Origin of the sequence: Rhodococcus tukisamuensis NBRC 100609, assembly GCF_001894985.1 — a bacterium.
Classification (GTDB): domain Bacteria; phylum Actinomycetota; class Actinomycetes; order Mycobacteriales; family Mycobacteriaceae; genus Rhodococcus_G; species Rhodococcus_G tukisamuensis.
In genome coordinates, this window is sequence record NZ_BCXG01000006.1 from 170034 (window position 1) to 226569 (window position 56536).

Consider the following 56536-nt stretch of genomic DNA (forward strand, 5'->3'; position numbering starts at 1 on the left):
GGCGGCGGCCAGCTCGCGGCCGGTGCCGGCCGCGGCGGCGAACTGACGCAGCGTCGAGGCCGCCGTCCCGACCGCGGTCTCGTCCCCGCGCAGGCAGGCGTGCGCCGCGGTCGGCATCGTCCGCGCCAGCTCCGCCCAGGCCGCGTCGTCGTCCCGGCCGAGCAGCAGTGCGGCCCGGTGCCACGCCCGCACCGACGCGCCGACCTGGTCCGCGCCGACGTCCAGGCGTCGCAGCGCGGGCAGCACGGCCGACAGGTCCGCCGCCCGAACCCCCACCGTCCGCGGGGCGACCGTGGCGCCGTCGACCGGGACCGCGAGCCGGCACGTGGTGGCGCTCCCCGGCGGGAGACCGAGCGCGGTCAGCGCCGACTCGACGTCCGCCACGCCCCACCACGCGAGGGTCGCGAGGGCGGGGACGAAGGTGGCCTGCAGGCGTCCGGGGCCCGCGCTCGACTCGCTCATGTCCGCCGAGGCTAGCCGTCAGGCGTTCTCCACCGCCAATGAGAAGTGGGTCAGAAGCCGCAGATCAGGTGTGGTTTTCCCGACATTGACGGGTCTAGGATCGTGCGTCTCTGACGCGGCGGCGATGAGTTTCTGCAGCCGTGTGGGTCTACCTGGTATGCGCCTCCCGTACCCCGCGTGAGGCCCACGAGGACGAGACGGAGCCCGCCATGACCATCACCCCGCACACCACGTCCGCCCCCGCCGCCACGACAGCCGACGCCGTCACGCCGCGGCAGCGCCTGGCCGGCCGGATCGCCACCGGACTGGTCGTGGTCTTCCTGCTGTTCGACTCGGTCACGCACGTTCTGAACGTGGAGCAGGTGCGCACCGCGATGGCGGACCTCGGCTTCGATCCCGGGCTCAACCGGGTCTTCGGCGTCGTGCTGCTGGCCTGCCTGGCGCTCTACCTCGCGCCGGTCACCTCGATGCTCGGCGCGGTCCTGCTGACCGGGTACCTGGGCGGCGCTGTCGCCACCAACCTGCTCACCGAGCAGCCGATCCTGAGCACCACGCTGTTCCCGATCTACACCGGGATCCTGGTGTGGGGCGGGCTGTACCTGCGCGACGCCCGGGTCCGCTCGGTCATGCCGCTGCTGCGCGGCTAGTCAGGCAGCTCCGCTGCTCGTGCGCGGTTGACGGGTCAGAGCCCCGTCAACCGCGCACGAGCGCGTCAGCGCCTTCGCCCGCCCCGCACAGCACCACCATCGGACGCCCCGTTCGTGGATGGGGTTGCACCAGGGCGTCGAGGCCGTAGACGTCCGCCAGCAGTTCGGCGGTGAGTACCGACTCCGTCGGACCCTCGGTGACGACCCGGCCGTCGCGCAGCACCACGAGGTGATCGCAGTACATGGCGGCCAGGTTCAGGTCGTGCATCGCGGCGACAGTGGTTAGCCCGCGGGCCCGGATCAGTTCGAGCAGTTCCAGCGACGCCGAGACGTCGAGGTGGTTGGTGGGCTCGTCCAGCAGCAGCACGCAGGGGCGCTGCGCGAAGGCGCGGGCCAGCTGGGTCTTCTGCTTCTCGCCGCCGGACAGGCTCTGCCACAACCGGTGTCGCAGGCCGGTGATTCCGGCCGTCGCGAGGCAGTCGGTGACCAGTTCACCCGTGCCGAGCGCGGCGGGGCGGGCCCAGCCGCCACGGTGCGGGATGGCACCGAGTTCGACGATCTGTTCCACCGTCAGGTCCAGTTCGGTGGCCGAATGCTGTTCCACCAGTGCGACGGTGCGGGCGAACTCGCGCCGGTGCATCGCGGTCGCCGGGACGTCGCCGATCAGCACCCGTCCGCTGTCGGGACGTTCGAGCCGGGCGATGGTCGACAGCAGCGACGTCTTGCCCGATCCGTTCGGCCCGATCAGCCCGGTGACCCGCCTGGCCGGGGCCGTGCACGACACGCGGTCGAGGATCCGCGTGCCGCCGGCGGACCAGGTGATGTCCTCGACCCGGATCTCCGGAGAGTGGTGCGTCATGAGGTGGCTCCCCGTCGTCGGAGCAGCCACACGAACGCCGGCACCCCGACGACGGCGGTGACGATACTGATCGGCAGTTCCCGCCCGGGCATGACCGTGCGGGCGGCGATGTCGGCCCACACCAGCAACAGGGCGCCCACCAGAGCGACCACCGGGAGCAGGCGCGCGTGCAGCGGCCCGACGAGCATCCGGGCCGCGTGCGGCACCACGAGTCCGACGAAGCCGATGATGCCGGCCTGCGCCACCAGCGCCGCCGTGCACAGTGACGCCACCACGTACAGCACCCAGCGCGACCGCTCGACGTTGGTGCCGAGGCTCGCGGCGGCACGCTCACCGAACGCGAACGAGTCCAGTACCCGGCCGTAGGCCAGGAAGATCGTCATCGTCGCGGCGACGACGACGAGGATGCCGACCAGACCCGACCAGCGCACGCCGGCCACCGAGCCGAGGGTCCAGTTCAGCACCCGGTGGGCGGAGTCGCGGTCGCCGAACAGCACCAACGCCGACGTCAGCGCCGCGGCCAACTGCCCCACCGCGATACCGGCGAGGACGAGTCGACCGGGCAGCAGCGCCCCGGACCGGGACGTCGCGATGACGAACACCAGCAGCAGGCTCCCGAGGGCACCGAGGAATGCTGCGGACGAGACGGCGCCGAATCCCAAGGCGCCCACCGCACTCGCGCCGGTCGTCAGCGCCAGGACCGCACCCAACGACGCGCCCCCGGACATGCCGAGCAGATAGGGGTCGGCCAGCTGGTTGCCGGTCAGCGACTGCAGCACCGCGCCGCACAGGGCGAGCCCCGCGCCGATCGCCGCGGCCGCCAGCACCCGCGGCATCCGCAGGTCCACGACGATGTGGGTGGTGAGCAGATCAGTGCCCGGGCCGATGCCGAGGCGTCCGGCGATCGACTCGACGACCGTGCCGATCGACAGGTCGGCCGCGCCGATCGCGACCCCGGCTGCGCAGCTCACCACGAGCAGCGCGACCAGGATCACCGACCAGCCGGTGCTGGTCGCCGCGGCTACCCGGGCCGGCACCCGGGTCGTCGGACTCATGCCCCGTTGCCGCCCAGCTGCTTGGCGACCAGGCTCGCGCCCTCGATGGTGCGCGGTCCCGGCGTGCTCGCCGAGAACGGGACCACGACGAACGCGTCGTCGCGCACGGCCTTCAGATCCTTCAGGGCCGGGTCGCTCCGCATGTAGTTCTTCTTCTCCTCGGCCGTGTCCCACGACGCGTCAGCGAGGACGATGACGTCGGGGTTCGCGGCCAGCACCGTCTCCCAGCTGCCGTCGAGCCACGCGCCGTTGGCATTCGCGAAGATGTTGGTGCCGCCGACCGCATCGATGATCAGCTGCGGTCCGCCGGCGTTGCCGCCGACGTGCGGGGTGTCGGTGTTGCTGTCGTACCAGAAGATGCTCTTGCCCTTCGCGGGCGCCGCGGCCTCGATGCCGCTGAGGGTCTCGCGCATCTGCGCGACGACGGCGTCGGCCTCGGACTCGCGGCCGAACAGGGTCCCGTGGTCGGTGATCTCGGTGCCGATCGAATCCCAGGACACGGCGGGACGGGTCGACTTGTCCTTGCAGCCGAACGGAGAGACGTAGGTGGCGACACCGAGGGCGTCGAACGACTCGTGCGAGCCGACGGCCTTGTCGTCGAACGCGCTCGAGTACGACGCGAGCACCAGGTCGGGCTTGACCTCGAGCAGGGCCTCGCGGCTCGGGTAGTCCTTCTCGTCGAGCGCCGGGACCTGTGCGTAGGCGGAGGCCCACTGCGGTGCGATGGTGTCGTCGAGGTAGGCCGTGCCGGCCATCCGGTCCTGGGCGCCGATCGACAGCGCCGTCTCGGTGGCGCCCTGGTTGAGGGTGACGCCGCGCTCGGCGGGTCCGTCGAGGGTGACGGCGCGACCGCAGTTCTGCAGGGAGATCGCAGCGGTGTCGCCGTCGGAGTCCGACGACCCGCCACACGCGGACAGGGTGAGGGCGGCAGCGATCGACAGTGCCGTGGAGGAGATGACCCGGGGGGACATACGCGAGCGAGCTCGCGACGAAACGAGGGTGCGCAAAGCGACCCGCCTTCCATGACTCGTGGAAAACATCAGGGCTGCGTCACGGCCGGTCTCCTGGCTTCGCAGGGATAGCCGGCGACCGCACCTTCCCAGATGCCTGCGCACCCAGTGGTCGGAGCTCGAGCCCCAAGCGGTCGACGTACCTGCTCACAGTGGCGAGTACCGCGCCGGTTTCACACCGGACTTCCCGAACACCGTGACGACAAGTGGACCCTAACCGACGCGGGTGACCACCACGAAAGGCCCGACCTCGGTGACCGAGAACCGCGGGTCCTCGAACAGCTTCTCCGGGAACGTCACGGTGTAGCGGCGCACGTTCGGGTCGTTCGGGTACACGTCCTCCGCGAGGCGCAGGGTGTACCCGTCGTCGGACTGCCGGAAGACGAACGTGTCGGGGCCGCGCAGGCCGGTCGCGTCCATCGCCTCGATCAGCTCGTCCGGGGTCTGCAGTTCCGTCCAGGACTCGATGTAGGCGGCCCGCTTGTCGAACTGCGCCAACGGGTTTGCGTAGTGCGAGGTGAGCCCCTGGAACCCGAAGTACGGGTAGAAGCTCAGGAAGCTGGTGTCGGCGGTGAGCACCACGGTGTCGGACCGCGGGCCGGGGCGCTGCGCCTGGATCGCCTCGTCCACCGCCGCGTAGTAGGCGGCGGCGCCCGGCGGACGCTGGTCCGCGCGCACCCCGTCGCCGTCCGTGTCGGTGTAGGCGATGGTGATCTCCGGCGCCAGCAGGTGCGGGATGGACTGGGCGAACGCGACCGCGCCGAGCGCGCCCACCGCCACCACCGCGGCCTTGACCCGGGGGTTCTCGCTGGTCGCTAGGATCAGCCAGCGGGCGAAGTCGACGAAGCCGAAAACACCTGCGGCGCCGAGCAACACGATGAGCACCGGCTCGAGCCGGAAGGACAGCAGGGTGGTGCCGACCGCCGTCGCCGCCATCGACATCAGGACCCACAGGTACGCCGCGACCACGCCGAGGCCCAGCGCCTGCGCGCGCCGCGAGGAGGCGGCGCGACCGGCCAGCCACACCGTGCCGAGCAGGCACAGCGCCCCGGTCAGGTCGCCGTCGAACATCGGCAGCGGCAGGTCCGCGCCGGCCTCGGGCAGGTAGTGGGTGGCGGAGCCGGTGCCCGACAGCGTGCCGGTTCGCAGCGCGCTGAGGAACGGCAGCCACACGATCAGCGCGATCAGGCCGGAGATCACTCCGGCCGCGGCCAGGCGCACCAGCGGGCCGAGGGCCGCCCGCCACGATCCCTGCGCGCGGACTGCGAGACCCGCCGCGACCAGGGCCATCACCGTCACCGCGAAGGCCGCGTAGCCCAGGTAGAGCGTGTAGAAGGTGGCGGCGAGGCCGAGGAACAGTCCGGTGCCCACGACGGCGCCCCACCCGCCGGACCCGGTCTCCCCGGGCCGGTAGAGCCCGCCCCACGCCAGCAGCAGCACCGGCGGCAGCAGCACCACCAGGATCGCGCTGTAGGCCTCGGGCGAGGCGTACCCGACCGTCAGCGCAGTCGTCGCGATCGTGGCCAGCACGGCGAGGTCGGCGCGGATCAGCCTGGACCACAACACGAGTGCGATCACCGACGCCACCGCGAGCGACGCGATCGCGTACGGCTTGAATGCCTCCCAGCCGTCCATGCCGAGCAGGTTCGCGACCCGCCCGCCGAACCAGAACCAGCCGGCCGGGTAGAACGACGGCAGGTCCGCGTAGGTCATGTCCTTCAGGGCCGCGGTGTCCGTCATCCGGGTGAGGAACTCGGTGCGGAACTCCTGGTCCACCGAGACGCCGTGCAGGTACAGCTTGGTGGCGGCCAGCGGCATGCCGAGGGTGACGGTGACGAACCCGGACACCCCGGCCCAGGACAGCACCCTCGCCACGCTGGTCGCGCGGCGTCGGCGCAGCAGCCACACCGACAGCGCCAGCACCGACAGCGTGAGGACCTGGCCGACCGTGGTCAGCGCGCGGGTGACGTTGGAGGAGTTGAACGCCGGCCACTGGACCGCCGAGAAGGCGACCAGTCCGACGGCGGCGACGACCACCGCAACGAGCGCCGCCAGCACCATCTCCCCGGCGGCGGACGCGGCCCGGCGAGCGGGCTGGACGTGGCTGGGGGAGACGGGGCTGGCGGCGGTGGTCGTCACGACTCGAGAGTTTAGGCGTTGCACAGCTGTGCGCTTTTTGGTACTTGGAGCAACCAGAAAGGCGCACAGGCGGCGGAGCCGCCTAGATCGGCAGCTTGCGGAAGACCGCCCGCGGCACGTGGCGCAGCGCCATCATCACGAAGCGCCAGGGACCGGGGGTCCAGACGATCTCCTTGCCCTTGTCGGACGCGGCGACGGCGAGCGTGGCGACGATGTCCTTGTTCACCGTCAGCGGGGCCTCCTTGACGTGGGCGCTGAACTGGGTGCGCACCATGCCGGGACGGACCACCGTCACCCGCGGGCCGAACTTGGCCAGGGCCTCGCCCAGGCCGAGGTAGAAGCCGTCGAGGCCGGCCTTGGTGGAGCCGTAGACGAAGTTGGCACGCTTGACGCGCTCGCCGGCCACCGAGGACATCGCGATGATGCGCCCGAAGCCCTGCGCCTTCATCTTCTCGCCGACCAGCACGCCGACCGATACAGCGGCGGTGTAGTTGACGTTGGCCACCAGCACTGCCTTGCGCTGGTTCTGCCACAGCTCCTCGGCGTCGCCGTCCAGGCCGAAGGCGACGATCGCGACGTCGACGTCGCCCTTCTGCCAGGCCTCGTCGATCACCTTGGGGTGGCTGTCGGTGTCCACGGCGTCGAAGTCGATCACGTCGACCTCGGTGGCGCCCTTGGCCTTCAGCTGCGCGACCGCGCCGTCACGGCCCGGGTCGCCGGGCAGCGCGGCCAGGATCACCCGCACCGGAGCCTTCTTCAGGTACTCCTCGCAGATGGCCAGGCCGATCTCGGAGGTGCCGCCGAGGAGCAGGAGCGTCTGGGGGTTACCCACGGCGTTGATCACAGTTCCAACCTTCTGGACATATCGGAGGCGAAAACGCCTGTGGGGTCGTACTTCCGGCGGGTCGCGATCCACTCGTCGATCCGCGGGTACATGGCGTGGAAGGTCTCGGCGGTCGCGCGCGAGTCCTTGGCCGTGTACAGCCGGCCGCCGAACTCGAGCACGCGCTTGTCGAGTTCGGTGACCAGCTCGTTCAGGCCTGCCTTGATCGGGAAGTCCATGGCGACATTCCAGCCCGCCATCGGGAAGCTGAGCGGTGCATTGTTGCCCGGTCCGAACAGCTTGAACACGTTGAGTGCCGAGTGGTGGCCCGACGCCTGGATGTGCCGAATGATGCTCTTGAACTCTTCGAGGGCCTCGGTGGGCACCAGGAACTGGTACTGGAGGAAGCCCTTCGAGCCGTACGCGCGGTTCCACTCACCGAGGAGATCGAGCGGGTGGTAGAACTGCGTCAGGTTCTGGACCTTGCCGGTGTAGTTCCCGCCCATCCGGTAGTACAACTCGCCGATGGCGCTGGCCGACAGCTTGTTCATCAGGCCGTTCGGGAACACGTCGGGGACGGTCATCAGCTGCGGGGCGTCGAACTTCAACGGGTCCTTCTGCAGCTTCTTCGGCAGCTCGTCGAACTTCGCGAGCGAGCCGCGGGTGATCGTTGCGCGACCCAGCTTCGGCGGCGCACTGACCACGTCGAACCAGGCGCTCGAGTACGTGTAGTTGTCCTCGGTGCCGTCCTGGTGCGCGGCGACCGTCTCTTCGAGACTCTCGGTCCGGATGCCGTCGTTGATGAAGTACGCCGTCTCGGTGGGCGTCATGCTGATGGTCGCGCGCAGGATGATGCCGGTCAGGCCGTTGCCGCCGATCGTCGCCCAGAACAGCGCGCCCTTGGGGTCGTTGCGACCGCCCTTCGGCGTCAGCTTGCGCACCTGCCCGTCTGCGGTCAGCAGGTCCAGCGACACCACGTGGTTGCCGAAGCTGCCCTCACTGTGGTGGTTCTTGCCGTGGATGTCGGAGCCGATGGCGCCGCCGATGGTGACCTGGCGGGTGCCCGGCAGCACCGGGACCCACAGGCCGAACGGCAGGGCCGCCCGCATCAGCTGGTCGAGGCTCACACCGGCGTCGACGTCCACCAGCGCGGTGTCGCGGTCGATGCGGTGAATGCGGTTGAGGGCATTCATGTCGATGACCAGGCCGCCCGCGTTCTGGGCCGGGTCGCCGTAGGAGCGGCCGAGGCCCCGGGCGATGACGCCGCGGCGCAGGTGGCTGGGCTTGCCGTCGTTGCGCTCGGCGACCTGGGCGACTGCGGACGCGATCACCTCGACGTCGGGGGTGGAGAGCACCTCGGCCGTCGTCGGCGCGGTGCGTCCCCATCCGGTGAGGGTGCGGGTCTGGGTGGGGAGAGGCTGCGGCTGTACTACGTCGGCCGGCGTCTCTTCAGCTGTCGTGGACATCGGTGTAGAGGCTACCTGGCGGTAGCGACGGCAGCCCGTGTCGATGCGCACATGTGGCCACCGCTACTGCGCCCCGGGTCCCGCGCCGAGTGTGCAGATCCGCCCGCCGCCACCCGGCGTCTGTCCCGGAACCTGCACACTCGTCGGGGGCGGCGTCCGCGGGTCGCTTACCCTCGACCGGTGTCCGGTACCCCCCATGCCCCCGAGCCGCGCCTGCCGCTCCCCGTCGAGTTGCCGCTGGTGGACGAGCCCGGCGGCACCGACGTCGACCTCAAGACGCAGCTCGTCCGGTTCGTGCTCACCGGTGCGCTGTCCGCGGTCCTCGACTTCACGATCACGATCCTGCTGCAGAACGGCCTGGGGGTGCCGCGTGCGGCCGCGAAGTCGGTGGGCTTCGTCCTCGGGACGACGACGGCCTACCTGATCAATCGCCGGTGGACGTTCAACGCCCCGCCGAGCCGCGCGCGCTTCGCGGCCGTGGTGGCGTTGTACGCGGTGACGTTCGCGGTCCAGGTCGGCCTGTACTCGGTGTTCGGACAGATCTGGCCGGACACCCTGCTCTACGACGCCCTCGCCTTCGTCATCGCCCAGGGCACCGCGACGGTGATCAACTTCGTGGTCCAGCGCGCGGTCATCTTCAAGATCCACTGACCCCGCTCAGGGCGGACCGGCCCCGAGCACCAGCGACGCGGTCCGGGCCGCTCCGGTGGCGTCCACCCAGCCGATCTCGACGCGGTCGCCGGGATGCCGGGCGGTCATCTCGTAGGTGAGGTCCGACGCGGACCGGATCGGGGTGCCGGACCACGAGGTGATCAGGTCGTCGGACCTGATCCCGGCCTGCTCGGCGGGGGAGCCGAACCCCACGGCCACCACCCGCGCGCCGTCCTGCAGGGTGGGGGAGTTGGTCACCGCGATGCCCAGGAACGGGGTCGGCCCGACGTGCACGGTCCCGCCGGTCCGGCCCTCCCGGACCTGTCCGGCGACGCCCATCGCGTCGTCGATGGGAATGGCGTACGAGGTGATGCCCGTGTGGTCGGCGGCGGGCGCGTCGGGACGGTTGTCCGGGTTGCCCGCGGTGCTGACCCCGACCACCCGCCCGGCGGCGTCGACCAGCGGCCCGCCGGAGTCGCCGGGACGCACGTCGGCGTCCACCTCGATCATCCCGGTCAGTCGGTTGCGGGACCCGTCGCCGGAGCTGCGGGCGGTCACCGACTCGTTCAGCCCGGTGACGCGACCCGGCGACGCGACCGGGAGACCGGCACCTTCCGCGTTGCCGATCGCGGTCACCGGGTCGTGCAGTCGGAGCCCGGTGGAGTCGCCGAGGGTCGCGACGGGCAGCCCTTCCGCCGCCCCGAGCCGCAGCACCGCGACGTCCCGGAAGGTGTCGTAGCCGAGCACCTCCGCGTCGTAGCTGCGCCCGGTGGCCATCGCGGTCGCGCTGACGTCGACGGCGCCGTCGACGACGTGGTGGTTGGTGAGCACCAGGCCGTCCTCGGACAGCACGATGCCGGTGCCCGCGGTGCTCTTCAGCCCGGTGCTGGAGGTGACGGTGACGATGGTCGGCACCACCCGGGCCGCGAGTTCCTCCGGGCTCAGCGGGGCGGGCGCCGGCGTCGAGACCTCGGGGGTCGCGACCACGGTGGGGCGCGGGGGCTCGGTGTCCAGCCGGGTGCCGACGAGGGCGAGCGCGACCGCGGCGAGGGCGGCCAGCAGCAGTCGGAGTCCACGTCGGTGTCGCGGCCGACGTCGCGCTGTCCTGTCCGTCTCCACATCCGCCATACACACCCGGCATCCTGCGGCGGGGCCGCCCGATAGATCACGCGCAGTGGTGAATCTGAATTTACGACGTTTCGGGGCCGCGGGTCGGGTGATTGCCGGGGCCCGCCAACGCCAGGCCGGGGACCGCCGGGTCGCGGGAACCGGGCTTTGGTTCCGTCACCTCGGGTCCGATTGCGGACGCGGAACGGGCACGCCGACTATCGGTGAATTGCGGGCGGCCTCGCCCGGACACCGGTACCGTCACGTCCGCAACACCCATTCACTGAGAGTTCGCTCGCACCTTACTTGTTGAGAAGGAGCACTCCATGAACGCTGTTCGCCGGGCCGCGACGGTCAGGATTTTCGCAGGCGCCGCCACCTTCGCCGCACTGTCGACGGGTTACGCGGGCGCCGGACTCGCGAATGCCGACCCGGTGAGTGACCTGGTGAGCGCGCACACCGCCGCAGTCGCGGCCGGACCCTCCTGCGCGGAGGCCGGACTGGCCGATGTCGCGGTGCTGGTCCGGTCCGTGGCGCAGGACGTCGCCGAGGTTTTGCTGCCCTGTCGCGACGTGGCCGGCAGCCTGGGCTCGGGCAGTGCCGGATCCTCCGGGGGCGGTAGCAGTTTCGGGTCCAACAACGTCGGCCCGGACAACACCGGCTCCTACAACGCCGGCTCCAACAACACCGGCTCGCACAACGTCGGGTGGGCGAACACCGGCTCGGCCAACGTCGGCTCGGCGAACACCGGTTCCGGCAACGTCGGGTCGGCGAACACCGGTTCCGGCAACGTCGGGTCGGCCAACACCGGTTCCGGCAACGTGGGCTCGGTCAACACGGGGTCGCTGAACACCGGGTTCGCGAACACCGGGTCGGCCACCGACGGCTCGATGACCACCGGAATCGGCTCGGTCGGCGTCGGATCCACCGGTATCGGCACGATGAGCTGACGGGCTCAGCTCATGCGGTGGCGCAGCACCATGTACACGGCGCGGCGCATGAACGAGGTGCCCAGTGCCTTGGCGTTGCCGACCCGCACATCCGTCGCGGACAGCAGTCCCGGTTCGGCCGCGCGCAGCGCCTCGTGGAATGCCGCCGCCTGGGACGCCTGCTGGCGTGCGAGCCGCACGCTCCACTGGCCGGCGTTGATGCGGAACGATGCCAGCGGGCGGGGTATCGCGACGACGTCGCCGTGCAGTGCGACGCCGATGTAGGTGGCCTCGTCGATCAGGTACGGGTTGGCGTCGTCCCACCAGCCGATCTTCTCGAGCACGGCGCGCCGCATCAGCACCGAGCCCGGCTCGCCGAAGATGTTCGCCCCGGCGGTCACGGCCCGCCGGGCGGCGACCCGTCCGCTCACCGGTCCGGACAGACCGGCCAGGCCGCGGGCGGCGAGCACCGTCTTGCCCGCCGCGTCGACCAGGGTGCGCTGCGAGGCGACCAGGACCGCGTCGGGATGCTCGTCGAACGCCGCCACCTGCTCGGCCAGGCAGGTCGGGAAGATTGTGTCGTCGCCGCACACCAGTTTGAGCAGGTCGCCGTTCGCGGCCTGGCTCACGCGGTCCCAGTTGGCCTTGGCGCCGCCGCCCGCGGGGGTGTGCAGGATCGTGACGCGGGGGTCGTCGGCGTACGGGGCGAGGGCGGCGAGGGTGCCGTCGCTCGACGCGTGGTCGGCGATGATCAGCTCGAAGTCCTCGAAGGTCTGTCCGAGGATCGAGTCGATGGTTTCGGCGATGTATTCGGCGTTGTTGTACGCCGGAACAACGACGGAGACCCGAGGCGTCATGCGGAACCTGACCTTTTCTTTCTACTGAAGGAGAAATCTCGATACCCGAAGAAGCTCGCGGTCGCGGTCACCGCGGTGATCGCGATCTGCGCCGGGATCGGGGGGAATCCGAACACCGACACCGCCAGCGTCATCAGGGCCATGTTGATCGCGAAGGCGCCGAAGTTGACCACGACGAACCGCCACAGGTCCCGCAGCAGGTGCCCGCGGACGCGGAACACCAGGTAGCGGTACATCGCGAACGCGCACAGCACGTTGCACAGGTATCCCGCGACGATTGCGAAGTGGTAGCCGAGCTGGTCGCCGAGGGCGAGCTGCCAGACGATGAACCAGGCCGTGCCGAGCGCCGTGTTGAACCCGCCGACCAGCAGGAAGGCCAGCCCCTGGTTGTTCACCAGCCGCATCAGCGGTCCCGCACCGCCCGACATGCCCGCGGGCGGGGTCGCTTCGGTGTTGCCCGAACTCGGGTCGTGGGGACCGCGGTCGGTCAACTGGTGGTCCTTCATCGCTGTGGTGCTGCCCGTTTGCTCCGGTGAACCCTACCCGAGGGGTTGGGCACCGGCTCCGAACCGTGGCAGTAGCCCGGCCTCGAGTGCGGCGGCGAGCGAGGGTGCCGCCGCGTCCTTGTCGGAGAGCCGGAACTCGAGCTCGGCCCCGTCCCGGCCCACGGTGGGCCAGTCGATGCCGACCTCGGGATCGAGCGGGTCGATGCCGTGCTCGCGACCCGGCGCGTACCCGGTCGAGCACAGGTAGACGACGGTCGAGTCGTCCTCGAGCGAGAGGAAGGCGTGTCCGAGCCCCTCGCTGAGGAACACCGCGCGGCGATCGACGTCGTCGAGCAGGACGGCGTCCCACACGCCGAACGTCGGCGACCCGGCCCGCAGGTCCACCGCGACGTCGAGGACCGCGCCGCGCACGCAGGTCACGTACTTGGCCTGGCCGGGCGGCACGTCCGCGAAGTGGACGCCGCGCAGCACGCCGGCCGCGGAGACGGAGCAGTTGGCCTGCTGCAGGTCGAGGGTGCGGCCGGTGGCCTCGGTGAACGTCGGGTCCCGGAACCACTCCAGGAACACGCCGCGGTCGTCACCGAACTGCTGCGGGGTGAACTCCCATGCGCCCGGCACTTTCAGTTCGCGAAACTGCATTACTCACCAATCCTTGCCGCGGTCGAGCAGACCGAGCAGATAGTTGCCGTATCCGGACTTGACCAGCGCCTCGGCCCGCACCCGCAGCTCGTCGTCGGTGATGAAGCCCCGCCGCCAGGCCACCTCCTCGGGCGCTCCGATCTTCAGCCCCTGCCGCTCCTCGATGGTGCGGACGTAGTTCGAGGCGTCGAGCAACGAGTCGAAGGTGCCGGTGTCGAGCCAGGCGGTACCGCGGGGCAGCACCTCGACCTGCAGCCGACCGGCCTCGAGGTAGGCGCGGTTGACGTCGGTGATCTCGTACTCGCCGCGCGCCGAGGGCGACAGGTCGCGAGCGATCGACACCACGTCGTTGTCGTAGAAGTACAGCCCCGGAACCGCGTAGTTGGAGCGCGGCTGCTGGGGCTTCTCCTCCAGCGAGATCGCGCGACCCCCACGGTCGAACTCGATCACGCCGTACGCGGTCGGGTCGGCGACCCAGTACGCGAACACCGCGCCGCCCTCGATCTCCTCGAACCGGGTCAACCGGGTACCCAGACCCGGGCCGTAGAAGATGTTGTCGCCGAGCACCAGCGCGGCGGAGTCCGAACCGATGTGCTCGGCGCCCAGCACGAAGGCCTGCGCGAGCCCGTTGGGCTCGGCCTGCACCTGGTAGGTGAGGCTGACGCCGAAGCGTGACCCGTCCCCGAGCAGCCGCTGGAACTGCTCGGCGTCCTCGGGGGTGGTGATCACCAGGATGTCCCGGATGCCGGCCAGCATCAGCGTCGACAGCGGGTAGTAGATCATCGGCTTGTCGAACACCGGCACCAACTGCTTGCTGACCCCGAGCGTGATCGGATGCAGCCGGGACCCGGTTCCACCGGCCAGAATGATTCCGCGCATAGCGGGCAGTGTTCCAGTGTTCGGTTCCCGGGCAAACTCCGGCCACCGGTATCGTGCGGACCGTGAAGCTACTCGTGACCGGCGGTGCTGGATTCATCGGCGCCAACTTCGTCCAGCAGACCGTCGACGAGCGCCCCGATGTGGAGGTGACCGTCCTCGACGCGCTGACCTACGCGGGCAACGTCGAATCGCTGGCCCCGGTCCGGGACAGGATCGACTTCGTCCAGGGCGACATCGCCGACGCCGACCTGGTCGACGGACTGATCGCGGGCACGGACCTCGTCGTGCACTTCGCGGCGGAGTCGCACAACGACAACTCCCTCAACGACCCGTCGCCGTTCGTTCGGACCAACGTGATCGGTACCTTCACGCTGCTCGAGGCGATCCGCAAGCACGGCGTGCGCTACCACCACATCTCCACCGACGAGGTGTACGGCGACCTGGAACTCGACGACCCGGCCCGGTTCACCGAGTCCACCCCGTACAACCCGTCGAGCCCGTACTCCTCGACGAAGGCGTCGAGCGACCTGTTGGTGCGCGCCTGGGCCCGCTCGTTCGGTATCACCGCGACCATCTCGAACTGCTCGAACAACTACGGGCCGTACCAGCACGTGGAGAAGTTCATCCCGCGGCAGATCACCAACGTCCTCGACGGTGTCCGGCCCAAGCTCTACGGTCAGGGCCTCAATGTCCGTGACTGGATTCACGTCGAAGACCACAACCGGGCCGTGTGGACGATCATCGAGCGCGGCACGCCGGGGGAGACCTACCTGATCGGCGCGGACGGCGAGGTCGACAACCGGACCGTCGTGCGGACCATCCTGGAGCTGCTGGGCAAGGACCCGGACGACTTCGACGCGGTCACCGACCGGCCGGGCCACGACATGCGGTACGCCATCGACGCCACCCGCCTGCGCACCGAACTCGGCTGGGAACCGCGGTACCGGGACTTCCGCTCCGGCCTGGCCGCGACCGTCGACTGGTACCGCGACAACGAGCAGTGGTGGCGTCCGCAGAAGGGCGCCACGGAGCAGGCCTACGCCGCGGCGGGCGAGTCGGTGCTGGGATCCGCCGACCCGGGTAGCTGAGCGCGACGGACCGAACTGACTACCGGCCGAGCGAACGCCGGGTCGCTTCCAGGGTGGCCGCGATGCCGGCCGGCAGCGTGCGGTACGACCGGCGGTCGAGTTCCGGCCAGACCGTCGAGCGCAACCGCAGGTCCCCGGACTGGACGTTGGCGAGCGGCGACGACGCGAGCACGACGGTCGGCTTGCGCCGGAACACGGTGCGGCAGGCGCCGAGCAGGGCGCCGATGGTGGTGCTCTGGCCCGACGCGAAGATCTTCGTGACCCGCTCGCCGGGCCGGGACTGCGCGAGGTCGAGGGCGTCGGCGACCATCTCGGCCGCGTCGGTGACGAACAGGTAGTCGCGCATCGTGTCCATCGGAACGTAGATCGAGATCGGTGCCGACACCAGGTAGCCGCGACACAGGTGCGAGATGAGTCCCTGGGGTTTGGTCAGGTTCTGGCCGGGGCCGTACAGGTTCGCGAACCGCCCCACCACGACGGACGCCCCGGCGTCGGCCCCGAAGCGGTGCATCAGCCGCTCCGCCACCAGCTTCGCGCGGCCGTAGTCGCCGAGCGGCACCGGGTCGGTGTCCTCGGTGTGCGGCGCTCCGGACGAGCCGGCGTAGACCCCGCCCGCGGAGGACGCGTGCAGCACCACGCCGGGTGCCGCGCGGCCGCGGGTGATCCTGGCGATCTCGTCCAGCACGTCGGACACGACCGCATTCTCCGCGGCGAACTCGTCGGCGGTCGTACCGTTCACGCCGACACCAGCGCACCAGACCAGTCGCCACGGCCCGCCGTCGGCCGAGTCGATCACCCGCTGCGCGTCCGCGAAGAGCACCCGCCTGGCGAGGTCGCCGTCGTGCCATGGGACCCGGCTCGTCTCGACCCGTTCGCCCCGACGTTCGAGCTCGCGGATGACGGCGCCGCCCAGCAGGCCGCCGCCGCCCACGACCCAGGTCGGGGTGGCCATCTCAGTCGCCCGCAGGTTTGGATCGATGATCGTCGGGTGCCGGCTCGGCGCGGCCGAGCGGACCCGCCGCCGGATCGCCGACGATCAGGTACGGCGGCTTGCCCATCGCGGTCTTGACGTTGACACCGACGTACTCGGCGATGACTCCGAGGGAGAACAGGATGGCACCCATGCCGAACAGCAGGACCACCATCGTCGAGGCCCAGCCCCGGACCTCGCTGGCGACGTCGAAGAACATGTACGAGACCAGCACGTACAGCACCAGCGCCAGGCCGAGTGCGGCGAACAGCACGCCGATCAAGCTGACCAGTCGCAGGCCCTTGGTCCCGCTGGAGAGCACCATTCGCCAGAAGTGTGAGAGCAGGCTGCGCAGGTGGTATCCGGAGCGTCGGCCCTGCTCGGCGCGCAGTGCCACCGGACTGGTCGTCACGTCTCCCGCGATCCAGCCGAGTGCGACGTCGAGGTAGGCCTCCGACCCCGCATACGCCGCCACCGAACGGCCGACCTCGCCGAGGACCAGCCGGAAGCTCTGGAAGCTGCGGGTGTTGTCACCGGAGAGGGCGCGCGCGATGAGCCACTTCGACCCGCGGGAGGCGGCGTTGCGCAGCAGTCCGTGCGGCGCGGCGTTCGTCGGGCGTGCGTAGACGACGGTGGCCTGCTCGTCGAGTGCGGTGTCGAGGAGGCCGCCGATTGCGGCCGGGTCGTGCTGCCCGTCCTCGTCCATGGTGACGATCCACTCGCCCCCGCTCGACGCCATGCCGGCCAGGGTCGCGGGATGCTGGCCGAAGTTCCGGCTCAGCCAGATCGGCCTGACGAAGTCGTGCTCGGCCGCGAGCTGCCGGATGACCGCCGCCGAGTCGTCCGGGCCGTGGTCGAAGACGAGCAGGACCTCCTCGACGACCATCGGCCGGCCTGCCGGGGTGAATCGGGTCGTCGTCCACGGCAGGATCTCGTCGATCAGGTCGCGCAGTGTCTGGGCGCCCTGGTACACCGGCACCACGACGGACATTCGGTGCGGCGCCACCGTGGGTCGGGCGTCATCGGAGGTCACGGGCTGCGAGTTTACGCGGGCGGCACTGAGCGACTGCACACGATCCTGCGCGCGCTGCGTGTTTCCGCGCTCATTTCGGCGGATGGTCTCGCGGCCGTCCGCGTCACGCCGCGACGGCGGCGGGATCCCGAGTGGCCGGGCCCGCGCGGCGCGAACGCAGGAAGTGCACCTCGAGGACGGCGAGGCCGAGAAGGCCGAGGCCGATGCCGGCGAGACCGATCGATCTTCCGGGCGGTGTCCAGGTCAGGTTCAGCGTCCCGTCGACGGTACCGGCGGGGACGTCGACGGCGACGAAGATGCCGTCCACGGCGTAGGTCCCGACTGGTTCACCGTTCAGCGTTGCCGAGTACCCGGGCCAGTCCAACCGCGCGAAGACCACCCGGCCGCCGTCGGGTGAACTGACGTTCACCGAGCTGGTCGCATCGGTCTCGGCGACGCTCCGCGCGGTCACGCCCTCCGCGTTCGCGACACGTCCGTTTCGGTGGGATATGGGCCCGTCGATGCGCTCGAGCACGTATGCGAAGTCCGCGACATGTGGGTTCTCGGGGTACTGCGTCCACTTCCAGCCGGGCGGCGCCGGGTTGGAGTCCGCATCCGGGTACTGGGCCCTCTGCAGGATCACGCGGTCGATCAACATGAGGTCGACATAGGTCCTGCCGGTCGTCGGCTCGGTGGCGAAGGCGTCAAACACGCTGTCGTAGCAGGTCGAACCGTCGTACTCCATGCACAACCTGTCCCCGAACTCCTCGAACCCGATGGAGGTGTAGGCGTTGACATAGCTGAGGTCGAGTAACTTGGCGTAATTTCCCCAGGTCAGGGTGCTCCAGGTGGCGTCCAGCGTCAGGTTCTCGCGGGGCTCCAGGTCGCGGGTGCCCAACTGGAGGTTGTTGCCCGCCCAGTCGGGGAAGGCGGCCTTGGCCTCGGACTGTTTGGCCGGCAGCAGCCACTGCGACTCGTACGGGTTCTCGCTGACCTGGAAGTGCACCACCGGCAGGGTGGACACCATCAGCAGCCCGGCCACCGCGGCGATCCCGAAGCGGGACGCCACAAACAGGACGACGGCACCCGCCGCCAGGATCACCAGACCCCACAGCAGGTGCGTACCGAACAGCAGCGGAGTGGACGACCCCGCGCGAAGCACCATGACGGCGACCAGTACTGCGCCCACGACGCACCGTGTCCTCAACGAACGCAGCGTGCCGTGCCTGCTGAGCAGCACACAGACCACGATCAGTGCGGCGAACGCGACGAACGGCAGCACCCGGCCCGGCCAGCGCAGGGGTCCCAAGCTGCTCGGCCCGGCGGCCGCGATCAGCATGACGCCCAGGAAGATCAGCGTCCCGGACAAACTGCGGAGCGTTTTGCCGACGGCCTGCCAGTCGACGAACGCCAGCGCCGGAATCAGGAACCACGCGATGTAGGTGACCGGCCACGGTTGCACCTCGCCCTGCCACGCCTGAATCGCCGGCAGCGCCGACGGCATGCTTGCAGTGAATGTCTCCGACCACGGCGCGGTGAGGAAGTTGTCGTTGTAGACGTTGCCCTCATCGGTGCGCCAGGTGACATCGCCCGAGAGGGCGCCGGGCAGAAAGGTGATCGCCCCCGCCGCGCCCGCGCAGGCACCCACGACGAGGAGCCGCAGCGACGGCTGCCACTTGCCCTGGTACAGGTATTCGCCGATGGCGAGGCAGGCGACCAGGATGCCCGCGCACAGCGCGGGGTGGAGGTAGCCGACGCTGAGCGCGAGGTAGAGGAACACGAACGTCGGGAGCGGACCGGAGCGTCCCCGCGAGTATCGGACGGCGCTGGCCCACGCCTGCAACACCCAGGCGGTACTCGTCAGTGCCGTCACCCAGGACGCCTGATCGTAGAACAGTGAGAATCCGGTGAAGGGGACAGCGACGCCCGCCACCGCCGCCCACGCTGGTCGCGCCCCGTATTCGAGGCAGACCCGGTAGACGCCGAGGGCCATGATCGCCGCGAAGGCGAACTTGGTGGCCGTCGCGAACAGCACCATGTTGTCCACCGAGGGCGCAATCATGTTGATCGCGATCTGGACGGGATTCCACAGCCCGCCCTGTCCCTCCACCGGATAGTTGCCGGCCATCCACTGCTCGGGCGTCAGCGAAGGCATCGTGCCGGTGCGGAGGATGCGGCCTAGATAGATCCAGTTCGGGATCGCGCCGGACTCGGTATCGTCCATGTAGAAGAAGCGGTCGTTGACCGACAGCACCGTGACGTAACCTGCCGCCACCATCAGAACGGTGATCGAGCCCCACAGCCACCGTTGCCTCCGCGTCGAATCCGGCGCGGCGGGGACGGTGTTCACATGGGCTCCAAGACAACGTGGGGTGGGGCCACATGCCCCCTGGCCAAGGTGAGGCTAGTCGACCGAGCGATGGGGTGAAGACTCGCGAATCGGTCACCGGCATCGGTGGTTGGTAGCCTTGGCCGCGATTGTGCCCTGCGCACCAGAAGGTTCTGAGAGGTAGTTCGACGGTATGGATGAGGCTGAAGCAGTTGTGACGAGCACGTCGACGTCTACGACCACGACTACTGATCGACCGACCCCGGCGCCCACACGCGACCCGGGTCTGCTCACCGTGCAGCGCGCCCTGTTCGTGGGGCCGTCGAGCCTGGTCAGCGACGACATGTACGCCGATGTCACGGGGTCCGTTGTTCGCGAGCGCACCCGCGCACACCTCGGACGCAAGAGCAGTGTCGACACCAACACCTACTTCGGCCGCTTCCCGGCCAGCTACTGGCAGCGCTGGACCACCGCTACGGAGGTCCGGTTCGTCGCCGACGTGGCGGGGGCGGGCACTGTCGAACTGATCGCCACGGACTTCAACGGCCGTAAGCGGACGGTTGCCACGGAGGCGGTGGACACGAACAGCGCGTCGCAGCGCATCTCGCTGACTGCCAAGGTCGACCGATTCCTCGACGGGGGCGCACTCTTCGCGCGCATCAGCACCCAGAGCGACGAGCTGACCGTTGAGAACGCCGAGTGGAGTGTTCCGTTCGAGGGCCCCCTCCGGCCCGCGGCCGTGGTGATCTGCACCTTCAACAGGGCCGACGACTGCGCGGCAACGTTGGCCGCAATGGCCGACGATCCGGTCGCGCTCCGCGACGTCGAGGCCGTGTACGTGGTGGACCAGGGCACGGACCAGGTGCAGAGCCGTCCCGAGTTCACCCGCGTCTCCGAGCTGCTCGGTGACAAGTTGGTCTACATCACCCAGCCGAACCTGGGTGGGGCCGGCGGCTTCACCAGGGGCCTGTTCGAGGTTCAGGGGGTGGACCGGTCCGAGCCGGCCAACGTCATCTTCATGGACGACGACGTGCTGTGCGAGCCGGAGGCAGTGGTCCGGCTCAACACGTTTGCGAACCTGACGGTCGAGCCCGCGATCATCGGGGCGCAGATGCTCTACCTGCTCCACCCCGACCGGGTTCACGTGGGCGCCGAGGTGGCCGACCTGCAGAAGCTGCAGGCGGGGATCCAGGTCAAGGATGCGTTCCTCGACCGGAACGTGCTCAAGAAGCGGCAGGAAACCCGCGTCGATGCCGGCTACAACGGCTGGTGGTCGTGCCTGATCCCGTCGGAGATCGTTTCCCAGGTCGGCTACCCGCTGCCGCTCTTCTTCCAGTGGGACGACATCGAGTTCGGCTACCGTTCGCGCGCGAACGGATTCGCGACCGTGACTTTGCCGGGCGCCGCCGTGTGGCATGCGGACTTCGCATGGAAGGACTGGGACGAGTGGCATCGCTACTTCAACATCCGCAACGCGATGATCACCGCGGTCATGCACATCGATCTCGACGGCAAGAAGCTGGCGAAGCAGCTGCGGACCGATCTGTACCGCTACCTCGTCTCGATGCAGTACGGCATGGCGTTCACCCTGATCAAGGCAGTCGAGGACTTCCTGAAGGGTCCCGGTCACCTCGAGGACGGTGGCATGGAGGCGGCGGGTGCGATTCGGCGTGAGCGCGCCGAGTACGGCGAGACGGCCCGGCACAGCGGCAACGACGTCCCGGACCTGCGTCCCGCGGACATGGTCATCACCCCGGCGGGACCCTTCCCGAGTAAGAGCCTGGAGTGGGCGGTGCTCGCCAAGCGTGCGCTGTCCCAGTGGCGGGGCACGCTGCCCGCGCATCCCGTCGCGATTTCCGCGGCCGACGCCCACTGGTGGCACGTGTCACTGTTCTCGCATGCGGTCGTCACCGACAGCTCGCAGGAGGGTGTTCGAGTCCGCAAGCGGGACAAGAAGCGTGCGCTCGCACTGCTGGTGCGCGGCCGCGCCGCGCTGAAGGCCCTGCGAGAGCGGACCCCGGAGGTTCAGCGCCAGTACCGGGCCGCGATGCCGCAGCTCACCAGCAGGGAGAACTGGGCGCGCCTGTACGGCGAGTGATGCGGCCGCGGCTCACCGCCCGGTGAGCCGCACCGCCACCTGCTCGTCGTGGGCGGTGTAGCCGAGGTACTCGTAGCCGACGCCGGTGCGTGCGACGAACTCCGTCCACGCCCGGTACTCGTGCGACCGCCAGCCCGGGTAGTTGAAGAACTCGTCGAAGACGAGCACCGTTCCGTCGCGGAACCGCTCCCCGAGCAGCTCGAGGACGGTCGCCGTCGACGAGTACAGGTCCGCGTCCAGGTGCGCGAAGGCCACCGGACCCGGGTGCGCGTCGAGGAACGCCGGCAGGGTGTCCGCGAACAGTCCGGGCACCAGTTGCGCCCCCGGCACGCGGGGCAGGGACTCCTGGGCGAACTCGCCGGCCGGAAACCCGGTCCGCCAGGTCTCGGGCAGCCCGCTGAACACGTCGAACCCGGCGACCGGCGTCACACCCGGCCGGGCGCCGAGTTCCTCGACCACGATCCGCAGCGTGGTGCCGCCCGCCACCCCGAACTCGAGCGCCATCCCCGGCCCGGATACCTGCGACAGCGCGAACCTCAGGGTCTCGTGGGGGGCGGCGAACGGAGGCGCCTGCGGCATCTTCTCGACGACGAACGCGGCGCTCTCGGCGGCGGCCCGCAGGTCCTGGGCGTAGCCGAGGTCGCGGCGGGCACGCCGCTCGTGGCCGGCGAGCTGGTCACGTACGGCGGCGACCTGGTCGCGCACGGCGGCGACCTGGTCGCGCACGGCGGCGAGTTCGCCGAGCACCCGGCTCAGTTCGCCGTTGGTGGCGGTCAGCTCGGCCAGCACCTGGTCGTGCTGGTTCTCCAGTTTGATCCGGTGATGCCGCTCGGACTCGTGGACCACTTCCGCGACCGCGCGTTGCAGTTTCAGCCGGGCATTGCGGCGCATGCGATGCAGCATGCGTCCCATGCTGCCAGCCTGCGGCGGTGTCGGCAGGTGGACGACGGGAACCGATCCGGGCGCCGCCCGGGGCGGATCCAGTGCTTCAGTGCGTAACCTGTTGCGGCCCAGAGGATTACGGTCGGGTAAACCGCTCCTGGCGGCCGAGCTTGCGCAGTCGCATCCACTCCCGGAAGCCGGCCGGGTCACGCTGGGAGACCAGGAAGTACCAGCCGAACCGGGCGTACTCCTGCGGCAACAGCTTTCGCATGCCGGGTTGGGCCATCAGGTAGCCGCGGTTGCGGTACGTGAAGAAGCGCTTGGTCTCGTTGTCGGGGTACTGCGTGTGCATCCGGCCGCCCAGGATCGGCTTGAACTCGTCGGCGCCGTTGGGGTGCACGTACGCGGTCTGCAGGCAGGTGCCGAACGGCAGCCCCGAGCGGACCAGCCTGCGGTGCAGCTCCACCTCGTCGCCGCGGACGAACAGTCGCAGGTCCGGCACGCCGACCGCGTCGATGGCGGCGGCGGAGAACAGCGCGCCGTTGAACAGTGACGCGATGCCCGGCAGCAGGTCCTCCTCGCCCAGTTCGGAGCGCAGCCGTCGCCATTCGAGGCCGCGGCGCAGCGGGAAGGCCAACCGGTCAGGCTCGTCGATGTCGCACACCACGGGCGAGACCTCGGCCAGCCCGTGCCGGGTGGCGCAGTCCAGCAGGGTCGCGAGCACGTCGGGGCCGTCGGGACGGCCGTCGTCGTCGGCGAGCCACACCCAGTCCGCGCCGAGGGAGAGCGCGTACAGCATGCCGAGCGCGAAGCCGCCCGCGCCGCCGAGGTTGTGCTGGGAGCCGAGGTAGGTGCACGGGATGCCGGCGCCCTCGACGAGCTCGCGGACGTCGGCCTCGTCGGCGTTGTCCACCACCACCAGGTGGTCCAGCGGACGGGTCTGTCCGGCGAGCACCTTCAGGGACTCGGCGAGCAGTTCACGACGCTTGTGGGTGACGACCACCCCGACGATGCGCGGTTCGGCGGCGCTCACGCGCCCTCACCGCGGGCGACGCCGGCCTTCTCGGCCGCGATCTCGGCGATGGTGCGGGCCACGTGCGAGGCGGCCTCGGGGCCCTCGTAGGCGCGCACCACGTCCTCGATCTCGCCGTGCATGCGCACTTGGCCGTGGTCGATCCACATCGCGCTGTCGCACAGCTGCGCGAGGAACTCGTTGGAGTGGCTGGCGAAGACCAGGATGCCGGAGCGCTCCACCAGCTTCTGCAACCGGATGCGGGCCTTCTTCATGAACTCCGCGTCGACGGCACCGATGCCCTCGTCGAGCAGCAGGATCTCCGGGTCGATGCTGGTGACGACGCCCATTGCGACGCGCACCCGCATGCCGGTGGAATAGGTGCGCAGCGGCATCGACAGGTACTCGCCGAGCTCGGTGAACTCCGCGATCTCGTCCATCTTCGCGAGCATCTGCTTGCGGGTCTGGCCGAGGAACAGGCCGCGGATGATGATGTTCTCGTACCCGGAGATCTCCGGGTCCATGCCGACGCCGAGGTCGAAGACGGGGGCGACGCGGCCCCGGATCCGGGCGCTGCCCCGGGTCGGCTCGTAGATGCCCGAGAGCAGTCGCAGCAGCGTGGACTTGCCCGCGCCGTTGTGACCGACCAGCCCGACGCGGTCACCCTCCTTGAGCGAGAGGGTGATGTCCTTGAGCGCCTCGACGACCACCACGTCGGAGTCGTTGCGGCCGATGGAGCCGCCGGCCTTGCCGAGGAACGCCTTCTTCAGCGACCGGGACTTGGCGTCGAAAATGGGGAAGTCGACGCAGGCCCCGTGCGTCTCGATGCTCACATGCTGCGTCATTTCCCCGTCGCTTCGCTCGCCAGTGTCGTCATTTCCCTGCCGCTTCGCTCGCCAGTGTCGTCATTTCCCCGCCGCTTCGCTCGCAAGTGTTGTCATGGTCAGACCCCTAAACCCAGTAGGGCACGCGGGCCCGGTACTTGCGCAACGCGAACAGCGCGAAGGCCCAGCCGGCGACGGTGATGGCCAGCACGATGTACCAGTGGTACGCCTCCTGCGGCTTGCCGAGCATGGGGGCACGGATGATCTCGAGATAGTGGTACAGCGGGTTCAGCTCGGCCAGCTTGACGCGCTCGGCGGCCTCGCCGCCCTGGTTCTTCAGGGACTCGGTGGTCCACATGATCGGCGTCAGCACGAACAGCAGCAGCGTCAGGCTGCTGAGGATCGGCAGGATGTCGCGGTAGCGGGTGGCGAAGATGCCGAACACGATCGAGACCCACAGGGCGTTGAGCACGATCAGCCCGAGCGCCGGGATCGCCGCCAGGTCCGGCCAGGTCAGGTTCCGCCACACCCCGAACGCGACCAGCATGATCACGTAGATCAGCAGGTTGTGCGCGAAGAAGAGCAGTTGCCGCCACACCAGCCGGTACACGTGCACGCTCAGCGCCGACGGCAACTGCTTGATCAGGCCCTCGTTGGCGACGAAGACGTCCGAGCCCTCCAGGATCGACGCGCTGATCAGGCCCCACACGATCAGGCCGACCGTCACGTACGGCAGGAACTCGTCGAGCGGGATGTCGAGCAGCGCCGAGTACAGCAGGCCCATCGCGGCCGCCTGGACGCCGGTCGCGATGGTGATCCAGAACGGGCCGATCACCGACCGGCGGTACCGCTGCTTGATGTCCTGCCAGCCCAGGTGCAGCCAGAGTTCGCGCTGCGCGAAGCCGTCACGCATGTCCTTGAACGCGCGACGGAACGTCTGCGAGTCCGAGGCCGGCGATGATTCGCTCGCGATGTCTACGGTCGGCTGATGCACAAGCGACCACAGTACTAGCGTCCGCCGACCGCCCTGGTCACCGAACCCGTCGGTCCGCCCGCGATGCCCGGTTTCGTACCCTGCGGGGTATGTCCACCTTCCCGCGCCTGCGCCGTCTCATCTCGGACCCCGCAAGCCTGCTCCCGGACGCCGGTCAGGACGGGGCGGCGTCCGCCGGTCGGCCCCCGCCGGACCGCGAGCTGATCTACCTGATCGCCCCGAGCGGCGCCCCCAACTACGGGGACGAGTTCATCGCGCGGGCCTGGCTCGCGCACCTCGCGCGGGTCCGCCCGGACGCCGATGTCGTGCTGGACTGTCACACGCCGGGCCAGGCCGCGGCGCTGCTGCGGGGGCTGCACCCCCGGCTGACCGTCGTGGACACCGTGTGGCGGATGTGCGCGCACACCGCGCACCTGCCGGCGTGGGAGGCGGCCGCGTTTGTGCGCCGGGCGGTGGGCAACCCCGGGATGGTGTGCCCGGTCGCGGTGGGCATCGAACTGCTGCAGACCGCGACCACGGTGCACCTGCTCGGCGGCGGCTACGTCAACGCGGTGTGGCCGCAGCACCTGTCGCTGCTGGCGATCGCGGCGGAGGTGGCCGCGCGCACCGGCGGCGTGGCGTACGCGTCCGGGCTGGGTCTGACGCCCGTCGGCAACACAGCCCGGGCGGCCCTGCTGCGTTCCCTGGCCGCCGAGTTCACGGTGTTCGATGTCCGGGACACCCCGTCGCTCGCGCTGCTCGACGCGTCGCGCCCGGGTGTGGGGGCCAGCGGCGACGACGCCTGGCTGCACCTGACGGAGCTGCCGTCGGCGGTGTACGACACCGGTCCGGCCGCCGAGCGCGAGTTCGTGCTGTGCATCCAGTCGGACCTGATGGACGGCGTCGCGGGGCGCGAGGAGGGCGCGGACGGCGCCGACGAGCTGGCGGCGCGGGCCGCCGCACTGCTGACCGAGTGGAGTGTGCGCGGCGAGCAGGCGACGGTGATCGAGGGCATCCCGGGCGTCGACCGTGCGGTGTTCGACCGGATCGAGCACCTCCTGCCCGGCGCCCACTTCGTGCCGTTCACCCAGATGTGGCGCGACGGCCTGCCGGCGCGCAGCGGGCAGGCGTGGATCTCCACGCGGTTCCACCCGCACCTGCTCGCGGCCGCCGCCGGCGCCTCCGGGGTCGTCCTGTCCGCCGGGTCCGACTACTACGACGTCAAGCACGGTTCGCTCGCCGACCTCGGCTCCCGGTGGGGCGTGTACGACGGTTCTGCGGCGGTGCCGGCACGGCCGTCGGCGGGAGGGTACGACGAGGAAGTGGTCGAGCGGCAGACCGTGGCGAAGGCCGCGCTGGCCCGGATGCTGTACCCCTGAGGTCTTACAGGTACTGGCCGGTGCCGGCGCTGGACTGACCGTGCCCGTGGGTGGGCCCGCCCAGCCCGGGCGGCAGGGCGCCCTGGCCCCGCATCTGCTCGAGCTGCGCCCGCGCCGCCATCTGCTGGGCGAACAGCGCGGTCTGGATGCCGTGGAACAGTCCCTCGAGCCAGCCGACCAGCTGCGCCTGCGCGATCCGCAGCTCGGCGTCGGTGGGCACGGAGTCGTCGCTGAACGGCAGGGTCAGCCGTTCGAGCTCCTCTCGCAGTTCCGGTGCCAGCCCCTGTTCGAGTTCCCGGATCGAGGACCTGTGGATCTCCCGGAGCCGAGCGCGGCTGGCGTCGTCGAGCGGGGCCGCCCGGACCTCCTCGAGCAGCTGCTTGATCATGGTCCCGATGCGCATCACCTTCGCCGGCTGCTCGACCATGTCCGCCAGGGTCTCCTCCGACTCGCCGTTGGCCGCGGCCGGTTTGCCGTTGGCGGCGGGGTCCTTCGCCGCGGCGTCCTGGGCGGCGTCGGCGGTGGGCGCGCCGGCGGGTTGACCGTCGGGTCCGATCACGACGACGTGTTCATTCTCCGGGGAAGTCATGGGCTCCATCTTGTCGGGTTTGCCCGCGTTCCGCTAAGCCCGTGCCCGGGGCCGGGACTGGAAACGGCGTCGTGCCAGCGCGGAAGTTGTTGTGAGTTCTCGCATAGCACCGGTCCCACTGGCACCAGGACGCCGCCCAAGTTCTAGGCTGTCGGGCATGGCTTACGACGTCGCCCGGGTACGGGGCCTCATCCCGTCGCTCGGTGACGGTTGGATCCATCTCGATCCCCAGGCGGGAATGCAACATCCGGACCTGGTCGCGACGGCGGTGTCCACCGCCTTCCGCAGTGCCGGGTCCTCGCACACCGGCAGTCACGTCTCCGCGCGGCGCAGCGCCGCCATCCTGGAGTCCGCGCGGGAGGCGGTCGCCGACCTGGTCGGCGGCGATCCCGCCGGCGTCGTCCTCGGCCCCGAGCGGTCCACGTTGTTGGCCTGGCTGGCGGAGGCGCTGAGCTCGCGACTGGGCCTGGGCACCGGGGTGGTGCTCTCCCGCCTCGACGAGGAGGCGAACGTCGCCCCGTGGCTGCGGGTGGCGAACCGGTACGGCGCGCAGGTGCGCTGGGCCGAGGTCGAGATCGACACCTGCGAGCTGCCCAGCTGGCAGTTCGCGGAACTGATCGGGCCGACCACCCGGCTCGTCGCATTGACGGCGGCCTCGCCGATCGTCGGGTCGGCACCGGACGTGCGGGTCGCCGCGGACCGGGCCCACGAGATGGGCGGGCTGCTGGTGGTCGACGCCATCGCCGCCGCGCCGTACGCGCACGTCGACATCCACGAACTCGGGGCGGACGTCCTCGCGGTGAACGCGCCGAGCTGGGGCGGTCCGCAGGTCGGCGCCCTGGTCTTCCGGGACCCGAGCCTGATCGACCGGATCCCCGCGGTGTCGTTGAACCCGAAGGCCCGCGGCCCCGAGCGGCTCGAGATCGGCGGGCACCAGTACGCGATGCTGGCCGGGTTGACCGCCTCGATCGACTACCTCGCCGGGCTCGACGAGACCGCGAGCGGGTCGCGCCGGGAGCGCCTCGAGACGTCGATCAGCTCGCTGCAGGACTACCACGACCGGATCTTCGAGCACCTGATGGCGTCGCTGCGCCGGCTGCCGCAGGTGACGCTGATCGGCACCTCGAACAGTCGGGTCCCGACGCTGAGCTTCACGGTCGCGGGTGTCCCGGCGGAGAAGGTCTCCGAGCACTTCACGGCCAACCGGATCGGCACCGTGGTCGGCGGACGCGGCAGCCGGCTGCTGGACTCCCTCGGGGTGAACGAGGAGGGCGGGGCCGTCACCGTCGGCCTGGCGCCGTACACCACCCGGTACGAGATCGACCAGCTGGCGCGCGCCGTCTCCGCCCTCGGCTGAGGCCAGTCACCGCACCGCCAGCACCACCTTGCCGACCGTGACGGGGGAGTCGAGCAGCAGCTGCCCGGCCGCGGCGTCGGTGATCGGCAGCTCCGTGTGCACCACCGGCCGCACCCGGCCGTCCGCGATCATCGGCCACAGCTGCTCGGTGACCGCCGAGACGATCTCCGCCTTGCCGGACGGGCCGGTCGCCGGCCGGCCCCGCAGGCCGGTCGCGAACACCCGGCCGCGCTTGGCCACCAGCGTGCCCAGGTCCAGTTCGCCGACCCGCCCGCCCTGCATGCCGATCACGCACAGCTGCCCGTCCATCGCGAGGGCGTCGATGTTGCGGCCCAGGTAGGCGGCGCCCATGTTGTCGAGGATCAGGTCCGCGCCGCGGCCGGTGGCGGCCACCGCCGTGACGAAGTCCTCCTCCTTGTAGTTGACGGTGACGGCGGCGCCGAGCTCGCGGCAGGCGGCGAGCTTGCCCGCCGAGCCGGCGGTGGTGACGACGGTGGCGCCGAGCGCGACGGCCACCTGGATCGCGTGGGTGCCGATGCCGCCCCCGCCGCCGTGGATCAGCACCAACTGGCCGGCGCGCATGCCCCCGATCATCACGAGGTTCGACCACACCGTGCACGCCACCTCCGGCAGCGCGGCGGCGGCGTGGAGGTCCACGCCGTCGGGCACGGGGAGCAGCTGGGTGGCCGGGGCGGTCACCAGCTCCGCGTAGCCGCCACCCGCGAGCAGCGCGCAGACCCGGTCGCCCACGGACCAGCCTTCCGCGCCCTCGCCGAGCGCGGCGACGGTGCCGGAGCACTCCAGTCCGAGGATGTCGCTGGCGCCGGGCGGCGGCGGGTAGTAGCCGCGACGCTGCACGATGTCGGCGCGGTTGACGGCGGTCGCCGCGACCTCGATGAGCACCTCGCCCGGACCGGGACTGGGGTCGGGAACCTCCGTCCAGGCAAGCACTTCGGGTCCGCCGGGGGTGGAGTAGGTGATTGCACGCATGTGTCGACGCTAGCCGAGTGGGCGCCCCGCGACACGGTGGGCGCAACAGCCCCGCAGGAGCCGGGTCAGCGGCTACCGTCACGCCGGTGACGAACTTCGGCAACCTGCAGAACGAGATCTACTTCGCCGGTCTGAGCGGCGCGGTGCCGCCGCTCCCGATGACGGCGGCCGGACTCGAGGACCTCGCCCGCACCACCCTGTCGCCGGAGGCGTTCGGGTACATCGCGGGCAGCGCGTCGACGGAGCGGACCGCGGCGGCGAACGTGGCGGCGTTCGGCCGTCACGCCCTGGTGCCGCGGATGCTGCGCGGGACCGCCGCGGCGGATGCGCGGGACCTGAGCGTGGAGGTGCTCGGCACCCGGCTGGCCGCACCGGTGCTGACTGCGCCGGTCGGGGTGCTCGAGCTGGTGCACCCGGAAGCGGAGCTGGCGGTCGGCGAGGTCGCGGCCGAACTCGGCATCGGCTCGGTGCTGTCCACGGCGGCGTCCACCCCGATCGAGCGGGTCGGCGCGGTGTCGGGGGAGAACTGGTGGTTCCAGCTGTACTGGCCGTCGGACGACGAGGTGGCCGAGTCGCTGGTTTGCCGGGCCACCGCGGCCGGCGCCAAGGCGATCGTGCTGACCGCGGACACCCCCGGAATGGGCTGGCGTCCACGCGATCTCGAGCTCGGACACCTGCCGTTCCTGCAGGGCAAGGGAATTGCGAACTACCTGTCGGACCCGGTGTTCCGCTCGCGGCTGGCCGTCGCGCCGGAGGAGAGCGTCGAGGCCATGCAGATGGCGGTGCTCACCTGGGTGTCGATGTTCGGCAACCACTCGATCCGGACGAGTGACGTGGCGCGCCTGCGGGAGTGGACCGACCTGCCGATCGCGGTCAAGGGGATCGTGCACCCGGACGACGCCCGGGCCGTGGTCGACGCCGGCGCCTCGGGCGTGGTGGTGAGCAACCACGGCGGCCGGCAGGTCGACGGGGCGATCGCCGCCCTGGACGCGCTCGGCCCGGTCGCGGCTGCGGTGGGGGAGCGGGCGGACGTGCTGCTGGACTCCGGGATCCGTTGCGGCGCCGACATTGTCACCGCACTCGCGCTCGGCGCCGACGCGGTGCTCTACGGTCGGCCCTGGGTCTACGGGCTCGGCCTGGCGGGCAAGGACGGTGTGCGCCATGCTCTTCGGGTGTTGCTGGCGGACCTCGACGTGACCCTCGGGCTGGCCGGGTTCGCGTCCGTTGCCGAGCTGGACGCCTCGGTGCTCGGTGGCTGACGCCCCGTTGCCTGTTGCCGCGGTGCGGTCGGGCGACGTCGAGGGTGATATTCGCGGGTGACTAGCGGGTTGACCTGGCCTACCGCGGCGCCGCCCGCCGGGGCGGGGTGTTACCTCGGCCACTGTGCCCCCTCGGTTCCCGTGCGGTCGTTTAAGTTGTCCGCATTCGGCGCCGGTGTCGGGCGGGCGCCCCGAAGGGGAACGGGTGCCTCGGTGCGTCGGTCTGGAAGTTCGCGGTCTGTTCGCTCTGTGGTGGCGGGCGTGGCGACGGCGGGTGCGGTCCTGTCCGCCGCAGCCCCCGCGGTGGCCGAGCCGTCACCCGCCGCGCCGGCACCTGTCGCGCACGACGAGATCGAGGCGAAGTACCGGTCCTGGGGCGGCGCCGACTCGCCGCTCGGCCACCCCGTCGGGGCGGCGTACCCGGTGGGGACGGGCGCCGGCCGCGACTACACCGGCGGCGCCATCTACTACTCGCCGGGGACCGGCGCTCACGTCATGTACGGCCTGATCCTGGAGCGGTACCGCGAACTCGGCGGTCCGGCCGGTGCGCTCGGCTTCCCGACGACCGACGAGGAGGAGGCACTGGGCGGGTCGGACCGCTTCAGCGACTTCAGCGCCGCGGACGGGGCCACGGTCTACTGGGCCCCGGCGGCGGGCGCCTGGCTGATCCGCGGCCCGATCCTCGACGCGTGGAACCACCTCGGCGGCGCCGAGGGGCCGATGGGTCACCCCGTCGCCGCCGAGGTCGAGGCCGACGGCGGCCGCGTCGCCCGGTTCAGCGGCGCGGACGGCACCGCGCAGCTGAGCTGGCGTGCGGGCGGTGGATACGGGGTGGTTCCCACGGAGCTCAGCGGCCGGCTCCGCGGCCTCGCCGTCACGGCCGGCGTGGTGACAAGAGCGCCCGCCAGGTAGCGGTCGGCGGGCGCCGCAGTGGAAACCGTGTGGTCGGTAGTTGAGCGGCGCCCGCACTAGAATGGGCCCGTGCTGACAGAAACACCCGACGAAACCGGCTCCACACCGCGGTGGCTTGACGGCGCGGAGATGCGCGCCTGGCGTGGGTTCATCGAGGGCAGTCAGCGGCTGATGGAGGTGCTCAACCGGGAGCTGCAGGCAGGCCACGGACTCTCGCTGGCGGACTACCGGATCCTGGTGATGCTCTCCGAGTCGCCGGACGGCTCGGTGCGGATGAGCGAACTGGCCGACGGGGTGCTCTCCTCGCGGAGCAGGCTGACCCACCAGGTGCGGCGCATGGAGTCCGAGGGACTGGTCGTCCGCAGCACCTGCGTCGACGACGGCCGCGGCGTGCTGGCCGTCATCACCGACCAGGGTCGGGAGAAGCTCGCGGAGGCCGCGCCCACCCACGTGCGGGGCGTGCGCAACTACCTGATCGACCTGCTCGAGCCCGCGGAGCTGACCGGGGTGGCCGAGGTGTTCGGCAAGGTCGACGCCGCACTCGGCAAGCGCGACGACGCCTGACCCGCGGGGCGCGCGGACGCCGCCGGACGCGGCGGCTAAGATTCGCCACGGAAGCGTGGCAGAGCGGCCGAATGCACTCGCCTTGAAAGCGAGCGTGGCGTTAAACCCACCGGGGGTTCAAATCCCTCCGCTTCCGCCAAGGTCAGGGGCGGTTTTCAAAAACCGCCCCTGACGTCGGAAGACCCGACAACGTCCCGATGTGACACAGATATGACACGCGATCACTAGTATCGCCAGCGTGGCGTTGAGAAATGGCGTTGAGAAAGTCGTGTTGCCGAGCGGCGACATCCGGTACCAGGTCCGGGTGCGGGCGGCCGGACCGGACGGCGCGAGCCGTCAGCTGCGCAGGCGGTTCGAGACCTCGAAGGCAGCGGGGGAGTTCCTCGACGCGTTGCAGGACAAGCTCCAGCAGGAGGCCGCTCAGGCCGCGGCCGACGAGGCCGGGGTCGTCACGGTGGCTGAGGCGGTCGAGCGCTGGCTCGCGGCGCAACGGATCAATCCGACCACGCTCGCGGCCTACACGGCGGCGCTGGCACCACTGGTCGACCGGTTCGATAGTCGCGATGTGCGGACGATCAGCGACGACGAGGTGGAGCAGCTCGTGCAGGATCTGGTCGCTGGTACCGGGCCGGGCGGGCGGAAGTGGAAACGGACCTCGATCAATCCGATGCTCGCGCGCACCAAGGCCGTCTGGAAGGACCTGGAGCGGCGGAAGATTCTGAGCGAAAACCCGATCCAGTACCTCAAGCCTTTGCGCAAGAAAGACGACGCCGACGCCTACGAGGGCGCGCTGGACTTGTCCGACCGACTCAGCGAGGGTGAGGTCGCACGGCTGGTGACGATGCATTCCGCGGTGGACTTGCCGCTGCTCGGCGGGCCGCGGTCAGCTCGGTACATGGCTGTGGTCCATGCGCCCATGGTGCACCTGGCGCTGATCGGGCTGCGGCGCGGTGAGCTGGCCGGGCTGCGTTGGAGCGCAATTGATTTGGATGCCGGACGCATCACGGTGGCCGTGCGGACTCGGGTTCGCGTGACAGGCCGCACCATCGATCAGAAGAATGGCAAGACCACCCGCGCGCGGCGATCACTGAAACTGCCGGCCTCGGTGCTGACCGTTTTGCGGGGCACCCAGGAACGACAGCAGATCGCCAGGAAGCGAGCCGGCGAAGCGTGGGTCGGTGCCCGAGACCTCCACGTGCTCGCGCACTGGGACGGCCGCGCAGTGGCGCCGCGGACTCTGGACGACTGGTGGAAGGAGGCGCTGCGGTATGCGCAGGTGCCCCACCGCAGACTCCACGCCGCTCGGCACACCGCGGCGTCGCGACTGATCGCCGCGGGGGCGACTCCGTCTGCGGTTGCGGCGTGGCTTGGCCACGCAGACGGCGGGACGCTCGTGCTGCGGACCTACGCCCACACCGACGTGTCGGAAGTCGATGCATTGGCGGCCCTGTTGGGGTAGTCGGGGATCTGGTCCGTGGCGGGGATCTGCTGTGGCCAACAGCCTGTGTCCCGGGTCACACTTTAGTGCCGCCGCGAAAACTCCGCCGCCGAAATCGCGTTATTTGGGTTAGTTATTCGGCCGTGGGATCTGCCTGCGGAATTGGGCTGTTTCGAGTTAGTCGGGCGATTATTCGCCGCGAGCTTTTGAGGTTAGTAGCCGTCCTGACCTGCAGAGATTGCCCTTGTTTCCGGGTGTCGACCTGTGGCAGGTTGTCGGCCATGGGAATGCCAAGTAAAGGCCCGCGCACGGTCGTCACCTCGCGCGTCCCGACCGACGTGTACGAGATCCTCGAAGATTGGCGTATCGCCGCCGGCGTCGGCTCTGTGAGCCAGTACATCGCCGATGTGCTGGCGATGTACGCCGGCCGCGCCGATCTGGTTCGCGAGCTGGCTTTACGAAAGCCGACTTACTGACCGCTACATCCGTTGTGGTGCCGCTGATCAGCTGAGAATTGGAAAACCCCCGGCGAGATAGGCCGAGGGTTCATCAAACTTGCATGAGATTCGAGTTACAGCTCGATTCTCTGCGGTGCTGCTCATCCCCGAAGGGACTGTCTTGCCAGACAGGTCTCAGGGTACATGCTGCCCTGACCCAGATTCAAGATTTGATGGTTGTCTCGATGAGTCGACTCCCGAGACCGTGTGGCGAACCCTCACCCCACTGATGGCCGCGCGGCGCTCCATGCGCCTGTCCGCGCCCGGTGACGGCGGCAAATTCGCCACCGTTAGTTCTCTGAAGCCCGACTTGCCCGGTGCACCGGCCGCGGTCCCCCTTTACAACAAGCACGGTCGCACTGCCCTTCTCGCATTCGACTTGGACGCGAAGCGCCATGGCGCCGACCAGGTCGACACCGACTTCGAGCGTCTCCTGATCTGGTTGCGTGAGTGCGGCGGCCGTATGGTCACCGACAGGTCCACCAGCGGTGGCCGGCACATCCTTGTTCCGCTCGCCAAGGGCACATCGCTCCGAGTCGACGAGGTCAGCACCCTGCTGGCACTGCTCGAGGCCCGCCTACCCACCTTCGACAAGATGCCGATGCTCAACGCCACGCACGGCTGCATCAGCGTCCCCGGGTCGCTGTGCCGCGAAGGTGGGCACCGGCAGCTCGACGGCACCCTTGCAGACGCGGCTGATGCGTTTGCGGATCGATCCGAGCACGGTGTCGTCGCCCGCATGGTCGCCCTGCTCGGTGGTGGGGGTGCCCGGCAGTCGCGGCCCCGCACGGCCGTTGCTGCCGTCCAAGTCTCACTGGCCTGCGAGGAGCGACTCATCGGCGCCGGCGACACACGTCGCTTGCACCCGAGCTACTGCCTGACCTCACCTGTCTCGATCGCAGTCGACACGTTCGCTCGTACCGGCCGGATCACGAACCCTTCCCGTTGGCCGTCGCCATCGGAAGCACGGCAGTCCGTGATCAGCAGTGCGGTGCTGCGGGGTGCCAATGCAGCCGACATCGAGGCTCGCCTCGAATCTGACTACGCAGGCCTACGCAAGACCTACAACCGATACGGCTCACCCGAGAACATCGCCAAGGCTTTGCGGCGAGACGTCGCCACGGCTTTGCCCTGGGCTGCAAGCGTCGCAGGCCAATTCCGCGTACTCGCGCACAAGAATGCGTACACAGGGGGGTACGGGGGGGATGGTTCTTTCCGCGGCGATCCGATCCGCCGCCGCTGGCTCGCCACAGCACACACGTGGATCGATCAGGAGTTCCGGGGATCCCGTCAGCGTCCCGTCCTGCACGCAGTCGTCCAGGCCCTCGCCTACACCTCCGCTCTCGCTGGAGAGCTGGTCGAAGGTGTGCCGGTGGTGGCCATCGGCGGGCGCAGCCTCTCACTCGCTGCGGGACTGATGTCCGAGGCAACGGTGTGGGCGGCGTTGCGTGTTCTCCGGGATACACCGGGGTCACCAGTGCTGCGTGTCGCCCAGGGTGCGGGGCAGCTCCCCGACCGGTACGCCCTGACAACGCCCGCAATGGATGGTGATCCCACCGAGGTCGCGATCACACGAGCTCACGTCGAGCCTGTTCACCACGCATGGAGTGTGCTCGGGCTGCGCGCACGACGGCTCTACGACCTGATCAACAGCGGCCAAGTGACCACCGTGAAGGACGCACTCGCTGCAGCGCAGTTGGGTACCTCGGCCGGCTACGAGGCCTTGACCGATCTGCGGGTGGCCGGGCTGATCACCATGGACAAGGGCGCCCTGGCGCTCGGGGAGCAGACCCTGGACCAGGTCGCCGACGACGCGGGGCTCGCCATCGTCGCAGCCGAGCGTGTCGTCCGGCACCGCGCCGAGCGTGTGGTGTGGCATGCGTGGCTCGAGAACAGGTTCAGACCGCCGCCGCCCGATCGCAACGACGCAGGTCAGCGAGATTCTTCTCTGGCGGCCGCGATTGCGAACGCACCGGTGCTCGACGCACTCGACAGCGAGCTGATGTGGGCTGCGACTATGGCCGCGGGCCCACCGCAGGTAGATCCGTACCTCGACGCACTCGACAGCCTCAGCGACCAGTTCGGGGCTGTGATCGTCCCTGCGCCGAGCAATCGTCAGCGACCCTACTAATCGTCGGACAGGGGCCTGCCTGGGGAGGTGGTGAGAACACTCGGTAATCCTGTGAATGCAAGTATTGCTCGCTGTGACTGCCATGCTTTTAATGCATGTGTCGCTGGCGTTGCCTGTATTGCTTGCAATGCTTTAGTGCAGGTCAGTGACCGTTCCGTTTCGGTGTGCGTGGGGGAGCGGCAAGTAATGCTTGCAAACCTGGCAATTCAACTGCGGGTGAACTGGGACCACCGCGGTGAAACCCGCCGTCACGAGACGGCCCAGATCCTGGCTGTCGAAGGCTCAGCCGCCGCCGAGTGCAAGGCCAGCTGATGCCGTTGTTTCACCGACCGCCGAACCTGCCCGGCTGGTTGACACAGTTGACGCAACCGAGAATGCTGAGGTTGACACGGTTGACACCCTAGGAGATCTCACATGGACACCTTGGCCGAGCAGGAACGTAAGTTGATGGACCTGCTCACCCGCCGCGTCCACAAGACATTCGCCGCCGCGCGCGCCGCCGGCGTCCCCGCCGAGGTCTTCGGCGACGTCGAATCGATCGCCGACTCGATGACCGCGGCGCTGCCCACCAGTCATGTCTACGACCGGCTCGTCAGTCCGTTCTACGACACCGGCGGTCTGACCCGGTGGTGGGGCGTGAGCCGCCAAGCGGTCAACAAGGCCGTCGCCGCTGGCACCGTGATCGCCTGCCGGCTCGGCGACGGCCAGTGGGTCTACCCAACTTGGCAGTTCACGGCCGAGGGGACGGTGCACCCGCACCTGATCGCCCTGTGGAAGACCCTCCGCACCGCCGCCGACCCGTGGACCTGCGCGGTATGGCTGCGCACCCCGCAGCACGATCTCGGCGACCGCAGCGCAGCCGACTGGATCGCCGACGGCCACCCCCACGATACGGCCCTGGCGCTGGCTCACGCCGACGTCGAGCGGTGGGCCGCGTGACCCGGGACATCGTTGCTCTTCGTCCGCCGGCCCGGCCGCTCGCCGGGTTCCCCAGCTGCGAGCTCACTACGGGGGAGTCGCTCATCCGCGGTCACCAGGCCGCGAACGGCCCGTGGTGGTTCGCCTCCTCCGGCGGCGGCCGCTTCGACCTGACCCCGCCGCACGGCACCTGCTACCTCGCCCTCGACGAGCACACCGCCGTCCGGGAAACCGTCGGCGCAGCCCTGGCTACCGCCGGCGTGATCAGCGAGGACTTCGCCGCCGCCCGATGTCTGTCGACACTGGCGGTGCCGCACGACCACTGGTTGGCCGACACCTGCGCGGACAAGGCCGCGGACTTCGGCCTCACGCGGGAGCTGACCTCGATGACGCCGTACGCGGTGCCGCAGGAATGGGCCGCGGCGTTCGACGCCGCCTTCGCCGGGATTCAGTACCAGACTCGGTTCACCACCGGGCCGAACCCGAACGCGGTCGGCTTGTTCGGGGAGTCGGGCGAAGCCGATTGGCCGGCTGACCCGAGTCCCGAGCCGCTCGTGGTGGCTGCTCGCCGGTGCGGCTTCACGGTCGCAAGCCCACCACGATCGGTCCGGGCGGTCCGGATCGTCTCGCCGCCGACGAGCTGACCGCAGCACGCATCTCCATCGGCTTAGGGTCAGGAGTGTGGATGCCCGCTGGTCGACCCCCACTACACACAAGGAGCACCGTTGTCCGCCATCAACATCACCGACCTGGCCGGTGCCGTCTACTCCTCAGGAAAGGTGTTCGACGGTCTCTCGACCGGTCGCCTCGACACCGAGAACTTCCTGCGCTCGGGAAGCCTGGCCGGAGTCTCCTCCCGCGCCGACCTTGCGCTGCTCGAAGACCTTCGGGACGTCGCGCAGTTCGTCATCGACCACCACGAGCAGCCGATCGACGCCGCTTACGTCCGCACGATCAACGCACAGATCACCCGCAGTGGCGCGCTGCACCCCGGGCAGCTTCGCACCGAGGACCAGCAGATCGGTGTCCAGACCCGCTACGGCCGGCACACTCCACCCGCACTGACCGAGAAGGGTCTCCAACAGCTGATCGACTCGATGAAGAAGCACAAGAGTGTGACAGAGAAGGCCCTGGAACTGTTCGTGGTGCTCGCCAAAGCTCAACCGTTCGAAGACGGGAACAAGCGCACGGCGTTGTTCGTCGCGAACAGCCTGCTCATCGGCCACGGCCGGCTGCTGGTCGTTCCCGTCGACGAGCGCGACCCTCAGCTGGCCGACACCTTCAACGACCGGCTCGCCAAGGCGTACCTCTACGACGAGCACGACGCGGTGAAGGCTCTGATGCGCAAACACGGGCTCACCGCGCTCCCGCGCTGAGCCCGAAGAACGCGTTCTGCCTATTCCCGTCCGATGTATCTAAAGGATTAGATATCTATAGATATATGGCGATAGATGTGGATATTTGATCCCGCGAGACCTCCTTTTTGAGCTGTCCTGTAACTCTTGGCCAGGTGGCAGCGGTACGTCAGCATCGGGGTGGTTAGCGGAAGGAGATGGTGATGAGGAGCGCAGAAGACCGCTACCGGCACGGCGACCTGGACTTCGAGGCGGCGGTGCGGGAAGTAACCGGCGCCGACATTGACCGCGAGTTCTTCGCGCGGATCGTGCACCGACTCTCCGTGAAAGACCCGGCCGTGCTGGCCCTGTCCGAGCACGACGCCGCGCTGCTCACTGAGTCCGGCTTCGTCACCGAACCCGCCGCCGCGACGGCAGCACGCGTGGACCGGGACATCCGCATGCAGGACCTGGTCCAGGGCTCCCTGTCGGTTACCGCCGCCGCCGCCCGCCTTGGCGTCACCATCGCCCGCATCCGTCAGCGCCTGGCCGCCGGCACGCTGTGGGCGTTCACCTCGGGCCGCCGATTGCTGCCTCCCGCCCAGTTCACCGCCGCCGGCGCGGTCCCTCACCTCGAGAAGGTGATGCCGCTGGTAGCGAAGGAACTGCACCCACTGACCGTGCAGGCGCTGCTCACACAGCCGCAGCCGTCCCTGACCGTGGAGGGTCGCCCGGTGTCGATCGTGGAGTGGCTGACCGGCAGCGCGGGGACCGCCTCGGACATTGAGCATGTCGCCGACGTGATCACCGCCGCAGCCTGCGAGTCCGCGTAGATCGGATCGATGCTGGCGCCGCCCATCGATCACCACGGAACCCGCACTCTGCCTTCCCTGCGGGGTGCGGGTTCTTTCTTTTACGCCGGCCGAGCAACTGGTGGCGCCACGGAGTGGTAGTTGTACCGGCTCTTGAGTGCCCTCTACAACTGTCATCACTCAATGGCAGGTGCGGCACAAAGGTCACTTACGTGGCTGTAGTACCGGCTCTTAGGTGCCGGTATATCTGCCACTGCTCACAGGTGTTGGTGCAGTTGAGGTCACTTAACTGGCTGCAGTGCTGCCACAAGCCGCTTGTAGTGGCTTTTAAGTGCCCCTGCAAGTGGCTCGTAACGGAACTAATGGCTCCTAACTGGCTCATGTTCTGCGCACTGGCCTTATATATGTCTCTTAACTGACCGTAGTTCTGCTACTTGGCGGCTACTGACAGGTATGCCATCACCTTCGCGGCTCTAGAGTGACCGTTCTAGTGGCCCTCAGGTGACAGCACAAGTGGCTCTTAACTGACACTTGTACGGCACTACCGCCACTATGCAGAACTGCTGTCCCTATAGAGCCACCATAATTGTCATCACATCATCTCGGCCGCGCCAGAACCTTGTGACCTGGGCTTTTATCCGACCCAACGAAGGTTGGCGGCCACCGGCCGAGACGCCCTATTTTTCTCCGAGGGCTTCTAGGAATGGTGTCGCGGCCACTGAAACGGTTGCAAGGCAACTAGTGAGTGAATTGCTAGGTTGATTCGCCTATTGTGGTGACCAGATATCGGGGCGAAAGCCAGATTCCAGGGCGAGAGCGAGCTATGCCCAGCGTTACTCGGCAACTCCGTTGCTGCGTAACGCTGGGCGCTCGCCTCCCATTCGCTTCGCTCACAGGAGGGGGCCATCCATGGCTACTGAAACTGCATCTCGGGAACCGCGGACCAAGACCCGAACCACCGCTTCGCCGACCGTTGGCGCGGCCGTCGTGAAACGCACCCGCACGGTCGCGGTGCGGCTGACCGACGCGGAGGAAGCCGCATGGATCGCGGCCGCGTTGGTCGACGGGCACCGTCAGCTCGGCGCGTGGGTGCGCGAGCGCGCGGTGGCTGGCTACCTCGGAAAGGTCCGCCCCAAGGCGGGCGGTGGTGGGTTGTCGCCAGAGGATGCCGCGGAGGTCGCCGCGCTGCGGCAGGAGATGACTAAATGGGGGAACAACCTGAACCAGGTCGCGAAGGCGATCAACTCCGGGCAGGTGCCGCCGGTGATGGCTGAGCACCTGGAGAAGGGCTGGCTGAACAGGTGCGGGCAGGCGTTGGCGCGGATGGCGGATCGGCTCGACGCGCTCGACGACCAGGGTTGATGTGATCGCGAAGATCAGCACCGGGTCGGATCCGATGGGGCTGGTCCGGTATCTGCACGGGCCGGGGAAGGCGACCCCGCACAGCTACCGCAACGGGGCGGGCCGACTGATCGCGGGCGGTGTGGTGATTGCGGGTTCGGTGAAGGTCACGGCGAAGAATCCGACTCGGTGGGGGCGGGATTTCGAGCGGGCCGCCGCCACGAACGCGAAGGTACGCAAGCCGGTGTGGCATTGCTCGTTGCGGTGCGCCCCTGGGGATCGCCGACTGACTGATACCGAGTTCGGCGACATTGCACAGACGGTCGCCGAGCGGATGGGCTTCGTCGAACATCCGTGGGTGGCGGTCCGGCATGACGACGACCACATCCACATTGCCGTCTCGAGGGTCGATTTCCAGGGCACGACCTGGAAGAACAGTCACGACCGGTGGAAGGTCGTCGAGGTGATGCGCGAGGTCGAGCGTGAGCACGGCCTGGTGCAGGTGGATAGCCCGGAGCGGGCGCGCCGGCGGCAGACCAGCAGCGGGGAGCAAATCCGAGCGGTGCGCACGGGGAAGGTGCCCCAGCGGGATGGGCTGCGGGAGATCGTGACCGCGGCCCGTGACATTGCCGCAGGCCGTGGCGTGGATGCGTTCGAGGCGGTCCTCGCGTCAAACCCGATCACAAAGGTGCAGGTGCGGCGCAACGTCGCGAGCACAGGCCGGATGAACGGGTTCAGCTTCAATTTGCCCGACTACGTCGACGCTGCGGGGAAGCCGATCTGGTTGCCGGCGTCGAAGCTTGTCCGAGGTTTGTCCTGGTCGCAGCTGGAAAAGGTACTCGACGGGGCGATTCCGGAGCGGCTCGCTACTGAGTCCGAGGTGCCGCGCCGACCGGCGGAGCGCAGGGCGACGTGGGAGGCCCGGCGCAGCGAGGTCGGCCGCGAGCAGTTCGCGGCCGCCCGCTGGGATCAGGCCCGCGCGGGCGTCGGTGAGGTGGCCGGCCAGATCCGCGCTGAGCAGTCCTCACAGAAGAAGTGGAGGCAGGTAGAGACGGCGTTGACCGATCAGGACGAGTCAGCCAGGATCGCCGTGGTGGCCGCAGGGCAGCCTGCTGCCGTGACAGAGGCCGCGTCGCGCACCGAGCAGGTCGCGGCCACTACTACGACGGCGAAGCGAGCCACGGCCGAGGATTGGACCGTGCCGCAGGTCACCGACGTGGCGAAGTTTCAGGCGGAACGGGCGGCGAAGGCCGCCGATGCCGCGAAGTGGACCATGGTGGCTGGCGGAGGATTCTCGCGGGACGCGATAACACTCCGGCTGTGGGTGGCCGAGGACGGGGTGTGGTCGATCACGGCGAAGACCGATCCGGAGAAGATCTTCTCGTCCGGGCAGGCCGACACCGTCGTGGAGGCGCAGGCTGCGGCTGCGGCCGAAGCGAAGAAGCAGCTCCAGACACATTGGGATCGGACGCCGCAGGCTCAGCGCACAGCGAAGGCCACCAGGGCGTTCCAGCGTGTGTTGGAGGATCTGACCCCGACCACGCCCGCCGACGTCTCCTCCTCGAAACGACCTGCCTCGGCCACGGCCGCCTCAAGGCGCCCGAGCGCCCTGGACCAGCTCGCTCGCCTGCTACCTCCCGATCCACCACGGAAGGTCCGTAACAACAACGGGCCGAGCCTGTGAGGCTGACGAGCACCTGGGAAGAGCACTCCAAAGGTGCTCGGTCGGATCATGGCCCGACGGCAAACGGGAATGCTCCCGAAATTGTGGCCCGGTGCATACGTCGTCGCGTCCTCCCTCGGGTGGGAGCGGGCCACCTGGTCAGTCCTGTTCCTTCTGGGGACGTCTGCCGGCCCACTGCTCCCCAAGCGGCCCGAGAGACCTGGCAAAGGCGTCGAAGTCTGTCACCAGCTGCTCGGTGTCCGCGTGGTGCAGCCGATGATCGAGTTCGGAGTAGAACGACTCTTCTGAATCGAGAGCGCGCTGGTCGTAGTCACGCAGCCGAAGGAGATCCTCGATCGGGATCAGGGCGGCAACCGGTCGCCCGTTCGAGCCGATGACCATCGGTTCGGGCAGGCCCTCCGTGAAACGGGCGATCATCCGCAGGATCAAGCCGGGAGCCTGATCCAGCGGGATGAGGTTGAAGGATTCGTCGGCGTTTTCGTCGCGGGGGTCGTGATCGTTCGTGTCGGGCATGGTGGTCTCTTTCGGTGTTGGGCAGCGGACGATCCGGCGCATCGAGAGCTCTGCCATCAGGTGGCCACCAGCGAGCGGACGACTTCGAAGACACGGTCTCTGTCGCGGATCATCTCCTGCGCGGGGGTGCGCCCGGCGAAGTTGTCGTTCGGCCGGCTCATCCACCGTGACAAGCTCACGACGCCGCCGGGAAACTCTTGCGCCAGGTGTCCGACTTCGGGAAGAACTGGTTCCTCGAGATCCGGAGTGAACTGCCACGCTGGCAGCTTCCACGCGCGCGCGTCCTTGAGCCCGACCAGTTGGTGCTTTGCGATCATGTCGGACACGGTTTTCGGTGAAACTCCGAGCAGTGCAGCCGCCTCCGGGCGAGTGAACGAACTGGCCAACTGCTCTTGCCTCTGTTCGACCTGCAGACGGAGGTTCTCCCGTTCCAGAGCTGCGACTTCCTCGTCGGAGACCACCGGCCCCCACTGCGGTGCTTCTGCCTCGGGCCGTCGTGTCATCTGAACCGCCTTTCAAGCTCCCTGCCAGTGTGCACAGGATGTGCGGGATATGAGGGTTTGTCTCGACGCAGCGCGAGGAGACGCCGAGCATGTCCGCGGCTTCGCGCTGGTAAACGAACGTCGGCGTTGCCGAGGCTGACCACGCCGGTGCTCGCCCAGCTCGCCTGGTGGTCCCGTCACCTCCGCGCCGCCGAGCCCTATCAGGGTTGATGTGGAGCCGAACGCCCTTGTGCACCACTGTGTACGGCACGTCGTCGTGGTTGTCCGGGTCGCCGGAGTCCGCAGGATCCGGAAGCTTGGCCATCTGCTCGATGACGATTTGCGCTCGCGCCGCACTGGGATCAAACATGTCACGCCAAATGCGCGCTGAGGTGGCCTTTTGCCCTAGACGCTGCGGGAAAGGAAATTCTCATCTGTGATCGCGCAGAAAACAGGAGTGACGAGGGGGCGGAGTGGGGAAGGGGGTTTTTGGGCCGCGAATCCGGTGTCGAGATGCAACGGGGATTAGCACCCGCCGCACCTTGTTTAACAAGGTCACTGTGCGCGTATCTACGCTGTGACCTGCACAGATGTGCGCGATTGGCCGCGAGCTGGTCCGGCTTCTTGCTCGATTTGCTGCTAGTTCCGGCCGTCGTAGCGACTAGCACGGGTCTCCTGATCGGAGTTGGGGTGCCCGGCGACCACTGGGGGTCGTGTCAGCTACGCGGGTCTTCGCCGGGTGATACACAGACACGACAGCGCGCCCCGAACTCCTTGCTCGGGGCGCGCTGTCGTGTCTGGCTTTGAACCAACCACCCGCTCGAGTCAGTCGAGGTCGGCGGAGGCGACGGTGATTTAGGTGGCGGTGCGGTAGACGCCGGTCAGGTCCTGTTTGCCGAGCGGTGGCGCGACCACGGCGACGTCGTCCGGGCCGACGAAGCTGGGAGCGACCATGGCCTCGGGCAGGATGGCGATCGTCTTCTTCGCGAAGTCGTACGAGATGGTGACGTCGCTTCCGTTCCGCTTTCCGCGGCCGTAGCCGACGCCGTCGGAGGTGATCGCGGTGAGGCTCGGGGTGCCGGCCGGGTCCAGGCACGTCGCCGCGTCGGTCTTGGTGTCGATGACGCGCTTTCCGATCGCGAGGTAGCGGCCGTCGAATGACGACACGACGCTCGACGCAATCGGATCCCCGCATGGGTTCTCGACTGGCATCTCGGTGACCTTGCCGGTCTTGGTGTTCGTGATTCGCCCTGGAGCGTCAGGCGTTGGATGCACGATTGTCAGCGCGGGGTTCGTCCTCGACAGTCCGTCCTCCGCTCGGACTGTCGGGTAGTCCTCAGGCATTGCGCCGCGACTGACCTTGCCGGTCATTGGATCGAGCACCACCGTGTGTGCGCTACTTCTGAACTTCTCGTTCAGCGAAACCTCGTGGACGAGCATTCCGTCGATCCCGCGCCAGCCCCGATTCTCCAACTGCACGCCGAGATCGACCTCTCCTTGGAAGATGCTCTCACCCTGTTCGTTCCAGGTGGTCACGTAACTGGTGGTGACTGCTTCGCCGAGTCCGGCGGCGTTCTTCGTCCCGCGCCATACAGTGACGGGGTACCACTTCCCGTCACGAGCGACGACGAGTGAGTCGTCGATCTCGATCTTGTCGGCATCAGTCTTCGGCTTGAGAGTTGTCGCCCTGCCGTCCCAGGACCAGATGACCGGTTCATCGACGGGGCTGACCGTCAGGATGCCGTTCTCGGTGTACGTCGGGTGGACGGACGTGAACTGGAACAGACCGCCGGCCATACCGTCCCAGGCCGCGGGCAGCTTGACGGGCGGTGCCTTCGGAAGGCCATCGAGTGCCACATCGCCGGCCAACTTGCCTTGCTCTGCGTCGTCTCCGGATGCGCAGGCGGCAACGGTGCCGATCAGGCTTCCCGCAACGAGCACGGCGAGTGCACGGTTCCCCCAGTGATTCTTCATTTCCTACCTGTTCTTTCGCACGCGGAGCGTGTCTTGGATTCCTCCCCGGAATGAGCTGATGCTACGGGGAGCGGCGAATTCGACTTTCTGGCCAGTCGGCCGGCGAGGTCGATGCGGATCGGCCGGTACTGGGCGACGGCGGCCCGGATGGGCCGGTCGTTTCGTGGGCGTTGGCTGCGTCGGCGCGCAGTACCTTCTCGGGCATCTGCGGAGCGTCCGCGGAGGGCCGCGCGAGGATGTGGGGGCGGTTGACCGCGAACTCTCGGAGTTCAGGGTGGGCATTGTCGGTCTCCTGGGCGGGATGGTCATATGATGTGGCTCAATTGGTTTCGTGCGCCGCTGGAGCAGCCTCGTATCGGTCCGGCTCCTCGTCTCCTGATCGGAGAGTGGTTGCTCAACGACCGCTGGGCGTCGTGTCACCCGAATGCGCCATAGTGGGCGCATGCGATCGACCTGCTCTCTATATATCGACACCGGATACCTGCTCGCTTCGGCCGCGACCCGGGCTACAGGCACCTCCCTGCGCAGCGGGATCCATGTCGACTACGCCAAGCTGATCCGTTCGCTGGTCGACACTGCGGAGGCCCGGTCGGGCCTGCCTGTGTTGCGGGTCCACTGGTACGACTCGGCCCACAACGGTGTCCCGGATTGCCAACAGGAGCGCATCGGCGAGCTGTCCAAGGTGAAGCTTCGGCTCGGGCGGTTCGGCGCTGGCGGCGAACAGAAGGGCGTCGATCTGCGCATCGGCCTCGACCTGGTGACCCATGCTCGCAACAATGCGTCCGACGTGTTCTTCCTCGTGTCCGGCGATGACGACCTCACCGAGGCTGTCGAAGAGGCCCAGGTGCACGGCATTCAGGTGGTGCTGTTGGCGGTTCCCACGATGGAGGGCAAGCCTCACGGCATGAGCCGGCACCTGGTCCGGGCCGCCGACGAGCTCGACAGCATCGACAGCGCCGCAATCGATGCCGCGGTGATGAAGGTCGATCGCCAACCCGCACCTGCGCTCGCGCCGAGCGCACCGAAGCCCGTGCCCATGCCGAGCACGCCGAAGCCTGCACCTGCCCGGCCCGCGGCCGCCGCCGCACCACCCGCCGTCCGCAAACCCCTCGACCGCGCGACGGTCGTACCGGCCCCGCAGCCGACGAGCGTGCTCGCCTACAGCGTCTCGACCGGATCTCCCGCGCACGGGCTCCCCGGGTACATCGATGACACCGAACAGGGCCAGCTCATCGACGAGGTCGTTCAGCGCGTTCTCAACTCGTTCCACGAAAGTGCCACCCACGATGACAGGCTGGGACTGCAGCGGGCGCGACCCTCGGTCCCTCGGGACATCGACCGGGCACTGCTACACGACGCGTCCGACGTGATGCAGAGATACGACCTCGACGAGGACACCCGGTTCCGGCTGCGGGCGCGCTTCTGGGAGAAGTACGACGAGAGCTGACGCCGCCGCCGACACCCTTGTGGTGCAACCACTGAGCGCGAGCTCTGGACGCGGGTCCAGCGCGGTGCCAACTCAGCCAGCCAGGCAAAATCCGTTCAGAATCGAGACGCATTCATTGTTCACGTCCAGTTTGAATCGGCGACAGTACGAAAGATTTCAAGGCATCGTCTTGGCCTTGTGCGGCGTATCCATGTTCTCTGGCATGGCACTGCTCGCCAGTGCGTTGTTCGAATACGTCAAAGGTATCGACGGAGCTGTCACGATGTTCGCGCTGTCGGTCGGCGGTGTGACCACCGGAATCCTGGAAATGTTGTCGCGGAAACGACGCAGTGCCGGTGTACCGATTGCGTTCCTGATCGTGAACTTCGTTCTCACAGCAGTGGGAGTCTGGCTACTGACGGAACTTATCCCTCGCTGAGCTACACCGCGGGGTAGCTGGCCGTCAGTCCGGTGCCACCGGGGGAGGGCGGTGGATCAACTGGTCACGAACCGTGACGTATAGCCACATCAGTGCGATGAGGCCTGCAATGAACCACCCAGCCAGTGCAACTCCAGGCACGCTGACGTTCGTCGCGGAGATCACGGACCCGGAGAGCGCTGCCGCGAACACCGACGAGCGATTCCGACGGCCTGTCCCTTTCACGGCTACCTCCCGTCCTGCGCGTCGGGTTCGGTGTCGTTCTCACCGGTGTCGGCGGGCAAGGGCCGGCTCCGTGTCGAGGCGATTCTTGCGCGGGCTATGACAACGGTCGCGGCTCCGCCGCCCGCCAGCCCGGCGACAAGCATCGTGGCGGCGGTGCTCCACGGGTTGCCCACCGCCATCGAAGAAGCGGGGATGAAGACGATCATGAACAAGAAACCGATCCGAGACTGGCGCGGCGTGGCCCTCCAAGTCTCAGCGATGAAGGTTCGCGCTGGTGCCCACTCCTGCCCGTGATGGGCCGGTCTCGGATCGTGCTTCATGTATGTATCTCTACCAGGCAAATGGGACACTCCTGTCGAACTCTCCGGGGTGGTCTAGCGGCAGTTGCACCCGCCCCTCTCGAAAGGTAGGGCGGTCCCCGACCGCCTTCAGCGACCTCCCTAGTTCAGGTTGAGTCACCGATTGTCTTTGAGGCCGGCAACCCGGTTGATCCATTGACGTGTTCGGCGATCGCCTACAGCCAGTCCAGGAAGGATCGGCAGTGTGATTGCGATGATGACGGCCCGGATGTAGTCACCCGCGAGGGCCTGGGTGATCGCGACGACTCCTCCGAGTGCGAGGTAGGTTGCCGCCGCGAAAATCGCCGGCTCCTGCCCTCGTTGGAGTACTCGCCAGACCACGACTGCCGCCGCAGCAGCGATACAGGCCACAAGCAGTGCCCGCGCCATCTGTCCGTCCGCTTCGGCCACCAACGGGGCGATAGTCACGACGCTTGAGATCGCCAGGATTGCAGTGACTCCGAGGTTGAACTTCATGCGACCCTGTCGCTGAAACCGCTCATTCATCGTTCAGCTGGGGAATCGAGGCTGCGTCCAATTCGGCTCGGAGCGCGGTGAGCACGTCCTCGGGCGGAAGGTGTTCGCGGATTGCCAGATCGGCGAGCTCGCGGATTCTGACGACGACAGATCGGGGCAGTGGAGATGCCGCCGTCGCAACGCGTGTGCCCGCGCCGGTGCGGCTGGTGACCAGGCCGTCACGTTCGAGTTGCTTGTAGGCGCGGGCGGCGGTGCCGGGGGCGATTCCGAGGTCGAGGGCCGTCTGTCGTACCGAGGGGAGTCGCTCTCCCGCCCCGAGACGCCCGGACGCTATCAATCCACGGAAGTGATCGTAGATCGACGCCGAATCAGTCGGGTTGTCCGGAATCTGAACGTCCTTGCCGGGCATCATGCGACCACTGCATCTTCCTGCAATCCTGCCGCTGGCGTGGTGCTCGCATGCCGACGGCGCAGGCCGTCGACGGTGATGCGGACAAGGACCGCAACAGCCACAACCTGCATTCCCCACCCCAGCCAAAAGATCGTCGGGGCGAACGACGAGTACCCCGCGCTCCATACGAACATGCCGACTCCTGGGATTCCGAATCCGGTGCTCCCCATGCCGGATCCGCCGATGAAGGACAGGGCCCCGCCGAGGCTGAGCAGCAATGCTCCGAACGAAAGTCGGACTAGCGCGGCCGCGGAGGCTCGTCGCTTGGCTGTTTCCAGCGCGACAGCGCTGGGATGCCGGAACGGGCGGCGGGCGTCGACGGACAGTGCGGTCCAACCTAATCCGACGAGGACGGCGGCCGCAACAAGCACGGGAAGCCCGTACGTCCAACCATAGAAGCTGGTGGAACCTCCACCATCGATGTCGAGTCGGCTGTACCAGGCGCCGTCTACCCGGCTCGAGGCGAACCCCGCCAGGACCGATACGACGATCAACGCCGCGACAGTGGCGGTGACAGCGCCGAGCTCTTGGCGATTCGCGAAAGTTGCCCACGTGCGTCGGGTCGTCGGAGCGACAGGCGCTTCAACGCGCGTGGGTGTGCGCGTGGCAATGGCCAGCAGGACGGCGGCACCGACAGCAGCTCCCGCAATCGGAGCCGCATAGTGCCACCATGTGACAGCCGGTGGTACAACGAGGTACATCTCTGACACGGAACCGGAGATCCACCCGACAAGCGCGAGAAGCGCTCCCAGGGCCGCGGCCCGTCCGACAAGGCGGTCTGCGGCGGTCGGCGGGTGTGGCAGGGGCTGCGCGTTGCCCGAGCCCGCCCTGCGTCGAATCAGTGCGACGGCGACGACGAGCAGCACCCCGAAGACGATTTCCGTGCCGGGGCTCATCGCGATTGTCGTTGGGGTGGGAAAGTTCGTTGGCATGCAAGCCTCCCTCTCGAAGCATATTTGTATCAACAGGCTAGTACGGTTTGTACCCGCCTGATGGCACAAACTCAAGTGTCGATACTGCCGATCGCAGCAGCGCGCTGGCCACTGCTGCGATCGGCCTCGGGACCGCCGGCGCCGGGACGGCCGGAACGCCTTGCGAAAGGGTGCAGGACGCCGGGCCGGTCCGCCTACGTCGGTGTTACGGAATCGGCAGGAACCAGAAGGTGTCGCCGATGCCGGGGCGTCACCAGGGCGTCAGGTAAAGCCACCATGCGATGGCATTCAAAATGACTACGCCAACGGGCCCAAAAAATCCGTTGTCCATTTCGTTCACCTTCTCAGTGGTAGCAGTAGCCGCCTAGCTCACACGGGAGGTTGCGCATGAGCCAGATTCGAGCCGGTTCAGGCAGGAACCACAGCGTCCACCAGAGGTCTGTGAAGTCCATTCGATTCGCCTGTCCTTCGATCAGGGGCAGTGGCCCCATCCCCACCATTCACACGGGGTCACTGCCATCAGCGCGCGGACCAGTTCGGGGGCAAGTCCATTGTCCACCACCACAGTTGGAACATGTCTCAACGCCTTTCGCGGTTAGGGGCAGTGTCCACCGAGGTCGCAGCCGATGATCGACCACAGCATGATCCGCCATTCCATCGGGAACGGCAGTCCCAGTCGCTGCCGGTGATGACGTCGTTGCAGCCGGGGCACCGATTCTGTTTCAGTTGACCGGCACTCCGAGTAGGGAGAGCACGTACATGAGCGGTGCCCATGGCCCCCAAAAAGCCCAAGCTGTTGCACCCATATCAACTCACCTCCTCTCAGGGGCAGTGTCCGCCGAGGTCACACGGGATGATGGACCACAGCGTGATCTTCCAGGCCTCCGGGATGGGAAGCTGCCACATCCATGTGGAGTGCATCTGCTCAATCGTCTCCGGTGTCCACATCAAACATCCACCTCCGGGCCTCCCCGACCGTCTGACCAGGTTAGACCCCCGGCGTAGCGCAGCGGGAGGTTCAGTGCCGGCCACTCCAGGTCGATGGCGTTGACGTCGAACACCCGCGAATACGGGGCCTGAGGCCTTCGGGCCAGGCCGGGCCCGCTGTCCGCGGGCCACGACGCCGCCACCCGGCGATACGCCGGCAGGACCTGCACGGCCGCGATCCACCCAAACCCGCTGTGCCGCACGACCAACCGGCGCTCCACACGATGGGACAGGTCAACACAGCAACCGCCATCGACGTGAGGAGTACACATGGGATCTATCGGCTACGCACGCCCGGCCAACACGACGCCCCAGCAGGAGGCGCTCAACTACCTACAACGCAACCTGCACCCGGACCACACGGTCGTGGCGCACTCGGTGCAGCCGATCCCGTACGGCGAGTGGTCGCATGCGCTGTACGCCGCCGTCGACGTCGACGCCGGCGCCGGATCCGTCACCGCGCACCTCCTGCTGTTCGCCACCTCCGGCGGCAACATCTACATCAAGTGGCTGCACGAGGACTCCGGGCCGTCGCACTGGCGGGCGGTGCCGAAGAAGCTGCTCGCCGCGCTGACACCGACCGCGAACCAGTACGCGCTCACGTGGCGGGCCAACGCCGCGCGCTGGACTGAGCGCCGTGCTGCGGCGCGCCGCGCGGTCGGTTCCCAGGTACAGCTTGCCGAGCCGATCAAGTACGGCCCGCCGGTGGGCGAGATCAGCGCGGTCCATCTCGAGTCGCTGACCGTGTTCCGGCCCAGCGGGGGGACCGGACCGCGCCTGACGGCCCCGTCCGACTGGTTCGACTCCGAGTTCACCGTCGGCGCCTAAGGCCCCCTGCACGATAGCCCCGTCACAGTCGCCGACGGGGCCATCACTATGTCTCGCGCGGCGCAGGACTCTGTCCGCCACCGCCAGACCAACGGCCAGGGAGCCGTACCTCAGGCAACGAGGCCTGCCCGGAACGCAGCAAGTGCTGCTTCGACACGATTGCGGGTGCCGAGCTTGGTGAAGACCGAGGAGATGTGGGTCTTGACGGTCGTCTCACTGAGGAACAGGGCCGCGGCGATGTCGGCATTCGATGCGCCGGTCGCCAGGGCCTGCAGTACGTCGCGTTCACGTTCGCTGAGCGCCCCCAGAGCTGGCGTCGCGGCAGCCGGAACTGACGGCGGTAGTGCGCCGGCGACGATGCGCCGCAGCGAGTCCTGGCTGAACAGGGTGTTTCCGGCGGCCACCGCGCGCACCGACTGGTGGAAGGTTTCGGGGGCTTCGTCCTTCGAGAGGAAGCTGTGGGCTCCGGCGGTCACTGCCTGGATGACGAGGTCATCGACGTCCATCGCGGTCATCGCGATCACACGCGGCGGGTCGGGGAGGGTCATGAGGTGCAGGGTCGCTTCGAGGCCGCCGATGCGTCGCATCTTCAAGTCCATCAGCACCACTCGGGGCCGGTGGGCTGCGACGGCGGCAGGGACCTGGTCACCGTCATCGACGCCTGCAACGACGGTGATGTCCTCGGCGGCGGCGAAGATGTCGGCCACGCCGCGGCGCACGAAGGGGTCGTCGTCGACGATGAGCACGGTGATGACATCGGCAGCAGTCATGGTGCCGTCAGGGTATTCCCCGGCGGGGACAGCCCGATCAGGGGACCGGACGATATGGCGGTCACCCCGACTTCACGGGGCAAGCGATCTCTCCAAAGATCACGAACCCTACCCAACCGTGCGGGTCCGCCCCAGGAGCTCAATGTCGTTCATTTGAATGAACTTAACCCGAATATCAACGCAGAATCCGCCCCGTCCACGCAGCTCCAGGGTTTCAGGCGTACCAGGGGAGCCAGCAGTCGACCACGAACTCGGTGCCGAGGACACCGGCGTTGAGGGTGCCGCCGACGTCGCAGGCCTGTTCGGCGAGCCCGCGCAGGCCCGCTCCGGATCCGGGCGGAACGGTCGGCGGTTGCGAGCTGAGGTTGTTGCGGATGTCGATGCGGATACCGACGTCGGAGGCACCGCTGATCGTGATTCGGACGGTCTGGTCACTCGCGTACTTCTGAGCGTTGGTGAGCGATTCCTGTACGACCCGGTAGGTGACGTGGCCGGACACCGTCCCGACGTCGCCGGGCCGCAGGTCCGTGAACAGTGTGGCGTGCAGGCCAGCGGCGCGTGCGGACTGGACGAGATCGGCGACGCTGTCGATACCCTGATGACCGCTCGGCCGGGCGCCGGCGGCCGCGGATCCACGGAGCACTCCGACAATGTGCTTGAGGTCGTCAAGTGCGTCGTGCGCGGTGGAGCGGATCATCGAGGCGGTGTTGGCGACCTTCTCCGGGTTGTCGGCGCCGTTGACCTGGAGAGCGCCAGCGAACAGCGAGATGCGACTCAGGCTCGCAGCGAGTGTGTCGTGCATGTCCCGGGCGATGCGGGTGCGCTCCTCGGTCCGGATCACCTCATCGCGCATCACGGAGGTCTGCTCGGTCGCGACGTCGCGGCTGTGCTCGGCTTCGGCCAACTCGGACCGGGTGTGTTTGAGCATCGCCCCGCCAACCACGAGCGCAACCAGCAAGGCGGCGACGAACCACGGAATCCACGGTGCGATATCCCATTCCGGTTTCGGCGCACCCGCCTCCGGCCTGGTGGCGCCCATCGTCAGAACCGAGTTGTCGCGGGTGCGATGGGCGTCGTAGGTCAGCGACGCGGCGCACGCCAGGAACACCGCGATCGCCGCGGCGGCCAGTCGCTCGCCCCGCTCGGCCTTCGCGATCGCGTAGAGCACGATCAGCGCGGCCGTGGCGTCAGTCGAAAAGAACAGCGGCCCAGCCAATGTCAGGGCGAGGACCAGCCAGGGGCGCTCATGGCGCCACACCAGCGCGACGGCGGCGCCTAGGTTCAGTAGGAACCCGACGGCGATGTTCCAGCCGTGGACGTTGTCCGAGTCGGTGGACAGCCCAAGGGCCATCAATGTGCAGAAGACGCTCAGTGTCACTGCGCCCGTCGTCCAGGCGCGGCGACGGATGATCTCGATGTTCGCAGTCACCGCATGGAGGCTACGCAATCACCGCATAGGCCCGGCAGGACCCGAAAGGTCGAGATCCGTGCCGAGGTCCGACCGAAAGTAGGACCCACTCCGCCCGATTGGACGAGGCGCCGCACCGCCCGCATCGAGTGAGCTATCAACACCACCACAGCCGCCAGAAAAGAGCCCACTTGCTGACCGCCAATGCAGTGCAGAACCTCACACTTCTCACAGACTGCCCGTGAAGTGGCGAACGGGACGCTAGCTTTCCCGACGGGGGAACACGCACCGCTCGGACGCCGTGGGTGCACTGAACTGGGGGAACACGATGGAGACGCCGCTTCACGCTGCCACATTCGGCCACGTTGCCTGCGCGATGTCCGTCATCGCGCGGTCCCCGAAGCGCACCTCGATCGTCCACCGCTCACCCCTCGCGGCGAACTGACCGCGCTCAGTCATTCAAACAGTCGACAACCGCATCCTTGGCCTGCAGTTTCACGACAGCTACAGTCCAGCGCCCAAGCGGACGCAACCAAACCCAGCAGGAGAAGATCCATGAACAAGCATGCCGCCACGATCGCAGGCGCTTTCGCCGCCGGCCTCGTCTTCGCGGGCGCAGGCACCGCCAGCGCGGCACAGACCGTCGCCCCCGGCGAGGGCACCTACCTTGTCGGCGCCGAGCTCGCACCCGGGCAGTACACCGCATCCGGCCAGGTCGACGACTACATGGGCTGCTACTGGAAACGCCTGTCCGGCACCACCGGCGAAATCGACGACATCATCGCCTCCGACTACACCCACTCCGAGAAGGTCATCGTCACCGTCCTGCCCTCGGACTACGCCTTCGAATCTGAGTACTGCGGAACCTGGACCCGCATCGGAGATATTCCCGTCGCCCCGGGCCCCGACCTCACCAGTGCCGCAATCGGATCCGCCGTCGTTGGTAGCGCGGTGGTCGGTAGCGCCGTGCTGCCCCTCGCGGCCCCGCTCCTGATGTCCGGATCCGCTGGTCTCTGACCGTTCCTTCCGGTATCAGCGACGGTAACGAAGCCGTCCCGTCCCCCGACACGACGGGAAAGCTGGCTTCGTCATCGCACCGCTGCTTGACAACCAACCACCGGCGGCGGACTCAACTTGAAACGCAGCACGTTACGCGACGCGACCGCAAGCGGGCGCCAGCCGAACACCAGACCAGCAAAAAGCTATCCCAAGGAGGAAACGACATGACCGACCCGAATCAGCCCTACCCCGGGCAGCCGTACCCGCAGCAGCCGCCGGCGAAGAAGAAGCGCAAGATCTGGCCGTGGATCGTCATCGGCATCCCGGTGCTGCTCTTCGGCGGCTGCACCGTGGCCATGGTCTCCGCTGTCGGCGGCGACGAAAAGGCCACCGTCAGCTCAGGATCCAGCGGTGGCGCGCCCGCGGCCAACAGCGGACCAGACTTCCCCGGCAAACTGGCCAAGGACACCTCCGCGCCCGCCGGTGACACCATCACACGAGACAACCTCGCCTACACCGTGACCCCGCTCGAACAGGGCAGCAGCTCCATCGGCGACTACGTGTGCAGCGACGTCACCATCAAGAACGTCGGCGACAAGCAGAACGACTTCAACGGCTACATGGACTGGAGCCTGCAGGACGCCAACGGCGCGATCCGCAACGCCACCTACGCCCCGAATCACGAAATGCTCCAATCCGGGCAGCTCGCACCGGGCGGCCAGGCCACGGGCAGCATCTGCTTCGACGCCCGCCAGGGCGCAGCTCCCGGCACATACATTGTGCTGTTCAAGGACACGTTCTCCCTGTCCTCCGACCGGATCGCCTGGGTCAACACGCTCTGATCCCGATCGACGGCCCCTGGTGCCCTGCCCAACATCGGCACCAGGGGCCTCACCAACGATTGCAGCCTCCGACAAGCAGGCGCCGCCCGACCGTTCCGTGGAACTAACACCAACCCCTCGACCCGGGTTTGGTCAATCCCGCAGGTGAAGTGAGGACGAAATGACCCAGCCGCCGCAGTGGCAGCCGCCATCGACACCGCCACAGTGGCAACCGGGAACCCCACCGCGACCGACACCGCCGATGACCGGTCTGTGGATCACGCTGCGAATCGTCGGCACCGCGATCGGTGCCCTCTTCCTGCTTCTCGCGGTCAGCTTCCTGCTCACCGAAGTGTTGTTCCTCCCCGCGGCGCTGATGGTTGCTATCGCGTGGCCACTGCTCTACTTCTCCCTCGCTGTGCCGATCCTCAAGCGACACAACGGGGCAGCAGCGGCCACTGGGTCCCAGGCAGGCAACCGACCTGGCGCCACGTTCCTGAATCTTGTGATCGGAGTCGCCGCACCCTTCGCCTTCCTGGTTCTGGTCGGCCTGGTCGACGTCACGGTCCACTACGACGAGCTCGAGGCCTACGAATCTGAATCCGTCACCTCCGTGCAGGCGACGCCAGTCTTACCGCCACCACATGCAGCCGCCGACAACAACGGCGCCCCAGGCTCACCGACCTTCTCTGAATCGATGGTCCGGGCGCACGGCACGTCGAAAGACCACAAAGGTGGCCAGTCGAACGTGCGGTTCGTCGCCGGTACCGACGACGCCGAAAAGGTCAAAGCTCTCCAGAAGCAGTGCGTGCAGCACTACCTCGAGCAGACCGAGGCCGCCTACTGCTACGGATACGCCAACGACGCCGACTACGCGCTGACCACCATCGAATGGGACGCCAAGTTCGACGAGAGCGCCTACGGCGGTGGGCGGCCCTGCTGGATCGTGTACGGCGGCCAGCCCCTCTCCGGGCCGCCGGCCACCGAAACCAGCAAGGAGCCGTCCGAGTACACGCGCACCGGATGCCCCGGAACCGTGCGCTT

Annotated in this window: 55 protein-coding genes, 1 tRNA gene and 1 riboswitch (2 of these 57 only partly in view); of the genes, 26 read left to right on the forward strand and 30 right to left on the reverse strand. The window is 68.4% G+C overall.

Features of this window, described 5'->3' with window-relative positions:
- Window positions 1-462, reverse strand: partial view of a DEAD/DEAH box helicase gene (locus RT2_RS09250; protein ID WP_072844496.1) — the start only. Its footprint begins 1416 nt before the window's first position; only the first 462 of its 1878 coding nucleotides appear in the window; the start codon lies at window positions 460-462; its stop codon lies beyond the left edge, outside the window.
- Window positions 463-671: 209 nt separating this feature from the next.
- Between RT2_RS09250 and RT2_RS09255 the strand changes: the two genes are divergently transcribed.
- Complete coding sequence (locus tag RT2_RS09255; protein WP_072844616.1) at window positions 672-1109, forward strand: DoxX family protein; 438 nt, start codon at window positions 672-674, stop codon at window positions 1107-1109.
- A gap of 46 nt (window positions 1110-1155) precedes the next feature.
- Here the strand turns inward: RT2_RS09255 and RT2_RS09260 are convergent, their stop codons facing one another.
- From RT2_RS09260 to dprE1, 6 genes are all read right to left on the reverse strand, one after another.
- Window positions 1156-1968 carry an ABC transporter ATP-binding protein gene (locus RT2_RS09260; RefSeq protein WP_072844497.1) on the reverse strand — a complete coding sequence of 271 codons (813 nt, stop codon included), beginning with the start codon at window positions 1966-1968 and terminating at the stop codon, window positions 1156-1158.
- Window positions 1965-3023, reverse strand: coding sequence for a FecCD family ABC transporter permease (locus tag RT2_RS09265; protein ID WP_072844498.1), 1059 nt, complete (start codon window positions 3021-3023; stop codon window positions 1965-1967). The genes RT2_RS09260 and RT2_RS09265 overlap by 4 nt, the downstream gene beginning before the upstream one ends.
- On the reverse strand, window positions 3020-3994 hold the full coding sequence (locus RT2_RS09270) for an ABC transporter substrate-binding protein (protein ID WP_245709095.1): 975 nt from the start codon (window positions 3992-3994) through the stop codon (window positions 3020-3022). Before RT2_RS09270 ends, RT2_RS09265 begins: the two co-directional genes overlap by 4 nt.
- A gap of 66 nt (window positions 3995-4060) precedes the next feature.
- A riboswitch (cobalamin riboswitch) is annotated at window positions 4061-4247 on the reverse strand.
- Complete coding sequence (locus tag RT2_RS09275; RefSeq protein ID WP_169888257.1) at window positions 4247-6094, reverse strand: galactan 5-O-arabinofuranosyltransferase; 1848 nt, start codon at window positions 6092-6094, stop codon at window positions 4247-4249. It overlaps the preceding riboswitch by 1 nt.
- Window positions 6095-6254: 160 nt before the next feature.
- A complete protein-coding gene (dprE2, locus tag RT2_RS09280) occupies window positions 6255-7016 on the reverse strand; it encodes a decaprenylphospho-beta-D-erythro-pentofuranosid-2-ulose 2-reductase (protein WP_072844499.1) in 762 nt (253 codons plus the stop codon).
- Window positions 7013-8461, reverse strand: coding sequence for a decaprenylphosphoryl-beta-D-ribose oxidase (dprE1, locus tag RT2_RS09285; protein WP_072844500.1), 1449 nt, complete (start codon window positions 8459-8461; stop codon window positions 7013-7015). The genes dprE2 and dprE1 overlap by 4 nt, the downstream gene beginning before the upstream one ends.
- Window positions 8462-8641: 180 nt before the next feature.
- Here dprE1 and RT2_RS09290 point away from each other — a divergent pair, with 180 nt between their 5' ends.
- Window positions 8642-9112 carry a GtrA family protein gene (locus tag RT2_RS09290; RefSeq protein ID WP_072844501.1) on the forward strand — a complete coding sequence of 157 codons (471 nt, stop codon included), beginning with the start codon at window positions 8642-8644 and terminating at the stop codon, window positions 9110-9112.
- A gap of 6 nt (window positions 9113-9118) precedes the next feature.
- Here the strand turns inward: RT2_RS09290 and RT2_RS09295 are convergent, their stop codons facing one another.
- Window positions 9119-10240: a S1C family serine protease gene (locus tag RT2_RS09295; protein ID WP_072844502.1), complete on the reverse strand. Its 1122-nt coding sequence runs from the start codon at window positions 10238-10240 to the stop codon at window positions 9119-9121.
- Between the two features lie 305 nt (window positions 10241-10545).
- Between RT2_RS09295 and RT2_RS09300 the strand changes: the two genes are divergently transcribed.
- The gene (locus RT2_RS09300) at window positions 10546-11169 is read left to right on the forward strand and encodes a pentapeptide repeat-containing protein (protein WP_072844503.1); all 624 of its coding nucleotides are present in this window, start codon (window positions 10546-10548) and stop codon (window positions 11167-11169) included.
- 5 nt (window positions 11170-11174) lie between these two features.
- Here RT2_RS09300 and RT2_RS09305 read toward each other — a convergent pair whose 3' ends face one another.
- Genes RT2_RS09305 through rfbA form a run of 4 tightly spaced genes read right to left on the reverse strand, consistent with a single transcriptional unit; the run spans window position 11175 to window position 14029 of the window.
- Window positions 11175-12005, reverse strand: coding sequence for a glycosyltransferase family 2 protein (locus tag RT2_RS09305; protein ID WP_072844504.1), 831 nt, complete (start codon window positions 12003-12005; stop codon window positions 11175-11177).
- Window positions 12002-12511 (reverse strand): GtrA family protein, encoded by a 510-nt coding sequence (locus RT2_RS09310; protein WP_092775757.1) that lies wholly within the window; start codon window positions 12509-12511, stop codon window positions 12002-12004. The genes RT2_RS09305 and RT2_RS09310 overlap by 4 nt, the downstream gene beginning before the upstream one ends.
- A 33-nt stretch (window positions 12512-12544) precedes the next feature.
- Window positions 12545-13150, reverse strand: coding sequence for a dTDP-4-dehydrorhamnose 3,5-epimerase family protein (locus RT2_RS09315; protein WP_072844505.1), 606 nt, complete (start codon window positions 13148-13150; stop codon window positions 12545-12547).
- Between the two features lie 3 nt (window positions 13151-13153).
- Window positions 13154-14029, reverse strand: a complete 876-nt coding sequence (gene rfbA / locus RT2_RS09320) for a glucose-1-phosphate thymidylyltransferase RfbA (RefSeq protein WP_072844506.1) — start codon at window positions 14027-14029, stop codon at window positions 13154-13156.
- A 62-nt stretch (window positions 14030-14091) separates the two neighbouring features.
- On the opposite strand from rfbA, the gene rfbB reads away from it, so the two are divergent.
- A complete protein-coding gene (gene rfbB, locus RT2_RS09325; protein ID WP_072844619.1) occupies window positions 14092-15117 on the forward strand; it encodes a dTDP-glucose 4,6-dehydratase in 1026 nt (341 codons plus the stop codon).
- A 19-nt stretch (window positions 15118-15136) separates the two neighbouring features.
- On the opposite strand, the gene RT2_RS09330 is transcribed toward rfbB, so the two are convergent.
- The 3 genes from RT2_RS09330 to RT2_RS09340 all read right to left on the reverse strand — a co-directional run bounded on the left by RT2_RS09330 (window position 15137) and on the right by RT2_RS09340 (window position 19449).
- Window positions 15137-16069: an NAD-dependent epimerase/dehydratase family protein gene (locus RT2_RS09330; RefSeq protein ID WP_072844507.1), complete on the reverse strand. Its 933-nt coding sequence runs from the start codon at window positions 16067-16069 to the stop codon at window positions 15137-15139.
- A gap of 1 nt (window position 16070) precedes the next feature.
- Window positions 16071-17078: a glycosyltransferase gene (locus RT2_RS09335; protein WP_072844508.1), complete on the reverse strand. Its 1008-nt coding sequence runs from the start codon at window positions 17076-17078 to the stop codon at window positions 16071-16073.
- Between the two features lie 145 nt (window positions 17079-17223).
- The gene (locus RT2_RS09340; RefSeq protein WP_174556690.1) at window positions 17224-19449 is read right to left on the reverse strand and encodes an energy-coupling factor transporter transmembrane component T family protein; all 2226 of its coding nucleotides are present in this window, start codon (window positions 19447-19449) and stop codon (window positions 17224-17226) included.
- 172 nt (window positions 19450-19621) lie between these two features.
- On the opposite strand from RT2_RS09340, the gene RT2_RS09345 reads away from it, so the two are divergent.
- A complete protein-coding gene (locus tag RT2_RS09345; RefSeq protein ID WP_072844509.1) occupies window positions 19622-21526 on the forward strand; it encodes a glycosyltransferase in 1905 nt (634 codons plus the stop codon).
- 12 nt (window positions 21527-21538) lie between these two features.
- On the opposite strand, the gene RT2_RS09350 is transcribed toward RT2_RS09345, so the two are convergent.
- The 4 genes from RT2_RS09350 to wzm form a co-directional block, all read right to left on the reverse strand.
- Entirely contained in the window at window positions 21539-22429 is an 891-nt protein-coding gene (locus RT2_RS09350) for a TylF/MycF/NovP-related O-methyltransferase (protein ID WP_072844621.1), read from the reverse strand.
- Window positions 22430-22544: 115 nt separating this feature from the next.
- Window positions 22545-23441 (reverse strand): galactofuranosyltransferase GlfT1, encoded by an 897-nt coding sequence (gene glfT1 / locus RT2_RS09355; RefSeq protein ID WP_072844510.1) that lies wholly within the window; start codon window positions 23439-23441, stop codon window positions 22545-22547.
- A complete protein-coding gene (wzt, locus tag RT2_RS09360; RefSeq protein WP_072844511.1) occupies window positions 23438-24265 on the reverse strand; it encodes a galactan export ABC transporter ATP-binding subunit Wzt/RfbE in 828 nt (275 codons plus the stop codon). The genes glfT1 and wzt overlap by 4 nt, the downstream gene beginning before the upstream one ends.
- A 106-nt stretch (window positions 24266-24371) precedes the next feature.
- The gene (wzm, locus tag RT2_RS09365; RefSeq protein ID WP_443096387.1) at window positions 24372-25238 is read right to left on the reverse strand and encodes a galactan export ABC transporter permease subunit Wzm/RfbD; all 867 of its coding nucleotides are present in this window, start codon (window positions 25236-25238) and stop codon (window positions 24372-24374) included.
- Between the two features lie 89 nt (window positions 25239-25327).
- Here wzm and RT2_RS09370 point away from each other — a divergent pair, with 89 nt between their 5' ends.
- Window positions 25328-26596, forward strand: a complete 1269-nt coding sequence (locus tag RT2_RS09370) for a polysaccharide pyruvyl transferase family protein (RefSeq protein WP_072844513.1) — start codon at window positions 25328-25330, stop codon at window positions 26594-26596.
- Window positions 26597-26600: 4 nt separating this feature from the next.
- Here RT2_RS09370 and RT2_RS09375 read toward each other — a convergent pair whose 3' ends face one another.
- Window positions 26601-27185: a bacterial proteasome activator family protein gene (locus RT2_RS09375; protein WP_072844622.1), complete on the reverse strand. Its 585-nt coding sequence runs from the start codon at window positions 27183-27185 to the stop codon at window positions 26601-26603.
- Window positions 27186-27342: 157 nt separating this feature from the next.
- On the opposite strand from RT2_RS09375, the gene RT2_RS09380 reads away from it, so the two are divergent.
- Window positions 27343-28542: a cysteine desulfurase-like protein gene (locus RT2_RS09380; protein ID WP_072844514.1), complete on the forward strand. Its 1200-nt coding sequence runs from the start codon at window positions 27343-27345 to the stop codon at window positions 28540-28542.
- A gap of 6 nt (window positions 28543-28548) precedes the next feature.
- Here the strand turns inward: RT2_RS09380 and RT2_RS09385 are convergent, their stop codons facing one another.
- Window positions 28549-29532 carry an NAD(P)H-quinone oxidoreductase gene (locus RT2_RS09385; protein WP_072844515.1) on the reverse strand — a complete coding sequence of 328 codons (984 nt, stop codon included), beginning with the start codon at window positions 29530-29532 and terminating at the stop codon, window positions 28549-28551.
- An 86-nt stretch (window positions 29533-29618) separates the two neighbouring features.
- On the opposite strand from RT2_RS09385, the gene RT2_RS09390 reads away from it, so the two are divergent.
- The 13 genes from RT2_RS09390 (at window position 29619) to RT2_RS09450 (ending at window position 42422) form a co-directional block, all read left to right on the forward strand.
- Entirely contained in the window at window positions 29619-30791 is a 1173-nt protein-coding gene (locus RT2_RS09390) for an alpha-hydroxy-acid oxidizing protein (RefSeq protein WP_072844516.1), read from the forward strand.
- Window positions 30792-31052: 261 nt separating this feature from the next.
- On the forward strand, window positions 31053-31703 hold the full coding sequence (locus RT2_RS09395; RefSeq protein WP_169888243.1) for an LGFP repeat-containing protein: 651 nt from the start codon (window positions 31053-31055) through the stop codon (window positions 31701-31703).
- A gap of 69 nt (window positions 31704-31772) precedes the next feature.
- Entirely contained in the window at window positions 31773-32267 is a 495-nt protein-coding gene (locus tag RT2_RS09400) for a MarR family winged helix-turn-helix transcriptional regulator (protein ID WP_371851147.1), read from the forward strand.
- A 49-nt stretch (window positions 32268-32316) separates the two neighbouring features.
- A tRNA-Ser gene (locus RT2_RS09405) sits at window positions 32317-32406 on the forward strand.
- Window positions 32407-32505: 99 nt separating this feature from the next.
- On the forward strand, window positions 32506-33726 hold the full coding sequence (locus RT2_RS09410) for a tyrosine-type recombinase/integrase (RefSeq protein ID WP_139191104.1): 1221 nt from the start codon (window positions 32506-32508) through the stop codon (window positions 33724-33726).
- 260 nt (window positions 33727-33986) lie between these two features.
- Window positions 33987-34181 (forward strand): hypothetical protein, encoded by a 195-nt coding sequence (locus RT2_RS09415; protein WP_072844520.1) that lies wholly within the window; start codon window positions 33987-33989, stop codon window positions 34179-34181.
- Between the two features lie 250 nt (window positions 34182-34431).
- On the forward strand, window positions 34432-36333 hold the full coding sequence (locus tag RT2_RS09420) for a hypothetical protein (protein ID WP_072844521.1): 1902 nt from the start codon (window positions 34432-34434) through the stop codon (window positions 36331-36333).
- Window positions 36334-36747: 414 nt separating this feature from the next.
- Window positions 36748-37272: a hypothetical protein gene (locus tag RT2_RS09425; protein ID WP_072844522.1), complete on the forward strand. Its 525-nt coding sequence runs from the start codon at window positions 36748-36750 to the stop codon at window positions 37270-37272.
- Window positions 37269-37895, forward strand: a complete 627-nt coding sequence (locus RT2_RS09430; protein WP_072844623.1) for an RES family NAD+ phosphorylase — start codon at window positions 37269-37271, stop codon at window positions 37893-37895. Before RT2_RS09425 ends, RT2_RS09430 begins: the two co-directional genes overlap by 4 nt.
- An 81-nt stretch (window positions 37896-37976) precedes the next feature.
- Window positions 37977-38627, forward strand: coding sequence for a Fic family protein (locus RT2_RS09435; protein ID WP_072844523.1), 651 nt, complete (start codon window positions 37977-37979; stop codon window positions 38625-38627).
- Window positions 38628-38809: 182 nt separating this feature from the next.
- Entirely contained in the window at window positions 38810-39418 is a 609-nt protein-coding gene (locus RT2_RS09440; RefSeq protein WP_072844624.1) for a hypothetical protein, read from the forward strand.
- A gap of 966 nt (window positions 39419-40384) precedes the next feature.
- Window positions 40385-40759, forward strand: coding sequence for a plasmid mobilization relaxosome protein MobC (gene mobC, locus RT2_RS09445; RefSeq protein ID WP_072844524.1), 375 nt, complete (start codon window positions 40385-40387; stop codon window positions 40757-40759).
- A gap of 1 nt (window position 40760) precedes the next feature.
- Window positions 40761-42422 (forward strand): relaxase/mobilization nuclease domain-containing protein, encoded by a 1662-nt coding sequence (locus RT2_RS09450; RefSeq protein ID WP_072844525.1) that lies wholly within the window; start codon window positions 40761-40763, stop codon window positions 42420-42422.
- Window positions 42423-42560: 138 nt separating this feature from the next.
- Here RT2_RS09450 and RT2_RS25390 read toward each other — a convergent pair whose 3' ends face one another.
- The 3 genes from RT2_RS25390 to RT2_RS09460 all read right to left on the reverse strand — a co-directional run bounded on the left by RT2_RS25390 (window position 42561) and on the right by RT2_RS09460 (window position 45391).
- Window positions 42561-42992 (reverse strand): type II toxin-antitoxin system Phd/YefM family antitoxin, encoded by a 432-nt coding sequence (locus RT2_RS25390; protein ID WP_139191105.1) that lies wholly within the window; start codon window positions 42990-42992, stop codon window positions 42561-42563.
- On the reverse strand, window positions 42992-43438 hold the full coding sequence (locus RT2_RS25395; RefSeq protein ID WP_139191106.1) for a helix-turn-helix domain-containing protein: 447 nt from the start codon (window positions 43436-43438) through the stop codon (window positions 42992-42994). The genes RT2_RS25390 and RT2_RS25395 overlap by 1 nt, the downstream gene beginning before the upstream one ends.
- 834 nt (window positions 43439-44272) lie before the next feature.
- On the reverse strand, window positions 44273-45391 hold the full coding sequence (locus tag RT2_RS09460; RefSeq protein WP_072844526.1) for a hypothetical protein: 1119 nt from the start codon (window positions 45389-45391) through the stop codon (window positions 44273-44275).
- Between the two features lie 442 nt (window positions 45392-45833).
- On the opposite strand from RT2_RS09460, the gene RT2_RS09465 reads away from it, so the two are divergent.
- Entirely contained in the window at window positions 45834-46838 is a 1005-nt protein-coding gene (locus RT2_RS09465; protein ID WP_072844527.1) for an NYN domain-containing protein, read from the forward strand.
- 202 nt (window positions 46839-47040) lie between these two features.
- The gene (locus RT2_RS09470; protein ID WP_072844528.1) at window positions 47041-47256 is read left to right on the forward strand and encodes a hypothetical protein; all 216 of its coding nucleotides are present in this window, start codon (window positions 47041-47043) and stop codon (window positions 47254-47256) included.
- Between the two features lie 227 nt (window positions 47257-47483).
- On the opposite strand, the gene RT2_RS09475 is transcribed toward RT2_RS09470, so the two are convergent.
- The 4 genes from RT2_RS09475 to RT2_RS25400 form a co-directional block, all read right to left on the reverse strand.
- A complete protein-coding gene (locus RT2_RS09475) occupies window positions 47484-47693 on the reverse strand; it encodes a hypothetical protein (RefSeq protein WP_139191107.1) in 210 nt (69 codons plus the stop codon).
- Window positions 47694-47936: 243 nt separating this feature from the next.
- Window positions 47937-48296, reverse strand: a complete 360-nt coding sequence (locus RT2_RS09480) for a hypothetical protein (RefSeq protein ID WP_072844530.1) — start codon at window positions 48294-48296, stop codon at window positions 47937-47939.
- A 22-nt stretch (window positions 48297-48318) separates the two neighbouring features.
- Entirely contained in the window at window positions 48319-48708 is a 390-nt protein-coding gene (locus tag RT2_RS09485) for a GntR family transcriptional regulator (RefSeq protein WP_072844531.1), read from the reverse strand.
- A complete protein-coding gene (locus RT2_RS25400) occupies window positions 48705-49679 on the reverse strand; it encodes a hypothetical protein (protein ID WP_139191108.1) in 975 nt (324 codons plus the stop codon). The genes RT2_RS09485 and RT2_RS25400 overlap by 4 nt, the downstream gene beginning before the upstream one ends.
- Window positions 49680-50936: 1257 nt before the next feature.
- Between RT2_RS25400 and RT2_RS09500 the strand changes: the two genes are divergently transcribed.
- Window positions 50937-51494, forward strand: a complete 558-nt coding sequence (locus RT2_RS09500) for a hypothetical protein (RefSeq protein WP_072844534.1) — start codon at window positions 50937-50939, stop codon at window positions 51492-51494.
- A 110-nt stretch (window positions 51495-51604) separates the two neighbouring features.
- Here the strand turns inward: RT2_RS09500 and RT2_RS09505 are convergent, their stop codons facing one another.
- The gene (locus RT2_RS09505; RefSeq protein ID WP_072844535.1) at window positions 51605-52264 is read right to left on the reverse strand and encodes a response regulator; all 660 of its coding nucleotides are present in this window, start codon (window positions 52262-52264) and stop codon (window positions 51605-51607) included.
- Between the two features lie 214 nt (window positions 52265-52478).
- A complete protein-coding gene (locus tag RT2_RS09510) occupies window positions 52479-53693 on the reverse strand; it encodes a histidine kinase (RefSeq protein ID WP_371851148.1) in 1215 nt (404 codons plus the stop codon).
- Between the two features lie 534 nt (window positions 53694-54227).
- Between RT2_RS09510 and RT2_RS09515 the strand changes: the two genes are divergently transcribed.
- The 3 genes from RT2_RS09515 to RT2_RS09525 all read left to right on the forward strand — a co-directional run.
- The gene (locus RT2_RS09515; RefSeq protein WP_072844537.1) at window positions 54228-54689 is read left to right on the forward strand and encodes an Rv1352/Rv1906c domain-containing protein; all 462 of its coding nucleotides are present in this window, start codon (window positions 54228-54230) and stop codon (window positions 54687-54689) included.
- Window positions 54690-54895: 206 nt separating this feature from the next.
- Complete coding sequence (locus tag RT2_RS09520) at window positions 54896-55513, forward strand: DUF4352 domain-containing protein (RefSeq protein WP_072844538.1); 618 nt, start codon at window positions 54896-54898, stop codon at window positions 55511-55513.
- A 241-nt stretch (window positions 55514-55754) separates the two neighbouring features.
- On the forward strand, window positions 55755-56536 hold the 5' portion of the coding sequence (locus RT2_RS09525; protein ID WP_072844539.1) for a hypothetical protein. The gene runs 547 nt beyond the window's last position; 782 of the gene's 1329 nt are visible here — the first part of the coding sequence; it begins with the start codon at window positions 55755-55757; its stop codon lies beyond the right edge, outside the window.

Excerpts from the sequence above, each read along its gene's own strand:
- RT2_RS09255 (WP_072844616.1), top strand. The coding sequence starts at position 672 with ATGACCATCACCCCGCACACCACGTCCGCCCCCGCCGCCACGACAGCC.
- RT2_RS09260 (WP_072844497.1), bottom strand. The coding sequence starts at position 1,968 with ATGACGCACCACTCTCCGGAGATCCGGGTCGAGGACATCACCTGGTCC.
- RT2_RS09265 (WP_072844498.1), bottom strand. The coding sequence starts at position 3,023 with ATGAGTCCGACGACCCGGGTGCCGGCCCGGGTAGCCGCGGCGACCAGC.
- RT2_RS09270 (WP_245709095.1), bottom strand. The coding sequence starts at position 3,994 with ATGTCCCCCCGGGTCATCTCCTCCACGGCACTGTCGATCGCTGCCGCC.
- RT2_RS09275 (WP_169888257.1), bottom strand. The coding sequence starts at position 6,094 with ATGGTGCTGGCGGCGCTCGTTGCGGTGGTCGTCGCCGCCGTCGGACTG.
- dprE1 (WP_072844500.1), bottom strand. The coding sequence starts at position 8,461 with ATGTCCACGACAGCTGAAGAGACGCCGGCCGACGTAGTACAGCCGCAG.
- RT2_RS09295 (WP_072844502.1), bottom strand. The coding sequence starts at position 10,240 with ATGGCGGATGTGGAGACGGACAGGACAGCGCGACGTCGGCCGCGACAC.
- RT2_RS09300 (WP_072844503.1), top strand. The coding sequence starts at position 10,546 with ATGAACGCTGTTCGCCGGGCCGCGACGGTCAGGATTTTCGCAGGCGCC.
- RT2_RS09305 (WP_072844504.1), bottom strand. The coding sequence starts at position 12,005 with ATGACGCCTCGGGTCTCCGTCGTTGTTCCGGCGTACAACAACGCCGAA.
- RT2_RS09310 (WP_092775757.1), bottom strand. The coding sequence starts at position 12,511 with ATGAAGGACCACCAGTTGACCGACCGCGGTCCCCACGACCCGAGTTCG.
- RT2_RS09315 (WP_072844505.1), bottom strand. The coding sequence starts at position 13,150 with ATGCAGTTTCGCGAACTGAAAGTGCCGGGCGCATGGGAGTTCACCCCG.
- rfbA (WP_072844506.1), bottom strand. The coding sequence starts at position 14,029 with ATGCGCGGAATCATTCTGGCCGGTGGAACCGGGTCCCGGCTGCATCCG.
- RT2_RS09330 (WP_072844507.1), bottom strand. The coding sequence starts at position 16,069 with ATGGCCACCCCGACCTGGGTCGTGGGCGGCGGCGGCCTGCTGGGCGGC.
- RT2_RS09335 (WP_072844508.1), bottom strand. The coding sequence starts at position 17,078 with ATGTCCGTCGTGGTGCCGGTGTACCAGGGCGCCCAGACACTGCGCGAC.
- RT2_RS09345 (WP_072844509.1), top strand. The coding sequence starts at position 19,622 with ATGGATGAGGCTGAAGCAGTTGTGACGAGCACGTCGACGTCTACGACC.
- RT2_RS09350 (WP_072844621.1), bottom strand. The coding sequence starts at position 22,429 with ATGCTGCATCGCATGCGCCGCAATGCCCGGCTGAAACTGCAACGCGCG.
- wzt (WP_072844511.1), bottom strand. The coding sequence starts at position 24,265 with ATGACGCAGCATGTGAGCATCGAGACGCACGGGGCCTGCGTCGACTTC.
- RT2_RS09370 (WP_072844513.1), top strand. The coding sequence starts at position 25,328 with ATGTCCACCTTCCCGCGCCTGCGCCGTCTCATCTCGGACCCCGCAAGC.
- RT2_RS09375 (WP_072844622.1), bottom strand. The coding sequence starts at position 27,185 with ATGACTTCCCCGGAGAATGAACACGTCGTCGTGATCGGACCCGACGGT.
- RT2_RS09380 (WP_072844514.1), top strand. The coding sequence starts at position 27,343 with ATGGCTTACGACGTCGCCCGGGTACGGGGCCTCATCCCGTCGCTCGGT.
- RT2_RS09385 (WP_072844515.1), bottom strand. The coding sequence starts at position 29,532 with ATGCGTGCAATCACCTACTCCACCCCCGGCGGACCCGAAGTGCTTGCC.
- RT2_RS09415 (WP_072844520.1), top strand. The coding sequence starts at position 33,987 with ATGGGAATGCCAAGTAAAGGCCCGCGCACGGTCGTCACCTCGCGCGTC.
- RT2_RS09420 (WP_072844521.1), top strand. The coding sequence starts at position 34,432 with ATGGCCGCGCGGCGCTCCATGCGCCTGTCCGCGCCCGGTGACGGCGGC.
- RT2_RS09425 (WP_072844522.1), top strand. The coding sequence starts at position 36,748 with ATGGACACCTTGGCCGAGCAGGAACGTAAGTTGATGGACCTGCTCACC.
- RT2_RS09440 (WP_072844624.1), top strand. The coding sequence starts at position 38,810 with ATGAGGAGCGCAGAAGACCGCTACCGGCACGGCGACCTGGACTTCGAG.
- RT2_RS25390 (WP_139191105.1), bottom strand. The coding sequence starts at position 42,992 with ATGGCAGAGCTCTCGATGCGCCGGATCGTCCGCTGCCCAACACCGAAA.
- RT2_RS25395 (WP_139191106.1), bottom strand. The coding sequence starts at position 43,438 with ATGACACGACGGCCCGAGGCAGAAGCACCGCAGTGGGGGCCGGTGGTC.
- RT2_RS09460 (WP_072844526.1), bottom strand. The coding sequence starts at position 45,391 with ATGAAGAATCACTGGGGGAACCGTGCACTCGCCGTGCTCGTTGCGGGA.
- RT2_RS09465 (WP_072844527.1), top strand. The coding sequence starts at position 45,834 with ATGCGATCGACCTGCTCTCTATATATCGACACCGGATACCTGCTCGCT.
- RT2_RS09470 (WP_072844528.1), top strand. The coding sequence starts at position 47,041 with ATGGCACTGCTCGCCAGTGCGTTGTTCGAATACGTCAAAGGTATCGAC.
- RT2_RS09480 (WP_072844530.1), bottom strand. The coding sequence starts at position 48,296 with ATGAAGTTCAACCTCGGAGTCACTGCAATCCTGGCGATCTCAAGCGTC.
- RT2_RS09485 (WP_072844531.1), bottom strand. The coding sequence starts at position 48,708 with ATGATGCCCGGCAAGGACGTTCAGATTCCGGACAACCCGACTGATTCG.
- RT2_RS25400 (WP_139191108.1), bottom strand. The coding sequence starts at position 49,679 with ATGCCAACGAACTTTCCCACCCCAACGACAATCGCGATGAGCCCCGGC.
- RT2_RS09500 (WP_072844534.1), top strand. The coding sequence starts at position 50,937 with ATGGGATCTATCGGCTACGCACGCCCGGCCAACACGACGCCCCAGCAG.
- RT2_RS09505 (WP_072844535.1), bottom strand. The coding sequence starts at position 52,264 with ATGACTGCTGCCGATGTCATCACCGTGCTCATCGTCGACGACGACCCC.
- RT2_RS09515 (WP_072844537.1), top strand. The coding sequence starts at position 54,228 with ATGAACAAGCATGCCGCCACGATCGCAGGCGCTTTCGCCGCCGGCCTC.
- RT2_RS09520 (WP_072844538.1), top strand. The coding sequence starts at position 54,896 with ATGACCGACCCGAATCAGCCCTACCCCGGGCAGCCGTACCCGCAGCAG.